At 63.7% G+C, this 55,846-nt stretch carries 56 protein-coding genes and 1 tRNA gene (1 of these 57 running past the window's edge); 30 read left to right on the top strand and 27 right to left on the bottom strand.

What is annotated here, in order from left to right:
• Positions 1–91 precede the first annotated feature (91 nt).
• Complete coding sequence (locus tag C476_RS04695) at positions 92–1,228, bottom strand: phosphotransacetylase family protein (protein WP_008010365.1); 1,137 nt, start codon at positions 1,226–1,228, stop codon at positions 92–94.
• The gene (locus tag C476_RS04690; RefSeq protein WP_008010363.1) at positions 1,225–3,336 is read right to left on the bottom strand and encodes an acetate--CoA ligase family protein; all 2,112 of its coding nucleotides are present in this window, start codon (positions 3,334–3,336) and stop codon (positions 1,225–1,227) included. Before C476_RS04690 ends, C476_RS04695 begins: the two co-directional genes overlap by 4 nt.
• A 172-nt stretch (positions 3,337–3,508) precedes the next feature.
• Here C476_RS04690 and C476_RS04685 point away from each other — a divergent pair, with 172 nt between their 5' ends.
• Positions 3,509–3,970: a hypothetical protein gene (locus C476_RS04685; protein ID WP_008010361.1), complete on the top strand. Its 462-nt coding sequence runs from the start codon at positions 3,509–3,511 to the stop codon at positions 3,968–3,970.
• Positions 3,971–4,057: 87 nt separating this feature from the next.
• Here C476_RS04685 and C476_RS04680 read toward each other — a convergent pair whose 3' ends face one another.
• The 6 genes from C476_RS04680 to C476_RS04655 all read right to left on the bottom strand — a co-directional run bounded on the left by C476_RS04680 (position 4,058) and on the right by C476_RS04655 (position 9,814).
• Complete coding sequence (locus C476_RS04680) at positions 4,058–5,077, bottom strand: metal ABC transporter permease (RefSeq protein ID WP_008010359.1); 1,020 nt, start codon at positions 5,075–5,077, stop codon at positions 4,058–4,060.
• Complete coding sequence (locus tag C476_RS04675) at positions 5,077–5,814, bottom strand: metal ABC transporter ATP-binding protein (protein ID WP_008010357.1); 738 nt, start codon at positions 5,812–5,814, stop codon at positions 5,077–5,079. The genes C476_RS04680 and C476_RS04675 overlap by 1 nt, the downstream gene beginning before the upstream one ends.
• Entirely contained in the window at positions 5,811–6,926 is a 1,116-nt protein-coding gene (locus C476_RS04670) for a metal ABC transporter solute-binding protein, Zn/Mn family (RefSeq protein WP_008010355.1), read from the bottom strand. The genes C476_RS04675 and C476_RS04670 overlap by 4 nt, the downstream gene beginning before the upstream one ends.
• Positions 6,927–7,122: 196 nt before the next feature.
• Positions 7,123–7,545: a hypothetical protein gene (locus C476_RS04665; protein WP_008010352.1), complete on the bottom strand. Its 423-nt coding sequence runs from the start codon at positions 7,543–7,545 to the stop codon at positions 7,123–7,125.
• A gap of 57 nt (positions 7,546–7,602) precedes the next feature.
• A complete protein-coding gene (locus tag C476_RS04660; RefSeq protein ID WP_049911593.1) occupies positions 7,603–8,775 on the bottom strand; it encodes a YhjD/YihY/BrkB family envelope integrity protein in 1,173 nt (390 codons plus the stop codon).
• A gap of 82 nt (positions 8,776–8,857) precedes the next feature.
• A complete protein-coding gene (locus C476_RS04655) occupies positions 8,858–9,814 on the bottom strand; it encodes a carbohydrate kinase family protein (RefSeq protein WP_008010346.1) in 957 nt (318 codons plus the stop codon).
• 239 nt (positions 9,815–10,053) lie between these two features.
• Here C476_RS04655 and C476_RS04650 point away from each other — a divergent pair, with 239 nt between their 5' ends.
• A complete protein-coding gene (locus tag C476_RS04650) occupies positions 10,054–11,193 on the top strand; it encodes a hypothetical protein (protein ID WP_049911592.1) in 1,140 nt (379 codons plus the stop codon).
• Between the two features lie 69 nt (positions 11,194–11,262).
• Here the strand turns inward: C476_RS04650 and C476_RS04645 are convergent, their stop codons facing one another.
• The gene (locus tag C476_RS04645; RefSeq protein ID WP_008010341.1) at positions 11,263–12,732 is read right to left on the bottom strand and encodes an aldehyde dehydrogenase family protein; all 1,470 of its coding nucleotides are present in this window, start codon (positions 12,730–12,732) and stop codon (positions 11,263–11,265) included.
• Positions 12,733–12,934: 202 nt separating this feature from the next.
• Here C476_RS04645 and dpsA point away from each other — a divergent pair, with 202 nt between their 5' ends.
• Complete coding sequence (dpsA, locus tag C476_RS04640) at positions 12,935–13,480, top strand: DNA starvation/stationary phase protection protein DpsA (RefSeq protein ID WP_008010339.1); 546 nt, start codon at positions 12,935–12,937, stop codon at positions 13,478–13,480.
• A 239-nt stretch (positions 13,481–13,719) separates the two neighbouring features.
• Here the strand turns inward: dpsA and C476_RS18880 are convergent, their stop codons facing one another.
• A complete protein-coding gene (locus C476_RS18880; protein WP_008010337.1) occupies positions 13,720–13,893 on the bottom strand; it encodes a hypothetical protein in 174 nt (57 codons plus the stop codon).
• A gap of 166 nt (positions 13,894–14,059) precedes the next feature.
• On the opposite strand from C476_RS18880, the gene C476_RS04635 reads away from it, so the two are divergent.
• The 3 genes from C476_RS04635 (at position 14,060) to C476_RS04625 (ending at position 15,524) form a co-directional block, all read left to right on the top strand.
• Entirely contained in the window at positions 14,060–14,383 is a 324-nt protein-coding gene (locus C476_RS04635; RefSeq protein ID WP_049911591.1) for a hypothetical protein, read from the top strand.
• A gap of 72 nt (positions 14,384–14,455) precedes the next feature.
• The gene (locus C476_RS04630; RefSeq protein ID WP_008010335.1) at positions 14,456–14,995 is read left to right on the top strand and encodes a macro domain-containing protein; all 540 of its coding nucleotides are present in this window, start codon (positions 14,456–14,458) and stop codon (positions 14,993–14,995) included.
• A gap of 106 nt (positions 14,996–15,101) precedes the next feature.
• Positions 15,102–15,524, top strand: a complete 423-nt coding sequence (locus C476_RS04625; protein ID WP_008010334.1) for a universal stress protein — start codon at positions 15,102–15,104, stop codon at positions 15,522–15,524.
• A 156-nt stretch (positions 15,525–15,680) separates the two neighbouring features.
• On the opposite strand, the gene C476_RS04620 is transcribed toward C476_RS04625, so the two are convergent.
• The 3 genes from C476_RS04620 to pyrB all read right to left on the bottom strand — a co-directional run bounded on the left by C476_RS04620 (position 15,681) and on the right by pyrB (position 18,256).
• Entirely contained in the window at positions 15,681–16,526 is an 846-nt protein-coding gene (locus tag C476_RS04620; protein WP_008010333.1) for a hypothetical protein, read from the bottom strand.
• A gap of 307 nt (positions 16,527–16,833) precedes the next feature.
• Complete coding sequence (gene pyrI, locus C476_RS04615; protein WP_008010331.1) at positions 16,834–17,322, bottom strand: aspartate carbamoyltransferase regulatory subunit; 489 nt, start codon at positions 17,320–17,322, stop codon at positions 16,834–16,836.
• A complete protein-coding gene (gene pyrB, locus C476_RS04610; RefSeq protein WP_008010330.1) occupies positions 17,315–18,256 on the bottom strand; it encodes an aspartate carbamoyltransferase in 942 nt (313 codons plus the stop codon). Before pyrB ends, pyrI begins: the two co-directional genes overlap by 8 nt.
• A 187-nt stretch (positions 18,257–18,443) precedes the next feature.
• Here pyrB and C476_RS04605 point away from each other — a divergent pair, with 187 nt between their 5' ends.
• Positions 18,444–19,070, top strand: a complete 627-nt coding sequence (locus C476_RS04605) for an RAD55 family ATPase (RefSeq protein WP_008010328.1) — start codon at positions 18,444–18,446, stop codon at positions 19,068–19,070.
• Positions 19,071–19,222: 152 nt separating this feature from the next.
• Here C476_RS04605 and C476_RS04600 read toward each other — a convergent pair whose 3' ends face one another.
• Entirely contained in the window at positions 19,223–20,188 is a 966-nt protein-coding gene (locus tag C476_RS04600) for an FKBP-type peptidyl-prolyl cis-trans isomerase (protein WP_049911596.1), read from the bottom strand.
• A gap of 88 nt (positions 20,189–20,276) precedes the next feature.
• On the opposite strand from C476_RS04600, the gene cyaB reads away from it, so the two are divergent.
• The 4 genes from cyaB (at position 20,277) to C476_RS04580 (ending at position 24,917) form a co-directional block, all read left to right on the top strand.
• On the top strand, positions 20,277–20,819 hold the full coding sequence (gene cyaB / locus C476_RS04595) for a class IV adenylate cyclase (RefSeq protein ID WP_008010325.1): 543 nt from the start codon (positions 20,277–20,279) through the stop codon (positions 20,817–20,819).
• An 84-nt stretch (positions 20,820–20,903) separates the two neighbouring features.
• On the top strand, positions 20,904–22,109 hold the full coding sequence (locus C476_RS04590) for a methionine adenosyltransferase (protein WP_008010323.1): 1,206 nt from the start codon (positions 20,904–20,906) through the stop codon (positions 22,107–22,109).
• A 294-nt stretch (positions 22,110–22,403) separates the two neighbouring features.
• Entirely contained in the window at positions 22,404–23,660 is a 1,257-nt protein-coding gene (locus C476_RS04585; protein WP_008010322.1) for an MFS transporter, read from the top strand.
• A gap of 78 nt (positions 23,661–23,738) precedes the next feature.
• Positions 23,739–24,917 (top strand): tRNA sulfurtransferase, encoded by a 1,179-nt coding sequence (locus C476_RS04580; protein WP_008010320.1) that lies wholly within the window; start codon positions 23,739–23,741, stop codon positions 24,915–24,917.
• A gap of 89 nt (positions 24,918–25,006) precedes the next feature.
• On the opposite strand, the gene citE is transcribed toward C476_RS04580, so the two are convergent.
• From citE to glmS, 5 genes are read right to left on the bottom strand one after another with little or no spacing between them, the layout of a single operon-like run.
• Positions 25,007–26,050 (bottom strand): L-malyl-CoA/beta-methylmalyl-CoA lyase, encoded by a 1,044-nt coding sequence (citE, locus tag C476_RS04575; RefSeq protein WP_008010318.1) that lies wholly within the window; start codon positions 26,048–26,050, stop codon positions 25,007–25,009.
• Between the two features lie 47 nt (positions 26,051–26,097).
• On the bottom strand, positions 26,098–27,159 hold the full coding sequence (mch, locus tag C476_RS04570; protein ID WP_008010317.1) for a 2-methylfumaryl-CoA hydratase: 1,062 nt from the start codon (positions 27,157–27,159) through the stop codon (positions 26,098–26,100).
• Positions 27,152–28,426 (bottom strand): methylaspartate ammonia-lyase, encoded by a 1,275-nt coding sequence (locus C476_RS04565; protein ID WP_008010314.1) that lies wholly within the window; start codon positions 28,424–28,426, stop codon positions 27,152–27,154. Before C476_RS04565 ends, mch begins: the two co-directional genes overlap by 8 nt.
• 2 nt (positions 28,427–28,428) lie before the next feature.
• On the bottom strand, positions 28,429–29,862 hold the full coding sequence (locus C476_RS04560) for a methylaspartate mutase subunit E (RefSeq protein ID WP_008010312.1): 1,434 nt from the start codon (positions 29,860–29,862) through the stop codon (positions 28,429–28,431).
• An 8-nt stretch (positions 29,863–29,870) separates the two neighbouring features.
• Entirely contained in the window at positions 29,871–30,326 is a 456-nt protein-coding gene (glmS, locus tag C476_RS04555) for a methylaspartate mutase subunit S (RefSeq protein WP_008010310.1), read from the bottom strand.
• A gap of 162 nt (positions 30,327–30,488) precedes the next feature.
• On the opposite strand from glmS, the gene mct reads away from it, so the two are divergent.
• Both mct and C476_RS04545 read left to right on the top strand, forming a co-directional pair.
• Positions 30,489–31,664, top strand: a complete 1,176-nt coding sequence (gene mct / locus C476_RS04550; RefSeq protein ID WP_049911590.1) for a succinyl-CoA:mesaconate CoA-transferase — start codon at positions 30,489–30,491, stop codon at positions 31,662–31,664.
• Between the two features lie 326 nt (positions 31,665–31,990).
• On the top strand, positions 31,991–32,401 hold the full coding sequence (locus tag C476_RS04545) for a DUF7475 family protein (protein WP_049911589.1): 411 nt from the start codon (positions 31,991–31,993) through the stop codon (positions 32,399–32,401).
• Between the two features lie 223 nt (positions 32,402–32,624).
• Here the strand turns inward: C476_RS04545 and C476_RS18875 are convergent, their stop codons facing one another.
• The gene (locus tag C476_RS18875) at positions 32,625–32,789 is read right to left on the bottom strand and encodes a hypothetical protein (protein ID WP_169319054.1); all 165 of its coding nucleotides are present in this window, start codon (positions 32,787–32,789) and stop codon (positions 32,625–32,627) included.
• Positions 32,790–33,061: 272 nt separating this feature from the next.
• Here C476_RS18875 and C476_RS18665 point away from each other — a divergent pair, with 272 nt between their 5' ends.
• The 8 genes from C476_RS18665 to C476_RS04515 all read left to right on the top strand — a co-directional run bounded on the left by C476_RS18665 (position 33,062) and on the right by C476_RS04515 (position 37,343).
• Positions 33,062–33,223 (top strand): hypothetical protein, encoded by a 162-nt coding sequence (locus C476_RS18665; RefSeq protein WP_160162889.1) that lies wholly within the window; start codon positions 33,062–33,064, stop codon positions 33,221–33,223.
• 174 nt (positions 33,224–33,397) lie between these two features.
• A complete protein-coding gene (locus tag C476_RS18660; protein WP_160162888.1) occupies positions 33,398–33,547 on the top strand; it encodes a hypothetical protein in 150 nt (49 codons plus the stop codon).
• A 32-nt stretch (positions 33,548–33,579) separates the two neighbouring features.
• Positions 33,580–33,912: a DUF5785 family protein gene (locus C476_RS04540; protein ID WP_008010305.1), complete on the top strand. Its 333-nt coding sequence runs from the start codon at positions 33,580–33,582 to the stop codon at positions 33,910–33,912.
• Between the two features lie 75 nt (positions 33,913–33,987).
• Positions 33,988–34,758: a GTP cyclohydrolase III gene (locus tag C476_RS04535; RefSeq protein ID WP_008010303.1), complete on the top strand. Its 771-nt coding sequence runs from the start codon at positions 33,988–33,990 to the stop codon at positions 34,756–34,758.
• Positions 34,759–34,842: 84 nt separating this feature from the next.
• Positions 34,843–35,448, top strand: coding sequence for a CBS domain-containing protein (locus C476_RS04530; RefSeq protein WP_008010301.1), 606 nt, complete (start codon positions 34,843–34,845; stop codon positions 35,446–35,448).
• A gap of 101 nt (positions 35,449–35,549) precedes the next feature.
• On the top strand, positions 35,550–36,773 hold the full coding sequence (locus tag C476_RS04525) for a phosphoglycerate kinase (protein WP_008010299.1): 1,224 nt from the start codon (positions 35,550–35,552) through the stop codon (positions 36,771–36,773).
• A complete protein-coding gene (locus C476_RS04520; protein ID WP_008010297.1) occupies positions 36,742–37,257 on the top strand; it encodes a GNAT family N-acetyltransferase in 516 nt (171 codons plus the stop codon). Before C476_RS04525 ends, C476_RS04520 begins: the two co-directional genes overlap by 32 nt.
• A gap of 12 nt (positions 37,258–37,269) precedes the next feature.
• Positions 37,270–37,343 (top strand) — tRNA-Thr (locus tag C476_RS04515).
• A gap of 243 nt (positions 37,344–37,586) precedes the next feature.
• Here the strand turns inward: C476_RS04515 and C476_RS04510 are convergent.
• Both C476_RS04510 and C476_RS04505 read right to left on the bottom strand, forming a co-directional pair.
• Entirely contained in the window at positions 37,587–38,204 is a 618-nt protein-coding gene (locus C476_RS04510; RefSeq protein ID WP_008010295.1) for a universal stress protein, read from the bottom strand.
• 61 nt (positions 38,205–38,265) lie between these two features.
• Complete coding sequence (locus tag C476_RS04505; protein WP_008010293.1) at positions 38,266–38,706, bottom strand: dCTP deaminase/dUTPase family protein; 441 nt, start codon at positions 38,704–38,706, stop codon at positions 38,266–38,268.
• 164 nt (positions 38,707–38,870) lie between these two features.
• On the opposite strand from C476_RS04505, the gene C476_RS04500 reads away from it, so the two are divergent.
• Positions 38,871–39,539, top strand: a complete 669-nt coding sequence (locus tag C476_RS04500; RefSeq protein WP_008010292.1) for an O-methyltransferase — start codon at positions 38,871–38,873, stop codon at positions 39,537–39,539.
• On the opposite strand, the gene C476_RS04495 is transcribed toward C476_RS04500, so the two are convergent.
• On the bottom strand, positions 39,524–39,973 hold the full coding sequence (locus C476_RS04495) for a hypothetical protein (RefSeq protein WP_008010290.1): 450 nt from the start codon (positions 39,971–39,973) through the stop codon (positions 39,524–39,526). The two genes, C476_RS04500 and C476_RS04495, sit on opposite strands and share 16 nt — an antisense overlap.
• Before the next feature lie 290 nt (positions 39,974–40,263).
• On the opposite strand from C476_RS04495, the gene C476_RS04490 reads away from it, so the two are divergent.
• From C476_RS04490 to C476_RS04475, 4 genes are all read left to right on the top strand, one after another.
• Positions 40,264–41,034, top strand: coding sequence for a creatininase family protein (locus tag C476_RS04490; RefSeq protein ID WP_008010288.1), 771 nt, complete (start codon positions 40,264–40,266; stop codon positions 41,032–41,034).
• A gap of 62 nt (positions 41,035–41,096) precedes the next feature.
• Positions 41,097–41,522, top strand: a complete 426-nt coding sequence (nikR, locus tag C476_RS04485) for a nickel-responsive transcriptional regulator NikR (RefSeq protein WP_008010286.1) — start codon at positions 41,097–41,099, stop codon at positions 41,520–41,522.
• A gap of 129 nt (positions 41,523–41,651) precedes the next feature.
• Entirely contained in the window at positions 41,652–42,029 is a 378-nt protein-coding gene (locus C476_RS04480; protein WP_008010284.1) for a cupin domain-containing protein, read from the top strand.
• A gap of 75 nt (positions 42,030–42,104) precedes the next feature.
• Positions 42,105–43,256, top strand: a complete 1,152-nt coding sequence (locus tag C476_RS04475; protein WP_008010282.1) for an acyl-CoA dehydrogenase family protein — start codon at positions 42,105–42,107, stop codon at positions 43,254–43,256.
• 139 nt (positions 43,257–43,395) lie between these two features.
• On the opposite strand, the gene C476_RS04470 is transcribed toward C476_RS04475, so the two are convergent.
• Both C476_RS04470 and C476_RS04465 read right to left on the bottom strand, forming a co-directional pair.
• Complete coding sequence (locus C476_RS04470) at positions 43,396–43,968, bottom strand: HalX domain-containing protein (protein ID WP_008010280.1); 573 nt, start codon at positions 43,966–43,968, stop codon at positions 43,396–43,398.
• A gap of 182 nt (positions 43,969–44,150) precedes the next feature.
• Positions 44,151–46,139 carry a 3-hydroxyacyl-CoA dehydrogenase/enoyl-CoA hydratase family protein gene (locus tag C476_RS04465; protein ID WP_008010279.1) on the bottom strand — a complete coding sequence of 663 codons (1,989 nt, stop codon included), beginning with the start codon at positions 46,137–46,139 and terminating at the stop codon, positions 44,151–44,153.
• A 115-nt stretch (positions 46,140–46,254) separates the two neighbouring features.
• Between C476_RS04465 and C476_RS04460 the strand changes: the two genes are divergently transcribed.
• From C476_RS04460 to C476_RS04445, 4 genes are all read left to right on the top strand, one after another.
• Positions 46,255–47,445, top strand: a complete 1,191-nt coding sequence (locus C476_RS04460) for an acyl-CoA dehydrogenase family protein (protein WP_008010278.1) — start codon at positions 46,255–46,257, stop codon at positions 47,443–47,445.
• Positions 47,446–47,538: 93 nt separating this feature from the next.
• Positions 47,539–48,291 carry a helix-turn-helix domain-containing protein gene (locus C476_RS04455; protein ID WP_008010277.1) on the top strand — a complete coding sequence of 251 codons (753 nt, stop codon included), beginning with the start codon at positions 47,539–47,541 and terminating at the stop codon, positions 48,289–48,291.
• Between the two features lie 71 nt (positions 48,292–48,362).
• A complete protein-coding gene (locus C476_RS04450; RefSeq protein ID WP_008010276.1) occupies positions 48,363–50,921 on the top strand; it encodes a heavy metal translocating P-type ATPase in 2,559 nt (852 codons plus the stop codon).
• 178 nt (positions 50,922–51,099) lie between these two features.
• Entirely contained in the window at positions 51,100–53,016 is a 1,917-nt protein-coding gene (locus C476_RS04445) for an L-aspartate oxidase (RefSeq protein ID WP_008010275.1), read from the top strand.
• Positions 53,017–53,045: 29 nt separating this feature from the next.
• Here C476_RS04445 and C476_RS04440 read toward each other — a convergent pair whose 3' ends face one another.
• Both C476_RS04440 and katG read right to left on the bottom strand, forming a co-directional pair.
• Positions 53,046–53,639 (bottom strand): DNA-3-methyladenine glycosylase family protein, encoded by a 594-nt coding sequence (locus C476_RS04440; protein WP_008010274.1) that lies wholly within the window; start codon positions 53,637–53,639, stop codon positions 53,046–53,048.
• Positions 53,640–53,797: 158 nt separating this feature from the next.
• Positions 53,798–55,846: the 3' portion of a catalase/peroxidase HPI gene (gene katG / locus C476_RS04435; RefSeq protein WP_008010272.1), read on the bottom strand. 93 nt of this gene lie beyond the right edge of the window; the window shows 2,049 of its 2,142 coding nt (coding positions 94–2,142); its start codon lies off the right edge, out of view; its stop codon occupies positions 53,798–53,800.

The raw sequence follows: 55,846 nt of genomic DNA, 5'->3' as shown, positions 1-55,846 counted from the left end.
GCGGCGAGCGCTGCAAGGCGATCGGTGGAACCCGGGGTGGCTGCCAGAGGAGGGCCACCCAAACCGCGATAACGGTGTGTCTGACGGTTTATTACAGAATCTCGTCGACGGCGGCGTGATCGGACAGGAGCTGTTCCATCCGAGCAACCGTCTCCGCATCTCGCGTCCGCCCACTCCGAATCACGTCCTCTGCACGCTCGACGGTTGCGAGCGTGTCCGTCTGCACGGAAAGGATCGGGACGCCTTTCTCGCTTGCCTGCCCGAGGATCGTTCCCGGTGGGCGGTGCCCACCGGTCAGGATGAGACAGCGGATACCGGGTGCCTCGAGCGCGGCAGTATGGATTTCAGCCCGGTCACCGCCGGTGATGACGGCGGCGTCTTTCGTCCGGCGGAAGCGTCGCAGGGCGCTATCGGCACCCATTGCCCCGACTGAGAAGCGCTCGACGTAGCTGTCCTGTCCCTCGTCGACGAGCATCGTCGCGCCGAGTTCGTCGGCGAGATCGGCGACCGTCACACCCGAGAGTTCCCGTTCGCTCGGGAGGACGCCGTGGACCGGAATCCCCTGTCCTTCGAGAAACGGCACGACGTCCGTCTCGAGTTGATCGTAGGCCGCGTCGGGAACGTCGTTGAAGACGACGCCTGCGAGCCGGTCGCCGAACTGATCGGCTGCAGCGAGCACGTCATCGATGTCCGCCGGGATTTCGTACGAGGCGACCAGCAGGATACGTGCGTCAAACAGGGCCGCGATGTCGGCATCGGTGAGATCGACGATCTGGCCGATGTCGTATCTGCCGCCACCCTCGACGAACAGTCGATCGTGGGCCGCCGCGAGCGTCTCGAACGCCTCCCGGACGCGCTCGCGGAGGTCGTCCGGATCCTCGCGGCCGCGGATCACCTGCTCGATGAACGTCGGCGAGTAGACGACCGGCTCGAGATCGTGGATCTCAGCCTCCAACTCGAGCAGTTCGCGGGCGAGCAGCGGGTCCTCGTCCAACGTTTTGCCGACGTTGCTCTGGAGGCGGGTGCCCTTGGGTTTCATGTAGCCGACGCTGTCGCCTGCACTTCGTGCGAGGCGGGCAAGCGCCAGCGTGATGGCCGTCTTGCCGGTGCTCTCCGCGAGCGAACTGACGAGGAGCGTGTCGGTGTCGCCAGGGACGGTCTCGGTGGTCGTCGTGTCTGTGTCACTGTCGGTCTCCGTAGATTCGGGGTCTGAATCGATGTCGGTCATGGTTCCTCCGTATCGAGTTCGTCGGTGTCGACGGTCAGTCGGAGATCGATCGCTTGGACGCCGTCGGGGCCCGCCACGAGCGGGTTGATATCGAGCTCGAGAATCGACGGGAAGTCAGTCACCAGCTGTGAGAGTCGTTGGATCGTCTCGATGATTCCATCGACGTCTGCGGGCTCGCGGCCGCGAGCGCCGCGCAACAGCGGTGCGGCCTGAATCTCGTCGATCATCTCGCGGGCCTCGCGCTCGCCGATCGGCGCGATACGAACTGACGTATCTTCGATGATCTCGACGAAGATGCCGCCGAGTCCGAACAACAACAGCGGGCCGAACTGTGGATCGCGGTTCATCCCGACGATCGTCTCGGTCGCAGTCTCGAGATCAATCAGTTCCTGGATCTGCACGCCGATGATCCTCGCATCGGGCTGATAATTACGCGCCCGAGCGACGATGTCCTCGTAGGCGTCGTAGACGTCGTCAGTGGCGACGCCGACTTTGACGCCGCCGATATCTGATTTGTGTGAAATCTCGGGGCTGACGATCTTCATGACGACGTCGCCCTCGATCGACTTGGCCACTTCGCGGGCGCGTTCGGGGTCGTTGACGATCTCGCCAGTTGGCGTCGAAATCCCGTAGGCCTCGAGTAGATCCATCGACTCGACGCCGAGCCGGTTGTTGTCGCGCCGCGTCGCTCGTGAGAGGATCTCGCGGGCACGCTCTCGGTCGACGTCGAACGTCTCGGGTTCGTCGGTCGGTTGCTCGTGAATATCGCGGAACCGAGCGAGCGCGTCGAGTCCCGACACTGCCCGTGAGGGATCGAAATAGTTCGGAATCCCTGCCTCGCGCAACGTTGCTTCGGCGTCTCGAGCGCGTTTCCCGCCCATCAGACAGGTCACGACCGGCGTCTCGTGTGTCTCGCGGATCTCGATCACCGTCTCGGCGAGGTCGTCGTACGACAGAACCGCCGTCGGCGCGGCAACGACGACCGCGCTGCCGACGTTGGGGTCGGCGAGTGCGATCTCTAAGGCCTCGCCGAAGCGGTCGACGTCGGCGTCGCCGATCGCGTCGATCGGGTTGTAGACGTTGGCTTCGTCGGGCAGTGCCTCAGTCAACGCCGCGACCGTCTCGTCAGTGAAGTCGGCGATCTCGAGGCGCGAATCGCCGACTGCGTCGGTCGTCAACACGCCGGGGCCGCCCGCGTTCGTCACGACGGCGACGCCATCGGTGTCTGGCTCGGGCAGCCCTGCGAGTGCCCGCGCGTAGTCGAACAACTCTTGGACTGAATGGGCTCGCAGGACGCCAGCTTGCTCGAGGCCGGCCTCGTAGGCCCGCTCGCTGCCGGCGATCGCGCCGGTGTGCGAGGAGGCCGCCTTCGCGCCGGCGTCCGTTCGGCCGGATTTGACGAGGACGATTGGCGTCTCGTCGGTCACCTCACGTGCGTCCGTGAGGAACGTCTGTCCGTCGTCGATGTCCTCGAGATAGCCGATGATGACGTCAGTTGCCGGATCGTCGTCCCACTCGCGGATGAAATCAGTCTCGTCGAGGACGGCTTTGTTGCCAATCGAGACGACGTCCTGAAAGCCGATCCCCTCGTCGGTCGCCCAGTCGAGGACGGCGGTGATGAACGCACCCGACTGGCTCAGAAAGGAGATCGACCCCTCGAGCGGGGTTTGCGGGGCAAAGGAGGCGTTCATCCCGTTCGGCGTCGCCATGATCCCGAGACTGTTGGGACCGACGACGTTGAGGTCGTGTTCGGCGGCGAGTTCGCGGAGTCGGCGTTCGCGCTTTGCACCCTCACTGCCGGTCTCGGCGAACCCAGCGGTGATGACGACGATATTCTCGGTGCCTGTCTCGGCGAGTTCCTGAATCGATTCGATGACGATATCGGGCGGTACGACGACCACCGCCAGCTCGATCGGCGGGGCGCTCTTCGCGTCCGGATAACACTCGAGCCCGAGGACCGTCTCGCGCGAGGGATTGATCGGAACGACCTCACCATCGAACCCATCACGCAGGTTCTCGAGGATCGCCCGGCCGACCGCGCCCTCGCGGTCGGTCGCACCGACTACGGCGACGGTCTCGGGATCGAAAAGTGCGGATAACCGTCCCATCGCTCGAGCGTTCGCCGAGCAGCGTGTTAAGCGTATGGCGTGTTCCAGCCGTCGGGAGATCGTGGCTGGTAGGGTGTCGTCTCGAGCAGTCGGCAGATCGGTGCCGGTTCCCAACTGCGCCAGCACGGCCAGTGTGGAAGGCATATATGTTAGTGTAGGAACCAATCGGCTGATGGTCAACGTCCGTCCCCGCGCCGTCGCCCTCGGCACCGCACTACTGGGTGCCGTCAGTCTGCTGACTGCAGTGGTGTTGTTGCCGACGATTCCTGAAAACCCGCCCGGAACCGGGTTCGCGGCCGGCCTTACCGGTATTTTCGTGTTACTATACGCAGTCGTGGGACTGCTTGCACTCGTGGAAGCAGGAGTGTTGGGTCTCGCAACGCGGGTGTGGGAGCCGGCCGAGTGGCCGCGTCGGCTGCTCATGGGCGGGGCCGCCGCTGGCGGACTTGCCGTCGTTCTGTTGGTCGGTCCCCTCCTTGTAAGCCGACTCGTCGCAACCCTACTCGATCGGCTCGTCCCGGTTGGCAACGCCCTCGGGATCGGACTCGTGCTCGTCCCGGTCGGGATCGGCTCTACCGCGCTCGGTCTCGCTATCCATCTCGTCGAGCACGTGCGGACTCGAGCCAGAACGTAACTGGCCGTCGGACGGTCTGGTGTAACTGTGTCCCAATGCGGAACATGGCGTGGTGACTGCACTGGAACTGACGTCCAATCGGCCGTCTCAATGCATCGAAATCGCCGGTGACGACCGACTCGAGGCGAAGACCGCGAGCAGGTAGCATGCGATGGCGACGACGACGATCGAGCCGCCGGTGGGCAGGCTCTGTGAGATCGAGAGGACGAAGCCGCCGATGACGGCCACCTGTCCGAAGAGGATCGACAGGTAGAGCGTCTCCCGGAAGCTCTGAGCGAGTTGGGTGCCCGCGGCGACGGGGACGACCAGCATCGCGGCGACGAGGATTACGCCGAGGATCTGCATCGCGCCGACGATGACGACAGCCGTCATCACGATCAGCAGGGTGTTGTACCACGTGACGTTGAGCCGTGCGACGCGGGCGGCCTGCTCGTCGAACGTAATGAACAGCAGCTGTTTGTAGGTCGCGACGGTGACGGCGACGACGACCACGCTAATGACAGCCATCAGCCGCGCACCCGAGGGGGTAACGACCGAGATGCTGCCGAAAATGAAGTCCTGGACGTTGATGCCGGACATCCCGCGACCGTAGCTGATGACCAGCGTCCCAACGGCGAAGCTCCCGGTCAACATGATCGCGATCGGCACGTCGCCGTAGGTGTCGGTTCGCTCGGCGAGCCACTGGACCGCGAGTGCGCCAAGCACCCCGACGACGAGCGCGACAAGCATCAGCGAGCCGCTCCAGCCGGTGATCGAACTCACCAGAAACCCGACTGCGACGCCGGCAAAGGCCGTATGCGCCAATGTTTCACCGATCAGGGCCATCTCGCGGTGAACGAGATACGTGCCGACCAGCGGCGCGACGACGCCGATCAGGATCCCCGTCGCGATCGAACGCCACATGAACGGATGATAGAAGACGCTCGTCCCGAGGTAGTGATCCGCCCACCAGCCCGCGATCCGAAGCTGTTCGTACAGCGTTCCGACGACCGGGACTTCGCGCAACGCGTCGATCGCCAGCAGCACAACCATCGCTACTGCGAGGACGGCAGTCACGGCGATCCCGACGTGCTCGAGCCGCCGACGAAGGGAGCCGTTTGTAGTCATCAGTGATGGTGGTGGACGACCTGGCCCGTCGCACCGTAGGCCTCGGTCAGGGCATCGCTTTCGACGAACGATTCGGTATCACCGTGGTGGTACAGTTCCGTGTTAATACAGGCGATTCGGTTTGCCCGATCCGTCACGACGCCGATGTCGTGTTCGATCAGGATGATCGTGATCCCATCGTCGTTGAGCGACTCGAGCAACTGGTAGAACGCGTCCCGGGATTCGGCGTCGACGCCGACGGTCGGCTCGTCGAGTGCGAGCAGATCGGCTTCGGAGGCCAGCGCACGGGCGATGTAGGCCCGCTGGCGCTGGCCGCCGGACAGCTGGTTGACCTGTCGGTCAGCGAGATCGGTAATGCCGACGGTCTCGAGTGCGTCGTCGACGATCGCGTGATCGTCGGCAGTCAGCCGGCCGTGGCCCGCGTGGGCGAACCGCCCCATCGTCACCGCTTCGCGGACGGTAACCGGCATCGAACCGCCGCCACTGGTGGCCTGCTGGGAGACGTACCCGATGCGCTCGCCGTCGTCGAACGCCGAGACGGGCTCGCCGAAGAGTTCAATCGTCCCACTGTCGGGCGTGCGCAATCCGAGCATGAGGTGCAACAGCGTGGTCTTGCCCGAGCCGTTGGGACCGATCAGGCCCAGAAAGTCTCCCTCATCGACCCGCAGCGTGACGTCCTTGACCGCTGGCTGTTCGCCGTAGGCAAACGTTACGTTTTCGAGCGCGACGACGGTCACTGTGTGTCTAGTACCTCTCTGAACGCGGGGATGTTTATCTCTTCCATTTGCTCGAGATACCCCCAGCCCTCGTCTTGCCACGTCGTGAGCGTCCCCGAGAGGTGCGTAATCGGCATCGCGTCGGTAGCGTCGCTCTCCGCGAGGATCGTCTCGACGAGTGGGTACGCGCCGTCGGGATCCTCGAAGGGATCGTAGAGGATCGTCTCGATGCCCTCCGAATCGACGAGTTCGATCGTCTCGGAAATGTCGTTGGCACTCGGCTCTTCCTGCGGGGAGACGCCGACCGGCGTATGAATATCGAACCCGTAGCGGTCCTGTAGATAGGTAAACGAGTCGTGGCCGGCGAAGACGGCGACACGTTGATTTGCCGTCTCGAGTAGCTCCGTTAACTGCTGGTCTATCGACTCGAGGTCGGTCGTATACGATGCGGCGTTCTCCTCGTAGGTCTCGGCGTTGTCCGGATCGGCGTCGGCCAGTCCCGACGCGATCGTCTCGACGATCTCTGTCGCGAGCACGGGATCGAGCCAGACGTGTGGGTCGATCGACGCTTCGCCGTGATCGTGGCCATCGTGAGTCTCGGTGTTATGATCGCCTTCGCTTTCGTGGTCGTGGCCATCGTGAGTCTCGGTGCTATGATTGTCTTCGCTTTCGTGGTCGTGGCCATCGTGAGTCTCGGTGCTATGATTGTCCTCGCTTTCGTTGTCGTGGCTGTCGGTTTCGTGATCCCAGCCCAACAGCTGGTCGTCCAGTCCTTCGAGCCCATCGATTACGGCGACGGTGTCGTAGTCTGCCTCGAGCGTTGCCGCGACGTCCTGAGCCCACGAGAACGCAGGCGTATCGAAGTAGACGAAGACGCCGGCGTCGGCGATGTCCCGGGTGAGGTCGCCGCTTGGTGACCAGCCGTGACCGGCCTGTCCGGTTCCGACCGGGTTCTCGAAGTCGATCGCGTCGCCGCTGACCTGCTCGGCCCAGTCCCACAGGGTAAAGAAGGCGGCGTAGCCGGCGTCGAGGTTCGCATCTGCCGCGCTAATATCATCGAGACAACCGGCGACGGTACTCGCGGCGGCTGTGCCGGCAGCCGTCTGCAGCAGCGTCCGTCGTGTCAGCTTCATACTCGAGGCTAGTGCTACCCGAGTATAAGTATTATTATCGGGCGGTTCTTTTTTATTAATTCTCGCCATTGGATACGATCTCTGTTAATAACTACTGCCCGTATAGCGAACTGAGTTATTATGCTATCGGATCGGCACTCAGCGTCGAGCCGACTTAGCGAGGAAGCGAGGACGCAAAGAAGCGAGCACGATGGCTCTACTCGAGGGAGACCTCGAGTCGGGTCCCATCGAGCCGCCGGTAAGCTGGTGGTCGATCCGGAACTGGGTCGCGAACCACCTCGAACGTGTCGAACCGGATCACGAGCCGGCCCGGATCGATCGTCGCGCGAAGCAGAGGGCCCCGGCTGGTCACGACGACGTAGGGCGGTGCGGGGACGGGAGTCGCCCGAAGTTCGTACCCAGTTGCGTCGACCGCGTCTGCGAGCACTCTCGGCAGGGCCTCGAGAACCCCGGCATCTGCGAGCGTCTGGTGGAGCCCATCCGCGACCGTCTTCCTGTCGGTCGTTCGCGCGGTATCCCAGGGGGCAGCGACCGCGTCGGCACAGGCGTCGATCCCATCGACGATCGGCGCGTGGTCCGTCCGGATCCGACGCCGCGCGTCACGGACTGGGTGGGACATGAATTCCGGTGGAACGGGCACGTACTAAGGCGTCACGACTCGAGTCGGACCATCGAGCTATTCACGCTGGGTTTTGAAAACGCCGATGTTCAGCGTCCGAACGTCCGTCAGGACGCCACGAAGCCGCTGTCGCCACGACGATCCTTGCCGGGCCGAACGCTCGCGCCGGAGTCGTTCGTTTTCGGTCTCGAGATCTCGATTTGCCGCCTCGAGCTCATCGAGCCGCGTTTCGAGCGTGTCGACCTGATCCTCGAGTCGGTACCGGCGGCTGCGCTGTGCCGAACGATCGTTTCGCAGCTGATCACGTTCGTGCCGGAGCTCGGCCAGTTCCCGCTCGAGTCGCTCGCGGTCGCGGTCGGCCGAATCGACGAACGAGGTGCGGTCGTCGTCCGCTGGGATTCCCTCGAGCGACGCGGTGTCGGTAGCCGCGTCGTCGGATTCGATTTCGATGTGGCCCGAGTGAGTGGCGTTGACGACGGCTCCGACGAGTAGTATCAGGCCGCCGAAATACAGCCAGGTCAGCAAGAGAAGGATTGCGCCGATCGGTCCCGCCGAGTCGGAGCTACTCGACATGGCAACGTAAACCTGAAACAACGACTGGAGGGCCGCCCAGCCGACGGCGGCGACGATGACACCCGGCAGCACCTCACGAATCGAGAGATCGATGTCCGGGAAGAAGTAGAACATCGGTAAGAAGGCGATCATCAGTCCGATCACGAGCAACAGCGGGTTCAAGAGCCCGATGAATAGACTGTCCGGGAAGAACGCGAAGACGACAGTGGTCGCTGCGGCGGCGATCAGCGCGACGATGATTGCCCCGAAGACGACGGCTCCATCGCGCACCTGATCGATCAGCGAGTTCTCCGCGGTCGACGTATAAATCTCCGAAAATGCGGTGTCCAGCCCGCGGAAGATCTTCAGCGACCCCCAGACGAGCGCGATCAGCCCGATGATGGAGGTGCCGACGCTGCCGGTCGAGCCTTCGATCCCTTGCTCGAGGATGACCTGGCCGCTCTCGGGCAGGACCCCCTCGGTCATCGACGACACCTGCGTCGCGAGCCCCTCGTTACCGACGAACGACACCAGAAAGAACAGCAACACGAGCAACGGAATCAGCGAGACGAACGCCTGATAGGCGATGCTGGCGGCCATAAACGTCACGTTCTTTTCCTGAATCCCGGTCACGACCGACTTTGCGAACGGAACCACTTCGCGAGCGTTGCGATCCATACCCTCCATCCGTCACAGGGCCGGATAGCGATCTGGCTTGCAGCTACGGGCCGTTTGGGGCGGCCATGACCGCGTTCGATCGCTACTCCTCGAGCAACTGATCCACCGCGTCGCGAGTCGGGAGCGCCGCCATCGCGCCGCGAGCGGTGGTCGCCGTCGCCGCGACCGCGTTTGCGAACGTCACTGTCGCCGTGAGATCGCGACCGTCCCGCAGGGCGTCGATCGCGCCGGCAACGAAGGCATCGCCAGCACCGGTCGTATCGACGGTATCGACCGCGAATCCCCGATGCGAAACCGTGGCTGTGGGCCACGCCGCATCGTCGCTCGCGACGGCAACCGCCCCCTCGCTCCCGCGCGTCACAAAGACCGTATGGGCCGCGCCGCCGTCGATCGCCGCGCGAGCGATTTCGGTCGGTGATTCGCCCGACGCGCCCAGCGCCTCGAGTTCGGTTGCCGTCGCGAAACAGACGTCGACGTGGGCGAGTGCGTCGCCCACTGTACTCGCGAACGCCTCTTCGTCTGGCCACAGCTCCGGCCGCCAGTTCGGATCGAACGAGATCGTACAGTCCGCAGTAGCGGCCCGCTCGAGCAGCTCTAGCGTCGCCGCACGCGCAGAGCCGCCCGAGAGAGTCACGCCGCCGGCGTGGATCCACTCGCAGTCGGCGAGCGTTTGGTCGTCGATCCGGCCGGGCTCGAGGCATGTGTCAGCCGTGTCGTCGCGGTAGAACGTAAACTCGCGGTCGCCGGTCTCGTCGTGCGTGACGAACGCGAGCGTCGTCTTCGCCTCGGCGTCACGGGCGACGAATCGAGTGGGGAGGCCATAATCGGCGAGCGTCCGCTCGAGGTAGCGACCGAACGGATCGTCGCCGACGCGGGTCCAGAACAGTGGCGGGTCGTCAAGTCGGGCGAGCGCGACGGCGACGTTCGCGGGCGCACCACCGGGCCGGCGCTCGAAGCCGGCGACGTCCTCGAGCGGGCCGGCGCGTTCGGGGATGAAGTCGACCAGGGCTTCGCCAGCGACGAGCACGTCGTGAGTCATGGCCGATGCTCCACCGCCGAGTGGGGTAGATCCTTCGGCGATACCCGGAACCGAAATCTGACGCGGAGTGCTGATACTGCCGGACAGAACGACGTGACGCCGGTCGCATGTATGCGGCCGTCACCTACGGGGACGGCCGCAAATTCGCGACCGGCGTCGTATTGACTGCTGTCCAGTAGTATGAGTTGCCGAAACTAGACATCTATATGAGAGGTCAGTTTCGAGTGTGTCGTATCACTATGAAAGAGATTTCACGGCGCAGGCTACTCGCAGCCACGGGGACAGGTGTGGGTCTCGTATCCGGCGCGGGGTGTCTCGGCGGACGCGGGCTCGGGACCGACGACGGCAACGGAGCCGACACGACCGGCGAGACGGACGACGACCCGAGCGATCTGACACCGCTCGAGCAGTGGATCCCCGCCACTGGGTGCACGGAACTGCTCTTTCACTATCGGGACCTCGCGACGGTTCGCCAGCACGAGGACGTGCTGCAACCGAATGTAACCGAGTCCATCCCGACGGTACCCGATGGGGATAGCAGCGCGTTCGTCGAGCAGTTAGCAGACGGTGAGCCGGCAGTGGACTCGATTTGCCGGTTCGGGTCCGAGGGCGTCGCCGGCAACGTCGTCGTTTCTGGCTCGTTCGATCCCGACGCGGTCGACGCAGCACTCGAGTCGGCGACCGGCGATTTCGACCGCTTCGAACGCGACGGCATCTCGATGGCCGTCTCGTCGGAGACGCTGGTCGTGAGCCCGTCCGACGGCGCGGCCCTCGAGGCCATCCTCGCGGCCGGCGTTGAGGGCACCGATCGTCGTGCCGAGACGAACGACGGCTTTGGGCAGTTGGTCGACCGACTCGACGGGAGTACGTTCGTCTGGGGCGAATACGATGGCAACGAGAACGGCAACGGGGCTGCGTTCTCGTGGGCGCTCGGACCGGAGACGACGACCCAGTCGATGGTCGCGGTCTCTGCTGACGCTCAGCGGATGGACGAATTCGAGGACGCGATGGCAGACCGATTCGACGATGTGGCGGTCGAGACCGACGGCAACGTCAGCGTCGCGACGAGGACCCTGCCGACCGCGGACTACGAGTACCGGGATCTGTTCGCCGAACGCGGAAGCCAACCGACGCAACCGCAAGCGGGTGTGACCATCGACGTCGATTCGATAGCACGAACAGTGACGGTTACCTACGTCGCGAGTGGCGATACGGACCGACTCGAGATACGCGACTGGACCGGCCTGCGCGACGAACTGACCGAAGTCGGCCAAGCCGCAACACTCGAGTACGGTAGAGATGAGTCAGGAACAATCACCATCGTCGCTGTCCGCGGTGAAACTGAGGCGGTCGTCGCCGAGAAATCGATCTCGTTTTGAGACAGACAGATCGTCTCGAGCGCACCGTGCGACGGGGCTTTATCGAAAAGCGTCGACAGCAATGTCCGCCTACAGGACGATACTCTTCTTGCGCATCATCGCGTGGATCGAGGCGTCGAGCCCTTCGCGGCCGATGCCCGAGTCCTTGTTGCCGCCGAAGGGGATGTCGCCGAGGCCGTGGCTTGGCGCACCGTTGATGCGGACCGCACCGGCGTCGATGCGCTCTGCCATCCGCATCGCGCGCTTGTAATCGCTCGTGAAGACTGCGGCGTCGAGTGCGAGATCGGAGCCGTTGGCGAGCTCGAGGGCCTCTTGTTCGTCCTCGAACGTCGTGATCGCTGCGATGGGGCCGAACTGCTCTTCGTCGACAAGACGTGCGTCGTGTGGAACGTTCGCCAGCAGCGTGGGTTCGAAGAATTGCTCGGCGAGTTCGTCCGGGACGCCCTCGGGGGCACGCCGTTTCCCGCCGCGGACGATCTCCGCGCCCTTGTCGACGGCGTCGTCGACGAGTTCTTCGACCCACTCGGCCTGATCTTCGCTGATGAGCGGGCCGAATGCGGTGTTCTCATCGAAGAGATTGCCAGCCTGCCAGGCGTCCATCTGGTCCTCGAGTATGTCGACGAGGTCGTCGTGAACCGACTCGTGAGCGAGCACGCGCGAGATGGCCGAGCAGCGCTGGCCGGCGTACTTGAACGAGCCTTTGGCGCAGTTGCCCGCGACGTCCGTGAGGTCGGCGTCGTCGAAGACGACCGCTGGGGCGTTCCCACCAAGTTCCATATGCAGGTTGACCATGCCGCTCTCGCGGGCGACGTGTTTGCCCGCGCCCGAGGAGCCGGTCATGGCGATCGCGTTGATGCGGTCGTCGCCGGCGAGGACGTCACCGATTTCGCCCGCTTCGCCCGGAACGAAGTTGAATGCGCCGTCCGGAATCCCGTCGATATCGGCGATGATGTCGGCGAGGATTGCCGACGAAATCGGTGTCTTGCTCGCAGGCTTGAGCAAGACGCTGTTACCGGCCGCGATCGCAGGCGCGACCTGCAGTGCCGTCGTCGCGAGCGGATAGTTGTACGGCGTGATACAGAGGACGGCACCGATCGGCTCGTGCTTGACGATCGCCTGCCAGCCCTCATGGCCCGCCGTCGACCCCTCGCGGTATTCGCCGTTGCTGACGATAGTGCGTGCCTCTTCGGCCGCCCGGTCGAACCGCTCGGCCGCCTGCTCGACCTCGCCGCGAGCCGACGAGATCGGTTTGCCGGCCTCGCGGACGATGACCTCCGTGAGTTCCTCCTCGCGCTCACGGAGTCTCTCAGCGATCGACTCACACCACGTCGCGCGCTCGACGACAGTCGTCTCCCGAAGCGTCGGCTTGATCTCGTGGGCAGCCGCAAGCGCGGCCCGCGCCTCCGCCGGTCCCGCCGCGGCGACCTGTGCGAACGCTCCACCTTCAGCGAGATCCGAAACCGAGAGCACATCTTCGGTCTCGAGCCACTCGCCATCGACGTAGAGCCGCTCTCGCCGCTGTGCAATTCTGGTTGCCATACACCTCCCTTGGACCTCCATGTTGAAAATGTTTACTCAGCCCCGAAAAAATAAAGAGTATACTAGCAGTGTCATTCGATAACAGGTCTTCTGAAACAGAAACTAACTCGAGACAGTATTTCAAGAATAGATCTTTAGGTATACCAAAGAATCTTTACTGGTAGACTGGTTTTAAGTGAGTTGCGAGTGTATCCATAGATCGATGAGCACTCAAAAGACCGTCCGCCAGTCGGCTGACAGCGTCGAGGAGAACAGCCTTCGCCTCGAGCAGGACAAGGCCGAACAGATCGTCGACGCGCTAAACACGGAGTTGGCCAACGCCTACGTCCTCTACCACCAGCTGAAAAAGCACCACTGGGTGGTCGAGGGAGGCAACTTCCTCGCACACCACGAGTTCCTCGAAGAGGCGTACGAACACGTCGAGGAAGGCGCAGACGAGATCGCCGAGCGGGCACAGGCACTCGGTGGCGTCCCCGTCTCGGGCCCGACAGCCCAAGAAGACCGCGCCACCGTCGAGTTCGAGGGCGAAGACGTCTACGACGTCCGTACGATGTTCGAACACGACCTCGAGCTGTACGGCGACATCATCGAATCGATGCGCGACAGCATCGAACTCGCCGAGAACCTAGGCGACCCGGCGACCGGCGAGATCCTGCGTGAGATCCTCGTCGACCTCGAGGAAGACGGCCACCACTTCGAACACTACCTCGAAGACGACACGCTGGTCAGCAAAGACGCAATGCAGTGATACGGTCTGCTGTAACGATGTCCCGGTGGGCCCGCAGTGCGGGTCGCGGTTGCACCGGAACTGACTGACAGTAGTCCGTATGAGCACGACCCTCACGACAACCGACTTAGAAATACGGTCCGACGGCGCGTCGACGACCGCCAGATCGGTGGGCCGACCACTGGAAACGGTTTTTCGCCTCGTACGACTGTGAGCGGTAGCTGCAATCGAGACGCCAGTCGTCTCGAACAGCGGCGAGATTAGGGCTCGAGGTCGACGATCAGATCCGTCGCGATCCAGCCGTCGCTGTTGTTTTGTTCGGTGAACACGACTTTTCCGGGGCGAGTTTCGTGACTCGTCACGGCTACCGCTGGTTCCTCGAACTCTGGGGTATCGGCTGCGTCTGTGTCTTCCCTGCGAGCGGGCACGTCCATCACGATGAGTTAGGCGAGCCTAAATCTAAAAAGGTTTTGGTCGGCCTAAGACGTGGTGCTGGAAAACGGTGTCCGGGGACCAGTCTCCTGTTCGGTCGTTTCGGCCATCGACGTACACCACGCGAAGATAGTACCTTTTTTCGTACCGGAGCGATTTCATCGTCATATGAGTTCACACGAGAACAGGTCACAGGGGCCAATGGAACGGCGCGGTCGGGACTTGGTCGCCCACCTGTTCGACGTCGATATCGAACGCGTCGAATCTCTGAGCTGGTCGCTTGGCAACCGAATCACCACCGAGACGGATGCAGACCAGCGCTTTCGATTCGATCACCAGCGGTCTACCCGTTCCGTGACTGCGTTCGAGGTAACCGATTACACGTGCGTACTCCGGCTGCGGACTCCAGTCGGTCGCGAGAAGTTTTACGGGATTGCAAGCGCCGATATCGAGCCCGATCTGATCGCCACCGATTGGGTTCGGACGGCATGAGCCGCGTCGAAGCGGGTTCCACGGATCGGTCTCACGAGTATCTTCATTGGGCTTGATGCGGAACGACCGCACATGGAGTACGACGTCGTCCAGGGTGACATCGCCGCACAGTCAGCCGACGCGCTCGTCAACGCCGCCGGCACGAGCCTCCGGATGGGCTCCGGCGTCGCCGGGGCGCTCCGACGCGGCGCGGGCGAGGCGATCAACGAAGACGCGATGGCAAAGGGACCGGTCGATCTCGGCGACGTCGCAGTCACTGATGCCTACGACCTCGACGCCGAGTACGTCATTCACGCGGCCGCGATGCCCCACTACGGTGACGGTCAGGCGACCGCCGAAAGCATTCGGAACGCGACCCATCACAGTCTCGCAAAAGCCGACGAACTCGGCTGTCGATCGCTCGTGATTCCGGCGCTTGGCTGTGGCGTCGCCGGCTTCGATCTCAGGGAGGGGGCAGCAATCATCGGCGACGTGATCGCCGACTACGACCCGGACACGCTCGAGGAGGTTCGTCTAATCGCCTACAGCGATTCGGAGTACGACACGATACAGGCAGCGACTGAGACCACAGCGAACCCGGACCCGAACGGCTCGCCCGATCCGGACCGGTAGCGACGTGTCCAGTGAGTGTTCGCGCCGACTGTCGAGACACGGGCGAACAGGTTTTGAGAAACGGTGGTAGTTTTTCCACGGGGCGGGTTCAATCATCGTCTGAATAATGTACGATACGATCCTGATTCCAACCGACGGAAGCGAACAAGCCGACCGTGGCATCGACCACGGACTCGACCTCGCGGCGCAATACGATGCAACAGTGGTGTGTCTCTACGTCGTCGACGAGCGTCGATACGGCAGACCGCCAGCGCTCGGCACTGTCGAGGTCGACCACGAGAAACACGAAGACGAAGCCATGGAACTGCTCAAAGAGACCGAAGAACGTGGCCGCACCCTCGGCGTCGAAGTCGAACACGAATGTCGACGTGGCAACCCCTGGGACGAGATCGTCACCTTCGCTGAACGCGAAGATGCCGATCTGATCGTGATGGGGCGGCGCGGTGTGACCGACGACCGCCGAACCTCGCTCGGCAGCGTCACCGAACAGGTCATGCGCCAGACGGAAATCCCCGTTCAGGCGGTCTGACTGGGCCGGGCTATAGTAACAGCTGAAACGATTTACTACCGGGTTTCTGGCACACCCGTAGGACGGTCGCGGGTGCACCAGACCCCACTGACGAGGGTCCGTGTCAGAAAGCGACGCTGCACGCGGTGGCCGCTTTCGTACTGCTAGCCGCCAGTATCAGGAATCCGATTCCGAAGCCGGTTCGCCGTGGGTGACGCCCTCGCGCTCGTCGGCCTGCATCCGGCGCAGGGCCGCGCGGCCGCTGCCCGCATCGTAGCCGAAGAAGACGCTCTTGGCGTACTCCTGGGCGACTTCGCTGGCGTGGATGAGGTTGTCGATGTCGACGTTGACCGCGTACAACTCGATGTTAAACGGCGTCTCGAGTGCGCTTTCGAACCCTTTGGCGATCGTCTCGAGCCAGTAGGTCGTCCCGTAGTGGGTGTCGTACAGCGGGACGACGAACTCGTCGACGTATTCTTCGATGGCCTCGAGGTCGATGCCGGCGCGCTCGTAGAGGTGGCCGGGGTAGGGATCGGGGTAGAGGGTCATGTAGACGGTTCCGGGAATCCGGTCGACGGCTTCCTCGACGAACTCGGTGATGACGCTGGCGCGCCATTCCATGCGGTTGTCGAACTCGCTTGCCTCGAACCGCTGCTCGCAGACGCCACAGCGGCAGTATTCAGCGCGTGGGAAGCCGATATCGTCGAGACGCACGTCCTCGTTTTCGGCGACACAGTCGTCGATGACCTCGAACAGGCCCTCCCGGTAGTCCTCGCGGGACGGACAGATGTAGGCCCAGTCGAAGTAGGGCTGTTGGCGGTCGGCTGGCCGGCCCATGTCGTCGACGGGCATCAGCGACGGATCGGCGTCTGCAGCGGCGTTATCGCCGAAACAAGAGACCATATTGACCCCATCGGCGATCGGGTCTGACGACCGACCGGTCACGTCTTTGACCTCGTAGAAGCCGCGCTCGAACTCCGGCCATCGTACTTCTTCGGCGTTACGGGTGACGACGCCGTACATAATTCAGGGTACGCCGCCGTCACCGTAAGCCGTTCGGAATAGAGTGCTCTCCTGTCTCTCCATCCGATCGCAGCAGGTGTGCGATCAGTCGCAATCGGGTCGTCCAGCAGTCGCCTATTCAGCCGGGTCGTAGTCGACTTCGACGTCGTCGGAGCCGCCGAACGTGACTTTATAGAGGACGGCGACAACGAACAGGGCGAGTACGATCTTGACAGTACGTGACATGTACAGGTGGAGATTGGGTGGCAAATACTTAGGTATTCTGGATGATCGTCTCGGCGAGAAACCAAGGACAGCCGACAGCCGCTTACGTGTCGATCAGCGACGCGATCTCTTCGCGGACGATCGTCCCACAGTACCCACAGCGCACGCCGTCTTCCAGAACCGCGAATCGAGAAGTGACGGGTTCACCGCTCGTCGTGATACAGCCGGCGTTGGGACAGGAGAGCACACCGTCGACGACGTCGGGCCGTTCGACGCGGTGTTTCTCGACGACGTCGAAGTCACGGACGATGTTGATGGTCGCATCGGGCGCGATCAGCGAGAGGACGTCGACTTCGTCCTGGCTCAGCTCGCGGCCTTCGACCTTGACGATGTCCTTGCGCGCGAGCCGATCGGAGGGAACGTTCATCCCGACCGAGACCTCCTCGCCGTCGCTGCCGTCGATGCCCAAGATCGCGAGCACGTTCAGTGCCTGCCCGCCGCGGACGTGATCGATGACGGTTCCGTCGCGGATCTTGCTGACCCGTAGTTCGTGCTCGTCGTTGCCGTCGTGGTGGTCGTGATCGTCACTCATCTCCCTCACCTCCGATCGCCTTGTCGTCGCTCAACAGGAGATCCAGCAGCGCCATCCGAACCGGCACGCCGTTGTGTGCCTGCTCGAAGTACGCCGCGTGCTCGGTCTCGTCGATCTCGGGGGCGATCTCGTCGACACGGGGCAGCGGATGCATGATCGTCAGGTCGTCGCTTGCGGCCTCGAGCGTGTCGGCATCGATCTGATACTCGCCGGCGACTTTCTGGTACTCGTTTTCGTCGGGGAACCGCTCGCGCTGGATCCGCGTGACATAGAGGACGTCAAGCGAGGGCAAGATTTCCTCCAAGGAGTCGTGTTCGCGGATCCCCGGCGCGTCCTGCTGGTGGAGGTCGTAGACGACCTCACGGGGTAACTGCAGGCTCTCCGGACTGATGAAGTGCTGGTGGGCGTCGAAGTTCGTCAGCGCGTAGGCCAGCGAATGGACGGTCCGACCGTACTTCAGATCGCCCATGATGCCGATCGTCAGATCGTCTAAGCCGGCGTTCTCCCGGATCGTGTAGAGATCGAGCATCGTCTGTGTCGGGTGCTGGCCCGCACCGTCCCCCGCGTTGACCAGCGGGACGTCGACGAACTCGCTGGCCATCGTGGCCGAGCCCTCCTTGGGATGGCGCAAGACCAGCGCGTCGGCGTACCCCTCGATAACGCGGACGGTATCTGCGAGCGTTTCTCCCTTCTTGACGCTCGAGGACTCGATCGAGCCCATGTCGACGACGTCGCCGCCGAGGCGTTTCATCGCGGTCTCGAAGCTCATCTTCGTCCGCGTGCTCGGCTCGAAAAAGAGTAGCCCGAGCAACGTCCCAGCGTGACGGTCGGCGACGGCCGACGGGTCGTCGCCGATCTCGGCCGCGTAATCGAGGATGGTCTCGATGTCCGCCCGCGAGAATTGTTTGCTCGTGATGAGGTGATCGTGGCGCATTCGTTCGTGTAGGCTGTGGCGTGCCCCTTGAATCTCTCCATTCGACCCGGCGAGCCAGTCGCCACGCGGCGAGCCAGTCGCCACGAGATGCAAACCGGGCACGCGACATATCATGTTCCGTATTGACAGAAACCATGATACTAAGGCAAAGAGTTATACACGCACTGCAGCAATTGGTTACAATTGTATGGTCGGTCGGCTGGATACCGGAATCAGCGTGCTCGATCGCAAACTCGACGGTGGACTGCCGCCGGGGTGTCTCGTCGCGTTTGCTGCCGAGCCAGCCAGCCAGTCCGAACTCCTCCTCTACGAGCTTACGGCCGCACGCGGAACGCTATACCTCTCGACCGAACGCACCGACGACGCCGTCCGCCACGCCATCGAGACCTCACCGTCCTCGGTCGGCAGCCCCACGGTCAGACACGTCGCCAGTGACACGCCCCTCGAGGAAGCGACGCAGCTCATCGGCGCGCTCCCCGACGGTGCCAACCTCATCATCGACACGCTGGACGTCTTAGAACGGACTGACACGGACGACTACGTCGACTTTCTCAACGAACTCAAGTCCACGATGCTCGAGACCGGCAGCATCGCCATGCTTCACTGTCTGAAAGGCCGCAACGAGCCTACGAACCGAACGCGGACCTTCCACGCCGCTGATGCCGTTTTCGATCTCCGGACCGAGATCGCCGGTACCGAACTTGAAAATCACCTGACGATCCCCAAGTTCCGCGGCGGCCGCCAACCGACCGAAGCGATCAAACTCGAGTTGACCGAGGAAGTGGCGATCGACACGAGCCGCGACATCGCGTAACGCGTCGGCAACGGCTTCGACTGCGGGAATCAGCGACGGCTGTCCGGACTCCATCGGTGCACCGCTATTTGCCCGCGGTGAAAACTGGAACCAACGCGCGTTCGAACTCGCCAGTATCGGTTTCGAAAAACAACAGAATTTGGCGGGTCGCGTTACTCTTCTGCGCCTTCGAGCTCGTCGACGATCTCGTCGGCATCGACGTCGGCGTCCTCGAGGGCCTCCTCGATGTCGCCGCCGCCCATACCGCCCATGCCGCCCATCATACCGCCCATGCCCATGCCACCCATGCCGTCGATGACTTCCTGGACGATGACGCGGTCGACGCCGACCTTGTCGATGATGTCCTGACCGATCTGCTGTTTGCCCATCATCCACTGCTGGTTCATCGTCATCTGGGGCGTGGACTCGAGGTAGAGCGTCTCTTTCTCGACGGTTTCGGTCTCGAATTCGGGTTCGGCGTCCTCGTCGTCCTCGTCGGGTTCGACGGGAACCTCTTCCTCGACTTCGTCCGTCTCGATCCAGAGTTCGGGCTCCATCCCGAGGTACATCTCGAAGAGACCGGCGGCCTGCTGTTCGCGGTCGTCGACGACATCGAGGATCTCGTACTCGTACTCGACGTCGTCACCAGCCAGCGGGTGGTTGAAGTCGACGCGTGCGCGGCCGCCGATGATCGTGCTGATGTAGCCCTGCTGGCCGTCGATCTGCACGTTCGCACCGGGGTAGCGGTCGTCCTCGTCGATCTTCTCGGCGCTGACGGTCTGGACGTTGTCCGGGTCGTACTCGCCGAAGGCGTCCTCGGCGGGGATCGTCACGCTGCCGGAGTCGCCGGGTTCGGAGCTGACGAGTGCGTCCTCGACGCCCTCGAAAATGTGGCCCTCGCCCAGCACGATCGTTCGCGGCTTGAACTCCTGGCCCTGGTCGTCGACGCCCTCTTCTTCGGCGACTTCGGGGTCGGTCGTGTCGACCAGTTGTTCGTCCTCGACGGTGTAGGCGGTGTAGTCGAGTTCGACGAAGTCGCCTTCCTGAAGCCCCTCGGCTTCGTCGGCGGCTTCCTCAGCTACTTCTTCGTCGACGTCATCGGCCTGCTCGTCGAGCTCGGCCTCTTGATCCTCAGTCATACGTTGTACGTCCGCCCGTCTACATTTAAGTACGACGTTTTCGGGCGAGAGCGACCGATACTTACGACCGTCGTCCGTCTCCACGAGCATGTACGAGGTCGAAGTGAAGGTACCCGCCGATCTCGAGGCCGTTCGTGACCGCCTCGAAACACGTGAGGCGACACAGCTGGGCTCAGTCGTTCAGGCAGACACCTACTACAACGCGCCACATCGTGATTTCGCCGAGACCGACGAGGCGTTGCGGATCCGCTCGGAGCGCCCCGCCGACGGTGGCGCGGAAACCCGTGTCACCTACAAGGGCCCGCTCGTCGACGAGGAGACGAAGACCCGCGAGGAGTTCGAAACCGGGATCGAAGACGCCGAGACGACCGACGCGATCCTGACGGGCCTCGGCTTCGAGCCCACCGCGACCGTCCGCAAGGACCGCGAACGGTTTTCGCTCGATGGGTACACCGTCACCCTCGATTCGGTCGATGACGTCGGCGAGTACGTCGAAGTCGAGACCGAAGTCGCGGCCGAAGCCGACCTCGAGACCGCTCGCGAGGGAGCCTACGACGTCCTCGAGCGGCTGGGACTCGACCCCGACGACCAGTTACGGACGTCGTATCTAGGCCTGCTGCTCGAGTCCTGATCGACTCTCGAATAACCAGCAAGCATTTTCTACCGTGTGTCTGTTTCCGCAAGTTATACGACTACGCTCGCTCAAGTGCCGCCAATGAGCGAGCGGAACATTCGAGTCGAATCTATCGACCGGCAAGCGGTCGAGGATCAGGAGGTCGAGATCGTCGAACGAAAGGGGATCGGTCACCCCGACTCTATCTGTGACGGGATCGCCGAAAGCGTCGCCGGGGCACTCGCCCGCGAGTACATCGACCGTGTCGGTGAAGTTCTCCACTTCAACACCGACGAGACGCAACTCGTCGCGGGCGAAGCCGCACCCGCCTTCGGCGGTGGCGAGGTCGTCGACCCCATCTATCTGCTGATCGTCGGCCGCGCGACCAAACACTACGACGGTCAGGCCATTCCCGCCGAGACCATCGCGCTGCGGGCCGCCCGCGAGTACCTCGAGTCAGAGATCCCCCACCTGACCGTCGGTGAGGACATCGTCGTCGACGTCAAACTCGGCGAGGGCAGCGGCGACCTGCAGGAAGTCTTCGGCGAAGACGAAGTGAGCGTCCCGATGGCAAACGACACGAGTTTCGGCGTCGGCCACGCGCCGCTGACCGAGACCGAGCAGATCGTTCTCGATGCCGAGCGCCGGCTGAACGGCGAGTACGCGGCCGAAAACCCCGAAGTCGGCCCGGACGTGAAGATCATGGGCAAACGTGAGGGCGACACGATCGACGTCACCGTCGCCGCAGCGATGGTCGACGAATATATCGCCGATCTCGACGACTACATCGAGGCCGTCGAGTCCGTCCGGGAGTTCGTCGACGGCGTCGCTCGCGAACACACTGACCGCGAGGTCGCTGTCCACGTCAACACGGCCGACGACTACGAGGAGGGCTCGATCTTCCTGACCGTGACCGGCACCTCCGCCGAACAGGGCGACGACGGCTCCGTCGGCCGAGGCAACCGTGCCAACGGCCTCATCACGCCCAACCGCTCGATGTCGATGGAAGCGACCAGCGGGAAAAACCCGGTCAACCACATCGGCAAGATCTACAACCTTCTCTCGACGGAAATCGCCGAGAGCGTCGTCAGCGAGGTCGACGGCATCCGTGACCTTCGCGTCCGACTGCTCTCCCAGATCGGCCGCCCGATCGACCAGCCCCACGTCGCCGACGTCCAGCTCGTCACCAACGACGGCGTTGCGGTCTCCGACGTCGACGCTGACGTCGAAGCGATCGTCGACCGTGAACTCGCTACCGTCACCGAAATCACTCGCAGCGTGATCGAGGGCGAACTCACGACGTTCTAACCCCGATCGTCTCGAGTCGCGGCTCGGTCACACTCACGCTACGGGCACCGACTAGTCAGTTCCGACACACCCGCGACCCGTTGTGGGTGTGCCGGGACACAGTGATACCAGACCGTATCGAGGTCCGTCATCATCGTTCGACTGGGAATTTCGACCCACGTCGACACGTCGGCTCCACGCCCGAACCGGGCCGGACGATGTGTCGGAATACATAACCACTGCTCACACGTATCGCCATCCGAATCGAAACTCGTCGTAATCCAGTGTGCGCTCCGAACCCCGTCGTGACCACTCGTGTCTAACTCGAGTCGAGACGCCGCCCGCTCGGTCGTCTACGCCGTCGTCGCGAGTACCTTCTTCGTCGGCTTCGGCGGTGGTGTCGTCTTCCCGATCCTGCCAAATCTCGGTGAGGTGGTGGGGATTTCGGCGTTCATGGTCGGGGTCATCCTCTCGGCGAACCGCTGGACGCGACTGTTCGCGAACGCGCCCGCCGGCGTGCTCGTCGATCGGATCGGTACCCGAAAGCCGTTCGTTGCGGGGCTTGCAATCGAGGGTGCTGCGACCGCCGGCTACGTGGTCGCGATTACCTCTGCGATGCCCGAGTTCTGGTTCGTCCTCGCGCGAATCCTGTGGGGCGTCGGCAGCGCCCTCGTGTTCGCGACGGCGTATACGATTACCGCCGACATCAGCGAGGCAGACTCTCGCGGGACGAGCATGGGCATCGTCCGAGCTGGAATCACGTTCGGCTTCCCCGCCGGCATGGTCCTCGGTGGGATCGTCAGCGAAGTCTACAGCAACGTCGCTGCGTTCGTCCTTGCGGCCTCGTTTGCCGGGCTCGCGAGCGTCATTGCGTACGTCATCGTCCCCGAAACCCACGTCGACAGCCCCGACTCGTCGGTCAGACCGTGGGACGTCGAGACCACCCTGCCCGCGTTAACCATCGGGCTCGTCAACTTCGGACTCTACTTCGCGTACTTCGGCGTGCTGTTCTCGACGCTCGTGTTGTATCTCGAGGCCGAATCGATGACGCTCGCCGTCGAGGTCGCGAGAATCGGCATCGAATACGGCGAACAGGGCACGTCCGGCCTGCTGATGGCTGTCTCGGCGCTTTCGGGAGCCGTTTTCACGATCTCCGGTGGCAAAATCAGCGACAGCGTCGGGGCCCGGGTTCCGGTTCTCCTTGCCTTTCTCGTGACGAGCTGTGCCGGGTTCGCGGTCCTGACGGTTGCACACTCGCTTGCGATCGTCGTCGCCGGCTGTACGCTGATCGGCGCGGGACAGGGCGGCGTTGGCGGCCCCCTGACCGCTCTGCTAGCGGACCTCACACCCGAGGACCGTATGGGGCGGGCGATGGGGACCAACAACGTCTTCGGCGACATCGGCGGTGCGCTCGGGCCGCTGATCTCGCTGCCCTTCGCGGACGCGATCGGCTTCGACGTGCTCTATGCGCTCAGTGCCGTCGTTCCGCTACTGGCCGGTATCGTGCTCGTCGTCGGGATCTACACCTATACTGGGAGTCTGAGTCCGACGGTCGACGAGTCGGCCGTCTGAGACGGTGGATCTGAGCTCGACTCGAGACCGATACGCACCTCGTAATCCCCTTATAGTCGCAACCATCTATCACAGCCCATGCATCCCCCGGGAGCCGACACCGTCCTCGTCCGTCACGGGGACGTCAACACCAAGAGCAACACCGTCAAGCGGTACATGGAGGGACTCCTCGTCGAGAACCTCGAGGCCCTCCTCACTGACCGCTCGATTCCCGGCGAGGTCGAACGCCGGTGGAATCGGCCGTTGATTCACACGAGCGAAGACGCCATCGAGGACGCGACCGATACCGTCACGGACGTCTTCGGCGTCGTTTCGGCGAGTCCCGCCCTGACCGTCAGCACCGAGAAAGCACGGATCATCGAGGCCCTCGAGGAGACCGCCCGCGCGTGCTACAACGGAGGGACGTTCGCCGTCGACGCTCGCCGCGCCGACAAGACCCTGCCCTACGACAGCGAGGACATAGCTCGCGAGGGCGGGACCGCCATCTGGGAGGCCGTTGCAGACGATTTCGAGCCCGAAGTCGACCTCGACGATCCCGATCTGACTTTTGGCGTCGAAGTCCGCGAGGATCTGACCTTCATCTATCTCGAGACGGTTCCCGGTCCGGGCGGGCTGCCGCTTGGCTCACAGGAGCCGGTCATCGCGCTGGTCAGCGGCGGGATCGACTCCCCGGTCGCGGCCTACGAGATGATGCGCCGTGGCAGCCCGGTCGTCCCGGCCTACGTCGATCTCGGCGATTACGGCGGCATCGACCACGAAGCACGTGCGATGGAGACGGTCCGGATCCTCTCGACATACGCACCGAACTTCGACATGCACGTCTATCGGATTCCGGGCGGTGAGACGGTTGATCTGCTGGTCAATGAGATGGAACAGGGCCGGATGCTTTCGCTGCGTCGCTTTTTCTACCGCGCCGCCGAAACGCTGGCCGACCGCGTCAACGCCAACGGTATCGTCACCGGTGAGGCAGCCGGCCAGAAATCCAGCCAGACCGTCCGCAATCTCGGGGTGACCAGCCGTGCTACACGGCTCCCGATCCACCGGCCACTACTGACGTGGGACAAAGCAGACATCGTCGCGAAAGCCCGCGAGATCGGGACGTTCTCCGATTCGACGATCGATGCCGGCTGCAACCGTGTCACACCTGGCCGCGTCGAGACCAACGCCCGCCTCGAGCCGCTGCTCGCAGCCGAGCCCGACGACTTACTCGAGCGCGCCGCGACAGCGGCCGCGGACGCGACGCTGGTCGCTCCCTAACGCTAGGTCCAGCAGACGCGTCTCCGCATCACACCGACTGAAAAAACGAAACCGCGAGTGAAATCGCAAGCAGCCGCCGAGTGTGCGCGTTACGTGTACGACAGCTCGAGGTCGCGAGCGCGCTCGAGGAGGTCCTCGTCGTAGTATTCTTCAGTCTGGGCGGGCCGGGTCTCGTCGATCGCACGGACCTGCTGGACCGTGTTGCGGAAGACCTTGAACGTCGCTTCGTCGACCATCTGACCGTCGAGCGTGACCGCGCCGGTGCCCTCGGCCTTGGCCTCGTTGAAGCGTTCGATCTTGCTCACGTCACGCTCGAGTTCCTCGGGCGTGGGCATGTGGACGGTGTTTGCCTGAATCGTCTGCTTTGGGTACAGCGACCAGGAGCCGTCGAGGCCGAGGTGAGCTTCGTGTTCGACCTGGTCGGCGTAAGCGTCGGCGTTGTAGTAGGTCAGGCCGGCGCGCTCCTTGAACAGGTCGTCGAATGGGCCGCCGATACAGAGCAGGTCGGCGGCGCTGGCTTCGTTCGAGAGTGCCTCGAGGAGTCCGTCCCAGCGCGGACGACCGTCACCGAGGTCACGCGCACCCAGTTCGGCCGCGTAGTCGACGGGGCCGAAGACGAGCGCGGTGAGTCGGGAGTCTTCGCCGAATTTGGAGATTTCACGGAGGTCCGAGCGGGCGCGGCCAGTCTCGATGATGATCGAGAGTTTGATCGAGCCATCAGCGTAGCCGTGTTTGGACTCGGCTTCGGCAACGGCTTCGGCGGCGCGTTTGACGTCCTCGACGCGGCCGACCTTGGGGACGACGACGCCATCGATCTCGTCGCCGATCTCGCCGACGAGCTGGTCGATCTGTTCGCGACCGCGGTCACGGAACGAGGCGTCCTCGTAGCTCCACTCGACGCGGGGCCAGATCTCGCCGGGGAAGTCATAGTCGGGGACGAGATCGATCGTGTTCTCGAGGCCCTCGTCTTTCATGTTCGGCGCGGTGCCATCTTCCATGTCGGGGACGAGCCAGTCGGGTGCCTGGAAGCCCTCGGCCTCGAGGCCCGAGCGCAGGTACTTCGCGGAGTCGTCTTTTGGAACGGCAGCCGGTGCAGTCTGGAACGTACGGCAGAGTCGAATGTCGTCAGTCATGCTTTGAATTGGTAGTCGTCTGCGGTCGTTTGTAACGATCGATCGTGTTAGTTAGAACGCTTTCGAATCTCCGCGGTTCGCGTTCCCGAGTAGACAGGTTCGTCGTCCTGGTTGAACGCGATGTGCTCGAAGGTGACGGTGCCGGCCTCGTCGCTCGAGGCGTCGTCTTCCGCCTCGAGGACGCGCGTAAAGGCGTAGACGGTGTCGCCGACGGCGACGAACGTGTGGAACGATTCGTCGTCGAAGCCGACCTCGCGCCAGGTTTGCTCGTCCGAGCGGGCATGGCCGAGCGCTGTCGAGCGGGTCACGTCGCCGTAGGTGACGATGTCGCCGGATGGCGAGTCGGACATCACGTCGACGTTGTGGTGCTGTTTGGCCGTGTTGAGCGTCGCCAGCGGCAACGAGGCGACGGTGACGTCGTCCTGCGTGCGGCCGCGTTCGTGACGGTAGGCGACGGCGGCGTTTTCGTCGTCGGCTTCCTCGAGCGCCGCGACGAAGTCCTCGAAGTAGCCGCCTTCGGGGGCGACGAACTCGTCGGGGAGGTCGGGTTCGTCTTCTTCCTCGGCAGCCGCCGCGCCGCTGCCGTCGGTCGCGACAGGCTCGCGCCGTGGGATCATGTTCGTGCGCTCGTAGGAACACAGCACCTCGCCGGTCTCGGCGTCCTTGCCGCGGGTCCGCCAGGAGACGATACCGTACTCCGGTCGGGAACTCGAGGTAGCGCGGTTGACAACCTCGCTCTCGACGTGGAGTTCGGTACCAGTGTAGACCGGCGTGCCGGGGAAGCGAACGTCGGTGCGACCGAGGAAGTAGCCACCCTTCTCACTGAGGTCCTCGACGGTAATACCGAGCGTCGCGGCGGTCAGGTAGTCGGGGTGGACCGGCGGCTCCTCGAAGCCCCGGGCCTCGGCGGCGTCGGTGCGCCAGTAGGCGGGGTCGTGGTTGAGCGTCTGGCCCATCCACTGTTCGTTGCCGAACTGGGTGAGGGTGAGCCCAGGGTCGTGCTCGATGACATCGCCTTCTTCGAAGTCCTCGAAGCAGTTGCCCTTCTCTTTGGTCTCGACGTGCTCGAGTGCCTGTGCGAACGTATCGGGATCTGTCCAATCAGTCATCTGCAGTCACCTCGTCAGTCTGTTGTGGCTGGTTGCGTGCTCGTCGCGCGATCGTTCGTCGCATCTCGTTTTCGACGATCATGTACCCCTCGTCGAAGCCCATGCCGGGCTTTGCGAGCACCTGCGCGGCGTTGGTCGCGAGTGCGACGTGAGCGCAGGCCCGCGCGGAGGTTTCCGTTTCGTTGCAGGTCCCACCGAGGTAGGCCCGCGTGTCGGTGCCCTCACAGTAGCGAACCGCCTGTCCGCTGCGGTGGATACCACCGAGGTCGGGTGTCTTCACCTGCACGAGGTCGGCCGCGCCGGCGTCGACGAACGCCTGCACGTCCTCGAAGGTGTTACACCACTCGTCGGCGACGATGTCGATGTCGACGCCGGCGTCGTCGAGCCCCTCGCGGAGCTCGACCATCGCCGCGATCTGATCTTCGCGGTTGCCGACGTCCATCGGTCCCTCGATCTGGATCGGGTAGGGTGCGGCGGCCTCCTCGAGCGCCGCGAAGTAGTCGACCACTTCGTCGCGGTCGTACGGTGCGCCGAAAATCTCGCCGATCATCCCGTAGACGTCGATGTGGAAGCGTGGGTCGTAGTCGTCGGGACCGAGTTCCTGGGAGCGCTCGACGAGCCACTCGACGTACTCGAGTAAGGTTTCGCCGTTCTCGCCGATCTTTTCGACGCTGTTGATGAGCGCGTGGGGCAGGACCGGCACGCCCTTGATGAACATCTTCTCGGTGTTGGTGTAGCGGTCGTCGCCGGACTGGCCGAAGACGGGGACCGGCTCCGTCGCGGGTTCGGTACCCAAGGCGTCGGCCATGACGTCCGTCTTCGTCGTGTTCTCGGCTTCGGCCGCCGCGGCGAGCAGCGCCTGCGAGACGCCGTAGCGGATCGCCGTGTGCAGGCGGTCGCCGTCGACTTCCATTTCCTCGAGCAACTCTGCGTTGTCGAGGAAGTCGGTCGCATCGCGGCCCTCGAGTTCGTCGGCGACGGGGCCTTCGATGACGGGGGCGTACTCCTCGGCTTTGAACAGCGGGTCGCGTCCGCCGGCACCGGAGTACTGGACCGCGGCACAGTCGCCGCGGGCGACGGTCCCGTCTGCGAGTTCGACGTCGACGATGATCGATTCGCCGGCCTGGCGAATCTCGTCGAAGCCGTCGGTGACCGGCTCACCCTCGTAGGTGAAGCCGTCGTGTTCTGCTCCCTGCTTGATCGCGCGCTGGTCGTCGAAGAAGAACCCGGAGTAGCCGGGCGTTGCGTATATTCCTGTAATTTCCATTGTTAGACGTCACCCTGTGGGCGGCCGATGAGCTTTCCGTCGCTGATCGCGTCGACGTCGTCCGCGACCATCCGGAACGACTGGTCGCGGCCCTCGGTCGTGGCGCGTTGCGAGAGTCGAGCCTTGTGAATCTCCTTGATATCGTCGTCCATCGCGAGGTCGGCCCACTCGAAGATGCGGACGCGACCGTCGTCGTCCCGCGCTGGGAGGACAGCGCCCTTCGCGCTGTCACTGGGTGCAAACGGCACGTCGAGCGCACCGGAGTCGAAAGCCTTGAGCGTACCCTGAACGACGTCGCCATCGCCGTGTTCGAAGATCGTATCCATCAGACAGCGCGTTTCGCGCTCGATTAAGTCCTGTTCCTCCGCGATGCCGTCGATGTCGATCTTCTGCTCGATGGCCATATCGATGACCTGACGCGTCGTGCGCAGGCCCGAGGCGTTGGCCTCCTTGGTCGGAACCCCCTGGAACTCCTGGGGCGACTTGGTGATGACCTTGTCCGGCTGGGCGATGGCAGCAGTCATGCCGCCGAGGCTGATGACGCCGTTGGCGCGAGCCTCGTCCGGCGGGAACCCGCCCATCCACTCGTGGAAGACCGTCGTGACGACGACCTCGTCGGGCAGGTACTCGTTACCGAGCTTCTTGAGCGCGTTCAGGGCGGCGACGTCTTGGACGACGTTGCCGACCTGTCCGTAGCCCAGCGTCAGCGAGCGCACGCCCTGGGTCGCAGCGAGCTTGCCCTCGACCAGCATGATCGCAATCGCGATCGATGGCGGCACCAGCGTGCCGGTCAGTGGGCCGAACGGCTCGCGGTTAATCCGAATGCCGCGTTCGGTGTAGGCACCGGCCAGTCGGTCGACGAACTGCCAGCGCTTGATCGTCTCCTCGAGGCCGTGGCGTTTCGTGTACGGAATGTTGTAGGAGATCGGGCCACCCTCGAAGCTCTGGAAGCCGCCAGCGAAGGTGATCGCCGCCAGCAGCCGGGCGTCCGGCGTGCCGTGACGGACCTCGATCGGTGCGTCGATCGCGTCGATCAGTTTCCGGCAGCCCTCGACGCCGTGGTTGACGGCCGGGAAGCCGTTCAGGGTGTCGTCGCCCGTCTCGCGAGCCTTCTCCAGGCCCTGCTGGGCCTTCTCGTACTCGTTGTCACGCGTGTACGAGTCGATGGTGGTCGGCAGCAAATCGGCCTGCCCCTCCTGGTGGAGGTATTCCAGCAGTTCGATCTGGTCGTCGAGCCGGGGCACACCGGCTCGCGGCTGGAGCAGCGGTTTGTCCGCCGACTCGAGGACGTCGGCGAATCGCTTGTGTTCGGGCAGCGATTCGTGGTACTCGATCGCTTCTTCGAAGTCGACGTCTGCCCCCGTCGGCCAGTTCGACCGAATCTCTTCGTCGATACGCTGTAGCTCGTCGGATGGTATGCGTTCGTCTCGTATCATCTAGACATTTAAGAACTAATAGTTGCGCGTTCCGACTCAGTCGGAGTGATCTCGAGGTCTTCGCGCAGCGCAGCGATCGCGTCTTCGGGGTCGGTTTCAGAGTCGAAGACGCGATCGAAGCCGAGCTCCCGGAACGTCTTCCGAGTTCGCTCGAAGTCGTCCTGTCCGACAGCGAGGTTGCCGCCGATGTAGCTGACGGCGTCGACACCCGCCTCTTCGAGGACGGTATGGAATCCCTGACAGTCCTGCTCGGCGTGGCCGTAGAGCGAGGAGACCAGTACAGCCTGTGCGTCGTGGGCTACCGCGGCTTCGGCGAACTCCTCTTGGGAGGTCTGGACGCCGAGGTTCACGACATCGAAGCCGGCTGCACTGAAGGCTTGCTCTAAGATTGTGATGCCAACGACGTGGGCATCGGAGCCAATCACGCCGAGGACGACCGTTTGGGACATCGTATGCAGAACCATGAGGAACGCGGGTATAAACTTAATGATCTTCCATGATAATATTCCTTAAAGATCCTATGAGTATCCAATTGGTGAGCGTTCCCACTAACCGCGGTACAGCAGACCAACTTCATGATCGATGGTAAGGGTTTTGGGGATGGTTTCAGAAGAGAGCGTACAGACATGGGAGCACTTTCCAACCTTCGCGTGCTAGATCTGACCCAGGTGTTGGCTGGGCCGTACTGCACGATGTTACTCGCGGACCTCGGTGCGGATGTCGTCAAGATCGAACGTCCGGGCGGTGACATGATCCGGTCGAACCCGCCGTTCGTCGACGATCCCGAGGAGGAAGCCTACGGTGGCTACTTCCAGAGCGTCAACCGCGGCAAGAAGAGCATCGAGTTGAACTTCCGCGAGGAAGAAGACCGCGAAGATTTCCTCTCGCTCGTCGAGGAAGCCGACATCGTCGTCGAGAACTACCGCTCGGGCACGATGGAGAAGTACGGACTGGGCTACGAGACGCTCACAGAGTACAACGAGGACCTCATCTACTCCTCGATTCGTGGCTTTGGCGACCCACGCACGGGCGAAACGGATCGACAGGGCCAGCCCTCTTTCGATCTTATTGCGCAGGCGCTCGGTGGCGTCATGGAGACCACCGGCCAGCCCGACGGCCCGCCGACGAAGACCGGCCCCGGCGTCGGCGACCTCTTTACCGCGACGCTGAACTGTATCGGCATTCTGGCTGCGATTAACCACCGCGAACAGACCGGCGAGGGCCAGTACGTCGACACCGGCATGTACGACTCGATGATCAGCTTCACCGAGCGCGCCATCTACCAGCAGTCCTACACCGGCGAAGCCCCCACCCGCCGGGGCAACTCCCACCCGACACTGTTCCCCTACAACGCCTTCGAGACTGACGACGGCTACGCCGTCATCGCCGCGTTCAACAACAACCACTGGGCGGAACTCTGCGACGTGATGGACCGCGAGGACCTCGCCGAGGACTATCCCACGACGCCTGAGCGCCTCGAGCACCGCGACGCACTGCGCGAGGAGATCGCCGAGTGGACCCGCGCACAGACCAACGACGAACTCGTCGACAAACTCGAGGGGCGTGTGCCAGCCGCGCCGGTCCAGACCACCGAGGAAATCTTCGACGACCCGCACGTTCACACGCGGGACATGCTCGTGCCGGTCGAACAGCCCGGTGCCGACACGGACGTCGAAATCGCGGGCAACCCGATCAAGATGACCGAGACGAACCCCAAGCCCCGTGGTCGCGCGCCGCTGCTCGACGAACACCGCGAGGAAGTGCTGGGTGAGAAAGCGGACACAGAAACGGCCGACGACTAGTACTTGGTGGACCTGGGTCTCGCCACACCGACAAAGGCTCGCGGGTGTGTCGTCGGTGATGATACCCGACGGGACGATCCCTCGTCGGTTTGCAGTCGTTTTCTCCTGTTTCGTGTCGAATCACCTCGCTGAGTGTGCGTTTACCGGTCGAATACACAGCTATGCAACGCACACTCTGTAACAATACTGCCGGTATTTATCCGGAAGCATCCGTTCTGTCCACCAATACCTCCGATAGAATGAAATCAGTATAGAAGATAGCTATCGTTCCCACAATATTGGAATCGAAGTACGACCCATCAAGTGCTGGCCTCATAAGTCGGACAATGTCTGCGCAATCAACGACGACAGGACGGACCGACTCGCTGATAAGTCCCCCATCGAACCCGGTCGGGTATCTGGTCATACTCGCAGCCGTCGTGACGGGAATCCTTCATCTGGTACTCGCCCCCCGGGCCATGGGATTCAATCAGATGATGGGAATCCTGTTCATCTTGAACGGGCTCGGCTTCCTTGGTGGCGTCGCCCTCTATCTGACTCCCTACTGGAACCAGACGCTCTATCTCGTCGCAGCGGCCTATTCGATCGCCACGATCGTCGCCCTGTTCGTCTTCCAAGGGTTCAGCATCGACGCGTTCTACATGCAGGGGAGTCTTAACCCGATGGCCGTCATCACGAAAGTTACCGAAGCAATCGTCGCCATCGGTGCGGTGTATCTGTACTCGACCGAGTCATAAGACGAGACTGACACACTGGGCTGGCTGATATTTGTTGTCCCCGTTTCTGGTAGACCACCCACATTGTGGCCAGGAGGAGTGAGCAGAGTGGCCATTCGGACCCTGATTCCGAGCCAACCGACTGGAGTCGGCTGCCGACGAGATGGTGATGTGCCAAAGTGATTGGTTCGACTGCCATCTCCGATCGGCCGGCTGATCGACAGCGCCCGAACCCTCGAGCCGATCAGTCCCAGAGGTCTGCAAGCAGATCCGGCGGGACCGAGCAGCCACAGGGACTGACCGACCCGGTGTAGGGACCGGTGGCCGCCGAGAACGCGACCGGCTTGCCACAACGGGGACAGTCAGGCAGCGGCGAGCTGTCGCCGCTTGCGGTCTGCTCGCTATCCATCGCGCCCTCCGGTCTGTCGTGACTGGGTCGATCCTGCTTCCATCCTGCGATTCTGCCGTCGTGTGGGCTGTTTATATCCCGGTAGAAGCAACGCAATCATGGCAACTGAATCTCGGCTTGGGATTTGGAAGCCACCTCTCGGGTGGGTCCAGCACCTGGGACAGTTCGATGCGCCCCTAAGTTTCGAGTTCGACTTCCGTTCTAACTGTTGACCTATTGTGACTTATATCTACGGTTATCGACGTGAAAGTGACCCCACTCGAGCCCAGGCGATGCCAGCCGACACCGACGGGAAACGGCGTCGGGGATGGCGACTCGAGCGCCGCGACTGGCAGCGGTCGCGGACGCATCCGGACTGCTGTCACGAGTTGCCGGTGGCCCCATATGGCGGTCGCGGGGACACCGAAACCGACTCAGACGGGCTGCTGCCCTGATGTCCCGGCGGGCCCGCATGACGGGTCGCGAGTGTGTCGGCACTGACTGACAGGAGTCCGTCTCACAGGGGTCGGCTCATACTGCCGGCCAAAACGGTTCATCCCTTGATTGCACCCACGACGCTGTCGCCGACGGCGACAGACGGCGAGACGCCATCGAGTAGTCACTGACTGTTGTCCGGTCGTCTCACGATCGGCGACCAACTCGTTGCGGGCCCCGGCTGGGCCGTCGCGATCGGTGACGGCGTCGATGGCGGCATCCGGTTCGAACGGGCCGCACTCGAGCGTGTCCACTACCGACGAGATGACAGCGCCAAGGAGTAATCCTTTTGCGGGTCCCCTGCACACGTCGGGGTATGAGCAACGATTGGCCAGTCGATCCCGACGGAGAGGAAGGCAGCGAGGGGATGCGCAAGTTCGACATGCGGGTCATCGCGGACAAAGTCGACGAGGAGGAGGACTTCCCGCTCGATCGCAACGAGTTCGTCGACGAGTACGGCGACTACCCGATCCGGGTCAACCACGAGACGATCGTCGCCATGAGCGACATCTTCGACTACGTCGACGAGGACATCGACGAGTTCGAGACGATCCTCGACATGCACAAGGCCGTCGGGGACGCGATGCGCGCCGGGAACTTCTGGAAGTACCACCCGCAGGGCAAAGACCCCGAAAAGGTCCCCGCGTAACGCCGTTTCTCGCATCGCATCACGGAACTGGATTGCGTATCACTTATACGACGCCGTTCGAAAGAATCGCCTACAGTGACTAACACGCAGGTAACGCTCGTCCAGATCGACAACTACGGGCCGTGGACGGTGACCCCTGAACCGCGCCGGGAGGCCGACCTCCAGACCATGCAATCCCGGCTGTACGCGGACATCTCCCAGTTCGTCGGCAACCGCGGCGGCTACACCTTCTTCACTCGCTTCGACAACATGATCGCCGTCACGAACGGCCTCGATCGCGAGGACCACGCGCTCTTACAGGAGTCGGTCGGCAATCGCTATCCCGTGACACTCAGTCTCGGCATCGCGACCGGCACGAACCCCGTCCAAGCGCTGGCCGACGCGACTGCACGCCTCCAAGAGGCCGGCAGCGCACAGGACAAACACCGCCGCGAGTGTCTCGAGGGGCGGGTCATCGACGAGCCATACCGGGCCGACGACGACATCCAGATCGCTCACTTCGACGTGATCAACGCCACCGGCAACTACACGGACGAGCTCAACGCCTTCGATACCTTCATCGAAATCGAGCAGGGGTATGCCGAACTCATGCGCCACATGCGGTATGCCCACGACAGTCTCTCGTTTTTCGTCGGCGGCGACAACGTCATCGTCGTCTGTCCCGATCTCGAGGCCGCTGACTACGAGGAGGCCCTTGCCCACGTTGAGGAGGCCGTCGACGTCGAGATGCAGGTCGGCGTCGGCCGCGGCAAAAGTGCCCACGAGGCTGGCTTCGCCGCGAAACACGCCCTCGAGACGTGTCGGGCAGACGGGACCCGGGTCGAACTCGAGTGGAAGACGGCCTGAGAACTGGAATTACCGAACTTCGGTGCCGTGTTGCTTAAGTGTGCCGGAGGTAGCTTTTAGCCCGTTCGTGCGAATTATTCGCATATGGAATCGGAACTGTCCGTCAGAGACGTGCTGACGACCGACTACGTCGGCGTCAGTGAGTCCGACACCGTCCTCGATGTCGTGGGGCTCATGCGCGACGAGCAGACGAGTTGCGTGCTGGTCGTTCGCGGCCCGGAGCCGGTCGGCATCGTGACCGAGTGGGACGTCCTCGAGTTCGTCGCGGACGAGCACGATCCAGCCGAACTACCCGTCGAAGACGCGATGACGACGCCAGTCATTACGGTGGGACTCGACCGATCGCTCACCGACGTTGCGACGACGATGGCTCGCCAGAACATCCGCAACGTCGTCGTCGAGGGCGACGACGGGATCGCCGGGGTCGTCACCCAGCGCGACGTCATCGCCGCCGCGAGTTCGTTCCAGGCGACGATGACGCCCCCGCGCTCGAGCGAGCCGCCGATCGACCGCAACCGGCAGTCGACTGCACCTGCCACGACTTCGACCGCGGAGGGTGAAACCCAGTTGCTCCCCAACGGTGGCGACGAGTACACCACCCAGGGTGTCTGCGAGGTCTGTGGCTCGCTCGCGGAGTCGCTGTGGGACGCCAACGGTCAGCTGGTCTGTGCGGACTGTCGATCGGTGTGAGGCTGGCGGCGCTCCGATAGTGTCGTGTGTCGTGCCAGCATACACCGCCCCGATCTCTCCGATAGAAAGACCTTTCGGGGGCCGCGGTGGAGGGGTCGATAATGATCGCGACCCTCGACGACCTGGACGTCGAAGGGACTACCGTCGGTGTTCGCGTCGACGTCAATAGTCCGATCGACGACGATGGCACGCTCGCAGACGACGCTCGACTGCGCGCTCACGTCGATACGCTCTCGGAACTCGTCGCACGTGGCGGTCGGGTCGCCGTTCTCGCCCATCAGGGTCGACCCGGCGGCGACGAGTTCGTCACGCTCGAGCCCCACGCCGATCGCCTCTCGGAACTGCTCGGTCAGCCCGTCGACTACGTGGATGCAACGTTTACCGACGCCGCTCGCGAGGCTGTCAGGAACCTCGACGATGGCGACTGTGTCGTCCTCGAGAACACCCGTTTCTACAGCGAGGAGTATATGGAATTCGAGCCCGAGCGGGCCGCCCAGACACACCTCGTGCAGGGTCTCGAGCCAGTCCTCGACGCTTACGTCAACGACGCGTTCGCTGCGGCCCACCGCTCACAACCCTCGCTGGTCGGCCTCCCGACCGTTCTCCCGGGCTATGCCGGCCGTGTTATGGAGTCCGAACTCGACGTGCTCGGCTCGATCGAGGAGACCCCCGAACCCCGCGTCTACGTCCTCGGTGGGGCAAAGGTTCCTGACTCGATCGACGTCGCCTGGTCCGTCCTCGAGAAGGGACTGGCCGATCACGTTCTCACTGCGGGCGTCGTCGGCAACGTCTTCCTCATCGCCGACGGCGTCGACCTGGGTGACGCCAGTTCGGATTTCATCTACGACCAGGGCTACTGGGACGAGATCGACCGCGCCGCCGATCTACTCGATGCTTATGGCGATCGAATCGCCCTTCCGCGAGACGTCGCGGTCGCCCGCGACGGCGAGCGCCACGAACTCGGCATTAACGCCTTACCGCCGGGCGACGGCGAGGCCGCCATGGACATCGGCTCGTCGACGCTCGAGTACTACCAGCGCATCCTCACGGACGCGGAGACGGTCATCCTCAACGGCCCCGCCGGCGTCTTCGAGGACGAATGTTTCCAGACAGGGACCAGACAGCTGTTCGGTGCCGCCACGGAACGGCCGATGAGTATCGTCGGCGGCGGCGACACCGCCTCCGCACTGCGGCAACTCGGTGTCGAGGGCTTTTCCCACGTCAGCACCGGCGGCGGCGCTGCCCTGCGGATGCTCACCGCCGAACCGCTGCCCGCCGTGACCGCACTCGAGAATGCCCCCGAACAACCCGCAGCCGACGATTGAGCCCGCCACGCGGGACGACCTCGAGGCAGTCACCGACCTGTGGGTGCGCCTCGCGCACGATCAGCGCCAGCACGACTCTGCTGTCCGTGCCGACCCGAACCGCGAGACAATGCGCGAGACGCTCGCGGCCTATCAGGTCGCCGACGGCCTCCTCGTCGCCCGGCTCGCGGGTGAGATCGTCGGCTTCGCCTCGGTCACGATCGAACGCGGCTCCCTCGAACTCGACAGCACCCGCGGCTTGCTCTCGAATATCTACGTCGAACCAGCCTTCCGCGACCGCGGGATCGGGGCTGCGTTGCTCGACGCTGCCGAGGCAGCGGCCGCCGAGCGCGGTGCCGACGAGGTGTTGCTCGAGGTGATGGCCGACAACGAGGCTGCCCGTCGCTTTTATCAGCGCGAGGGGTACGACGAGTTCCGGGTGACGATGTCACGGTCGCTCGAAAACCGGGACGAAAACGATACACATTCAAAGGAGGACGGCTAATCAACAGCCAGCGCCAGGGGAGCATGGGCGGTTCATGCACTCGACTTGTAATCGAGACTTCCGGGGTTCAAATCCCCGCCCTGGCTTTTCTTCGCGCGAACGGTTGGTACCGAACCTCGAGACCGTCGGAACACCACTGTCGGAACGGAGAAATCGGTGCAGACTTACTCGAGAAACCGGGGTCGAACGTCACCAGTTGACATCAGACACGGGTCTTGTGCCCGAATCACCGATAGCGACCGGTGGCGAGCTACAGGAGTACCGCTGCGACGGCGAGTTCATCCAGGACTGAGCCCGCTCGAAGCGTTCGCTGCAGTCTGCTACAGACGCTACTGCTTCGATCCTTTCGCGACTCGAGCTTCGCTCGTCACGGCGTCAACGTGGACGTGGAGCGGCCCTGACCCTGTCTCGAGGGGGACGATCCAGGAAGCGCTGGTTCGGTGTGGATCGTCGCTGACAGTGATGTCGTCGTATCCCTCCGCGCCGGCGGCTTTACGCGCGATTCGGGCGGCCTCGTCGGCATCTTCGATCCGAATCTCGTCGCTCAGGCGGACGGTGACGACTGGAATGTCGGCCATCCGGACGATCCGTTCGGTGACGCTACCGACGAGCACTCGGTCGAGGCCGGTTCGACCCTGTGTTCCCATGACGATCATGTCGATATCGTGGTCGTCAGCGTACGCGATGATTTCCTCGTGTGGGACGCCCTGTTCGACCGCCGTCACGACGTCGACGCCTTCACGCGTCGCTTCGACCTCGACGCGTTCGACTGCTCGCTCCGCAGCGGAGTGTCCCTCGTCGGATTGGAGCGTGCCAAGTGGCCCCTCGGGGACAACCGACAGCGCGTGGATCGTCGCGTCGAATCGCTCCGCGAGTGTGAGTCCGTGCGTGAGCGACTGACGGGTCCCGTCACTCCCGTCCGTCGGAACGAGGATGTGCTGATACATCACTACCGCGGGGCTAGGGAGCCAGACGGTAAATACGCTGTTGGACGGCGATATTCGGCGGTTAACTGTCACCGAACGCTGTGATCGTCGATACCCGCGCGTTTTCCTTGAGCCGGAGGCCGCCGTCGGCGACGGAAAGCGGCATCAACGGCAGATGATCGCGCACCAGCATCGAGGGATGCGAGCCGCCACGGGCCAGCAGTTCGTTGCGCGGCTGGAGCTGTGCTGCACTCTCGAGGCCGGTCAGGAATTCGTTGTGCTGGATCACGTACTGGCCGCCCTCGAGGTGCCACCAGCCGTACTCGTCGTCGGGAGCTTCGAGTTCGGTCGGCACCGGCTCGAGGTCGGCGTCTGCGAGTTCGTCACCGCCGAAGTCGATGCTACCGGGAGCGGCGACCTCGTAGACAGCGGCGACCGTCAGGTCGATGCCGTGCTCGTGGACCTGTACGGGTTCGTACACCAGATTATCGACGTACTCAGCGAGGGCGTGATCAGCAGACATGTCGGTCGAACGGATGGTTCCGAGTGGCAAAAAGGATACTGTCGCTCGCGTGAATGTGAGCGCCGGACAGGCTGGCAAACAGTGTGGTGGCCCGCCGGATAGACCGTGCCGGAGCCGCTCAGCGATGGCCGACAGTATTTGTGTTCGCGGCCGTATGCCCTCGTATGACCGACGTTCTCACCGACGACATCGCCCGCTTCGTGCGTGCGGTCGGGCCGGACCCCGACGAGACGCTGCTCGAGATGGACGAGTATGCCACCGCGGAGGGCTTTCCCCACGTTGGCCCCGAGGTCGGCGCGTTTCTCCGGTTCGTCGCCCGATTGAACGGCGCTGAACGGATCTTCGAGTTCGGCTCGGGGTATGGCTACTCCGCCTACTGGTTCGCCGCAGCGCTCCCAGACGACGGCGAGATCGTCCTCACCGAAGTCGACGCGGATGAACTCGAGCTTGCCCGCGAGTACATGGCTGCGGGTGGCTACGACGGGATCGCACGATACGAACACGGCGACGCGATGGCGACGATCGACCGCTACGATGGACCGTTCGACGTCGTCCTGATCGATCACGAAAAGGATCGGTACGCGGACGCGTTCGAGGCCGTCCGCTCGAAGATTCCTGTCGGCGGCGTCGTCATCGCTGACAACGCGATCACGGCCGGCATCATCGACTTCGACGACCTACTTGCGTGGGCCGAGGACAGCCCGTTGGACGAGACGAACGACCACACGCAAGGAATTATCGACTACCTCGAGACGGTCCGTGCTGACCCGGCCTTCGAGACGGGAGTGCTCCCGCTTGGCGAAGGAATCGCGGTGAGTTACCGCGTCGAGTAATCGGAGGTCTCGCCGTCGATAACCTGTTCGTCGGCCGGGGCCGGCGAGCCGTACTCGCGGAAGCCGAGAAAGAGCGTCGTGCCGGCGGCTGCAAGCAGCGTTGCCCACGTGATCGCAGTGAGTGCGACGACCGTCACCGCAGCGGGTCCCGGCACGGCGGCACCGACCGTCTCGAGGCCGACGGCGTGCGTGCCGGCGATCCCAAGAAACGAAAGCCACAGGCCAAGCGCCGTCTGCGCGAGCGTACGCCGTGTAACGGACTGGGCATAGCGAGCGACGCCGTAGACGCCGACGATGGCGAGCGCGGTCGCTCCGAGCGTTAATTCGACCCCGTCGACGGCGGCGTTCGCGACGCCGGCGATGGCGAAACAGGTGAGCGAGGCGGCGAGCAGGGTTCGATCCGAATCGGGTAGTGTCGGAATCACGTCGTGCACCGCTTTGCCGGGTTGAGTCGGTGCCGGGATATATAGCTGTTGGCTGACTGCAGTCACACGGAGCCGATCGCCGAGAGCTCGAACTGGCAGCGGACAGCGTCGGGTCGCTGTTGTGTCTTCCGACGGCAGCCGTCAGCGGCACTGTTCACGCGTGACCTCTTCGTAGCCGACCAGACCGACCAGCGATCGTCTCGATGTCGCTTTGGCATGCGTTCTCGTCTCCGGACGGTGTGCATTCGTGTGCTGGGGTTTGCCACTACGCTATTGATGATCCACACGAGAGAGTACGTATGTACCTCGCCGACGAAGCATGGCCGGACCTCGAGACCTACTTTGACTCGGAATCGCTCGCGCTCGTGCCACTCGGCTCGACGGAACAGCACGGCCCGCACTTGCCGGAGGCAACAGACCACCTGATCGCGGAGGCGTTGGCTCGGGAAGCCGCCGACCGGACCGGCTATCTCTGTACGCCGACGATCAACGTCGGCGTCAGCGGCCATCATCGACAGTTCCACGGAACGATGTGGGTCGAGCCGTCGGCGTTTCGCCAGTACATGGAGTCGCTGACGCGGAATCTCACCGCCCACGGGATCGACCGCGTGATCTACGTCAACGCCCACGGCGGCAACGTCCAGCATCTGCGAGAGGTCGGTGCCCGTCTTCGGCAAGCGGAAGTCGCCTACGCGATCGAATGGATGTGGGACGAGTCGATTCCGGAACTGGTCGACGATCTCTTCGCCCAAAACGGTCCGCACGGCGGGCCGAAAGAGACGGCGATGATCAAGTACCTCGAGCCGGAGCTGGTCCACGACGAGCGTCTCGAGGAAGCCCGGGACACCGGTGTGCCAAGCGTCGAGGCGGCCGGAACGGTCAAACACGGCTCGCGAACGTTCTACGACGCGATCGACAACAGCGACAACGGCGTGTTCGGCGACCAGACGGACGCGACGGCCGAAAAAGGCGCTCAGCTGTTCGAGGCAGCCAGCGACCAGCTCGTACAGCTCTGTGAGTGGCTCGCAGAACAGGCGTTCGATGATCTGCTCCCTGCAGACCACGTGTAGGCCGATCGTCGGCTCGAGCTGTGATGATAATCCTTAATAGTTCATGGCGGTTAGTTTATTATATGGCAGTCGTCAGCGTCTCGATGCCGGACGAACTCTTAGAGCGACTCGATCAGTTCGCCGACGAGCACGGCTACACCGGCCGGAGCGAAGTCGTCAGGGAAGCTTCGCGGAACCTGCTGGGCGAGTTCGAGGACACCCGACTCGAGGACCGCGATCTGATGGGCATCGTTACGGTCTTGTTCGATTACGAAACGACGAAGGTCGAAGAACGGATGATGCACCTGCGTCACGAACACGAGGACCTCGTCGCGTCGAATTTCCACAGCCACGTCGGCGATCACTACTGCATGGAACTGTTCGTCCTCGAGGGCGAACTCGAGGACATTTCGACGTTCGTCGGGAAGATCCGGGCGACCAAAGACGCGCTGACCGTCGACTACTCGGTCATCCCGGTCGACAGCTTCGATCCGATCGCACAGGACTAGCGCCGCGCAATGAACGCGTATCCTATTGGCCACCAGCCCGTGAACACCTGATCCCGACTCGAGTGCGGTCTGTGTGAGCCGTGGTGGCCAACAGTATAGTTTTACTGTCGCCCCCGCGAATGAGGAAATATGACATACCGGAAGGTCAACTACGAGGACGTCGAGCAGGTCTCGAGTGCGATGCATTTTCTCAGCGATCCGCTCGAGACCGAGCAGGTCGGGGTAACGATCGCTCGCTGTGATCCGGACTGGAAGAGCAAACCCCACGATCACACGGCCAACGGCCACGAAGAAGTCTACGTGCTTATCGAGGGTGAGGCGACGGTCGTCGTCGACGACGAGCCGGTCGACATGGAGGCCGGCGACGCACTCTGGATCCCGCCTGAATCGACGCGCCAGATCCGCAACGGTGACGACGAGAGCGCGTTCGTGCTCGTCAGCGCCCCGAGTATCGTGGACGAGGAGGGTGACGACAACGAGTGGCTGCTGTCGGGATTCGCCGGCTAGCGCTCCCGACGGTCCCCAGCACGGATTGCACTGTTCGCCCGTGGTTATTTTCACCATGGGGGCGTTCAACATGGTATGGACCTACTCGACGAGCAGCTCGTTCCGGACCACGCACGCGAGATCAAAGCCGAGGCCCGCACGTTCGCACGCGACCACATCGAACCGAACGCCCAGGAGTACTTTCAGGCCGGCGAGTATCCCGAGGAAATCCTCGAGGCGGGTCGGGATGCCGGTCTCGTGGCACAGGACATTCCCGAGGAGTGGGGCGGACGCGGATTCGATCTGGCGCAGTTGCTCGCGCTCACGGAGGAGTTCTACCGAGCCGACGCGGGAATCGCCCTGACGCTACAGTTGGCGAGTTTCGGCTGTGAGATCACCGCCGAGCACGGCACCGACGAGCAGTGCGAGGAGTACATTCGACCGGTCGCGGAAGGCAAGCAGCGCTCTGGACTGGCAGTCTCGGAGCCTGACACCGGGAGTGATCTCGCAGGGATGCAGACCCGGGCTGAACGGGACGGCGACGAGTACGTCATCAACGGCGAGAAGTACTGGGTCGGCAACGGCGTCGAAGCAGACTGGATTACCGTCTATGCCCGTACCGGCGATGATGAGGACAATCCCTACGGGAACCACTCGCTGTTCATCGTCCCGACCGACACGGATGGCTACGACGCCGAGCACATTCCCGAAAAGATGGCGATGCGTGCCTCCAAGCAGGCCCACATCGAGTTCGACGACTGCCGGATTCCCGCAGCGAACCTGATCGGCGCGGAGGGGGCCGGCTTCATGCTGCTCGCGGACTTTTTCAATCACGGCCGCATCGCCGTCGCCGGCCACGGTCTCGGTCTCGCTGCGGCCGCCATCGAGGAAGCCTGGGAGTTTACTCACGACCGCGAGGAGTTCGGCCGGACGATCAGCGACTTCCAGTCGGTCCAGCACGGTCTCGCGGAGATGCTCCTCGAGTTCGAGAGCGCCCGGACGCTCACATGGCGTGCCTGCGAGCACGTCGCAAACAGGGACCGCGCGGGCTACTGGGCAGCAATGGCGAAGACGAAAGCGACCGAAACAGCTGTCGACATCGCCGAGCAGGCCATGCAGTTCCACGGCGGCCGATCCATCCTGGACGAGCGCCGGATCGCCCGCGTCTACCGCGACGCGCGGGTCCCGGTCATCTACGAGGGCGCAAACGAAATCCAGCGCAATCTGATCTATCGGCAGGCACCTTGATGTCGTCCGTCCGCGGTCATAGCGAGGCCGTCTTCGTCCGCTCCTATCAACGACGTCGCTACCGGAAAGAGAGCAGCAGCCACCGCAGCCGAACGCGAGGATGGAGGGGGCGGGCCCGATTCGAGTTCGAAATTGACGGCTACTCGCCGGACTGCAAGTCCTGAAACGCGCCGACGAACTCGTCGTGCGTGGTCATCTCGGCGACCCTCTCGTCGACGCGCGCCTCGAGTTCGTCGACGCGGTCACAGAGGTCCTGGTACTCCTCGTTGGTCGCGAGTTCGCGGTCGGTCTTCTCCGACTCCAGCAGCGCCTTCTTCGACACGAGTGCGTAGTACTCCTGAATATCCGCCTCGTACTCCGAGCGGGCGACGACGTCGTCGACCATCTCGAGGAGGTCGTCCTTCGAGACCGGCTTGACGAGGTAGTCGTCAAAGCCCAACTCGATGATATCGAAGTCCGGGTCGACCGCCGTTACCATGACGACCCGCGAATCGTATCCCTGCTCGCGGATTCGCTCGAGGACGGCGTCGCCGGAGAGTCCGGGCATCCGCCGGTCGAGCAGGACGACCTCGACGGAGTCGGCCATCGCTGCGAGCGCTTCCTCGCCATCGTAGGCCGTCTCGACCGTCCAGTCGCTCTGGAGCCATGCAGCAAACAGGTCGGCGAGTCGGGCCTCATCGTCGACGACGAGCACCTCGATCCCGTCAGTCATTAAGTAACCCCTCCGTTCTCATCATCGGTTACAGCCACGCATCACCAATGGTACCTCTGGGTGATAAATCTCGCGACCATTTCACTGCCGAGCGGATGGTCCGACCGCTTCCTCGACAGTCAGGCTGATCCACGACCGGATACCACCGGTAGGTCGACTCGCAGCCGGCAGCGAGGCCGAAATTATCGTCCTTCGAACTCGGGTTCGTCGTCACCGAAGAAGGCGTTGATGCCCTCGTGAACGTCCTCGGAGTTGACGACGTGGCCAAAGCCCAGCGATTCGATCTCGAGTCCGGCCTCGTGGTTGTCCCAGCCTTTGTGCATCGCCCGTTTCGTATAGCGCATCGCAAGCGGCGGGCCACCGGCGAGCTTCTCGGCGTAGTCGTGTGCGGCCGTCTCGAACTCGGTGGGTTCGACGACCTCGTTGACGAACCCGAACTCCGCCATTGTCTCGGCAGGGAACCGCTCTGCGGTGAAGATGATTTCCTTTGCACGGCCCATACCGACGATACGCTGCAGACGCTGGGTGCCACCCCAGCCCGGGAGCAAGCCGAGGTTGAATTCGGGTTGGCCGAACTCCGAGCGCGAGGTCGCGATCCGGATGTCGGCACACGTCGCAAGCTCCATTCCGCCGCCGAGACAGTAGCCGTCGATGGCGGCGACGACCGGCAACTCGAGTTCCTCGAGGCGGCCAAACGTCTCCTGGCCGTCCTTCGAGAGTTCGATCGCCTCGTAGGGGTCGGTACCGCTGCCGGCGATACTCATGAAGTCTGCGCCCGCCGAGAACGCCTTCGAGCCGGCCCCTGTCAGCAGGAGTGCGCGAACGCTGTCGTCGTCATCGACGAGGTCGAGTGCGGTGTCGAGTTCCTCGACGAGCGCGATGCTGATGGAGTTCATCTGCTGGGGCCGGTCGAGTTCGATCTGTGCAACCCCGTCTCTGGGATAGGTCAGCTCGATCGCCTCGAAGTCCGGCGTTCCGTCCGTTTCGCCCGCGCTCACATCGTCGTAGAAGCCACCTTCTTCGGCGACGGTGGCGAGATAGTCGAACGGCTCGTATCGGGGATGGTCCGTTTCCTCGTAGGCATCCTCGAGCGCGTCGGCGAGCGTTTCGACGCCGTATTCGTCGGCGAATTTCGCGGGCCCGTTCGGCCAGCGCCCGCCGAGTTTGACTGCGGTGTCGATCTCGTCGGGCGACGCGACGTCCGCACCGACGAGATAGGCAACTTCGTTCGCGACGACGGCGAGCAGGCGCTCCTTGACGGTCTCGCTGAACAGCTCCTCGTCCATCGAGATGTCCGCACCGTCGCCGTCCTCGTAGTCGTAGAAGCCTTTCCCGGACTTCTGGCCGAACGCCTCGCTTTCGACCTTGGATTCAAGCAGCGGGCACGGCTCGTAGCGCTCGCCCGCAACCTCGTGCATGTACTCGAGGACGTGGTAGCCGACGTCGATGCCGACGTAGTCTGCGAGTTCGAAACTCCCCATCGGCAGCCCGATGTCGAACTTCGTCGTCGCGTCGACTTCTTCGATCGTGGCGACGTCGTCCTCGACGAGCCACGCGGCCTCGTTCATCAGCGGCACGAGGATGCGGTTGACGATGAACCCAGGCACGTCCTTGCGGACACGCACGGGGGTCTTCCCGAGGTCTTCGGCGAGATCCTCGACGACGTCGAGCGTCTCGTCTGCGGTGTGTGCCCCGGAGATGACCTCGACGAGATCCATCCGGATCGGCGGATTGAAAAAGTGCATCCCACAGAACCGTTCGGGCCGTTCGGTGACTTCCGAGAGGTCCGTAATCGAGAGACTCGAGGTGTTCGTCGCGAAGATCGCCCGGTCGGGAGCAACCCCCTCGAGATCAGTGTAGACGTCCGTTTTGATCTCCATCTGTTCGGGGACGGCCTCGATGACGACATCGGCATCGGCGACAGCTTCCTCCATGTCGACCAGCGGCGTGACGCGCTCTAAGGCTGCGTCGGCCGCTTCTTCGGTGAGCTGGTCGTTTTCGGCGAGCTTGCCCAGCGACCACTCGAGCTGCTCGTAACCGTTCTGGACGAACTCGTCTTTGATGTCGCGCATCCGTACGTCGTAGCCCGCGATGGCGGCGACTTCCGCGATTCCATGACCCATGTTGCCTGCTCCCAGAACTGCGATGGTGTTGATATCCTCGAGCTCCATGACCAGTAGTCCTATGTGAAGTCGTTTCAACGTTTCCCCCGTCAGAATTAGAAACTCTTGTTTAGTTTACTTCAGGTTACAAAACCCTTTATCGGGTGGCATGTAACAGTATCCCATGGAATTCGGGCTCACTGAGGAACACCAGCAGATCCGCGACGAAGTCCGCCGGTTCGCCGAAAACGAGATCGTGCCTAACGCCGAGAAGTACGACACTGCGGAGACGTTTCCACACGACATCGTCGACGAGGCCGCCGAGATGGGACTGGTGGGTGCCTCGATTCCCATCGAATACGGGGGGGCCGGCTACTCAACGCTCGAGTCGGTCATCATCGCCGAGGAACTGTTCTCGCACGATCCGGGCATCGCGCTCTCGATCATGGCCTGTTCGTTCGGGACCGAGGCCATCCGCGAGTTCGGGACCGAAGATCAGAAGGAACGCTTCTTGGAGCCGGTCGCGGCCGGCGAGAAGATCTCCGGCGCGGCGATTTCCGAACCCGACACCGGCTCGGACGTCTCCTCGGTGTCGACCCGCGCTGAGAAGCGCGAGGCGCAAGACGCCTCGGAACGGAGCGGCACAGCCGCGGAGAAAGACGGCGACGAATGGGTGATCAACGGCACCAAGATGTGGATCACGAACGGTTCGGTCGGTGACTTCTTCGTCGTCCTTTGTGAGACCGATCCCGACGCCGAGGGACGCTATAACGGTTTCAGCCAGCTCGTCGTCGAGGCTGACCGTGACGGCTTTTCTGCCGACAAGATCACCGGCAAGATGGGTATCCGCGCCTCCGATACCGCCGAACTCGTCCTCGACGATGTCCGCGTCCCCGAAGAGAACCTCATCGGCACCCGCGACGCCGCGTTCATGCAACAGATGTACTTCTTCGACGAGACCCGAACCGGCGTCGCCGCACAGGGACTTGGCATCGCAAAGGGCGCGCTCGAGGCCGCCCTCGAGTATGCCCAGGAGCGCGAGCAGTTCGGCAAGTCGATTTCGGAGTTCCAGGCCATCCAGCACAAGCTCGCCGACATGGCCACGAAGACCGAGGCTGCACGTAACCTGACCTACAAGGCTGCCTGGAACGTCGACCAGGGCAACGACATCACCAAACTTGCCTCGATGGCCAAGGAGTACGCCTCCCGCGTCGCCGTCGACGTCGCCGACGAGGCCGTCCAGATCCATGGCGGGGCCGGCTACGTCAACGACTTCCCCGTCGAACGGTTCTACCGCGACTCGAAGATCACCCAGATCTACGAGGGCACCACCGAGATCCAGAAGAACATCATCGCGCGGGAGCTACTCGACTAAAATCGGACCAGCCCACGTCGATCGAGCCCCGCTCTCGGCCACTGCCATCCCTCGCCAGCAGCCCTTTGTCGCGTCGACTCCTATCGTCGCGTAATGAGAGAGTTCGTCTTCGCCCTCGAGTACGATCCAGGCACGAACCCGGTGGCAGACGTCCTCGAGGCCAACCCGGAGACGACGGTGCGGTCGCTTGCCTGTCACGTCACATCGGAGAGCCTCTGGCGGGTCGATCACGCGACCGGCTCGCAGGCGGGGATCGAGGCACTCGAGTCGGCCTACCGCGAGCCGACCTACTGTGCGGACTGTCTGGTCAGGGACGATTGCGGGGCCGACTGTGAGACGCAACCCCTCGATCGCTCGAGCGACGAACTCGTCGTCTACACCTACTGGGATCGGACGGATGTCTGCACGTCGGTTCCCCACCTCGCACTCGAGTATCTCGGCGAGGGGCTGCTCTTCGAGACCTACCGGGAAGGACGGCGCTACCGCTGGCGGATCGTTCTCGGGCGCGACGCGCCGGTCGGAGACTTCTTCGACGCGCTCGGCGACGAAGTTGGGGAGTGTGCCGGCATGGAGATACTCCGGCTGACCGATCTCGACCCGGATCGCGAAGAAGACGACGCGGACAAATCGCTGCCGGCCGAACAGCGGGCAGCGCTGCAAGCCGCCGTCGAATACGGCTACTACGAGACTCCACGGCGGACCGACCTCTCCGAACTCGCCGAGAAACTGGACGTACCACGCTCGACGCTCTCTTACCGGCTCCGGCGGGCTGAAGCGACCCTCGCGACCGCGTTCGTCGCCGACGACTCACTCGAGTGGGACGAGACGATCGCGGCCGGTCGCTGAGAGGCGACTTCGGACACCGTTTGGCGCACGCCGAATAACCCGTATAGGGTCCGAGTGAGTACGATCGAGTGATGAGTGACGCTTCGCCGCCGGACGCAGGCGAGGGGCCGGACGCGAGTCGTACCCTCGAGCTTCGCGTCCCGGAGATGGACTGTTCGTCATGTGCTGGGAAGGTGACCAACAGCGTCGACCGACTCGAGGGGATCGGCGAGCTGGACGCACGCGTGACCAGCGGCCGGCTCGTCGTCGAATACGATCCGGCAGAGACGAGCGATAGCGAGATCCGCGAGCGGGTCCGGGCGGCCGGCTACGAGATCGTGGGCGACGACGGTCGTGAAGCCGGCGAACTGACCGTGTCGGTTCCCGATATGGACTGTGCCTCGTGTGCGAGCAAAGTCGAGACCGCCCTCGAGGGAGCCGACGGCGTCGACGAGATCGAGACCCGGCCCACGTCGGGCCGCGTGACCGTCGGGGTCGACGAAGGGACCGCTCCCGAGTCGATCGTCGACGCGATCGAGTCCGCCGGCTACGATGCGACGCCACTCGACAGCGACGGCGAGCCGATGGCAGACGCCGAGCCGGTCTGGAAGAGCCGGCGGGCCGCCATCACGGGCATCGGTGCCGTCGTCGTGGCCGTCGGGATGGCCCTCGAGTTCGTCGTCACCGGTCTCAACCCGACGCTCTTTGCGGTCGCCGGGCGGAGCTACGCCCTCTCGACGCTGCTCTTTATTGCGACCGCGGCCGTCGCTGGTATGCCGATCTTCCGGAACGGCTACTACTCTGCGCGCAATCGAAGCCTCGACATCGACTTCCTGATGACCGTCGGCATCATCGCTGCCGTCGCAGCCCATCACCCGTTCGAGGGGGCCATGCTCGCCGTCTTGTTCAATATCGCCGAGTTACTCGAGACGTACTCGATGGATCGCGCACGGGACTCCCTGCGGGAGCTAATGGATCTCTCGCCCGATACTGCGACCGTCAAACGCGAGGACGGCTCCGAGGAGACGATCCCAGCCGACGACCTCTCGGTCGGCGACCGCGTCGTCGTACGGCCGGGCGAGAAGATCCCCGCCGACGGCACCGTGCTCGAGGGCGAGAGCGCCATCGACGAATCCCCGATCACAGGCGAGAGCGTCCCTGCAGACAAGACGGCAGGCGACGAGGTCTTCGCCGGCACCATTGCGGAGTCGGGCTACCTCGAGGTCGATGTCGAGCAGCCAGCCGAGGACTCGACGATCGCCCGAATCGTCCGACTCGTCGAGGATGCCGAACGCGAACAGACCAAACGCGAGCAGTTCGTCGACCGTTTCGCGAGCGTCTATACGCCAATCGTCGTCGCGCTCGCGATCGCGGTCGCCGTTGGCCCGCCCCTGATCGTCGGCGCGTCGTGGAACACCTGGTTCCTGCGTGGGCTGACGCTGCTTGTCATCGCCTGCCCCTGTGCGTTCGTCATCTCGACGCCGGTCAGCGTCGTCTCGGGGATCACCAGCGCCGCGCGCAACGGCGTCCTGATCAAGGGCGGACGGTACCTCGAGTCGGTCGCCGAGAGCGAGGTTTTAGCGGTCGACAAAACGGGGACGCTCACCACTGGCGACCTGTCGGTGACCGACGTGATCCCGCTCGAGGGGGCCGACGAGGAAGACGTGCTCCGGCGGGCGAGCGCGGCCGAACGCCGCAGCGAACACCCACTCGCGCGGGCGATCGTCGGCTACGCAAAGGAGCAAGGGATCGACCCCGACGAACCGGACGTCTCGGGATTCGAAGCCCTGACCGGGAAGGGAATCCGCGCCGATATCGACGGGGAAACGCACTACGTCGGCAAACCCGATCTGTTCGAGGGGCTGGCTGATCTGGAGCACGCCCACGTCACGACCGACGGCGGGACGGCGCTCGCGGCCGACTCGCGGCCCGACTGCGACCGCGAGGGTTGTCTCGACGTGTTGCGCGAGGTCGTTCCCGAACTCGAGGCCGAGGGCAAGACCGTCATGGTCGTCGGCACCGAGGACGGCCCGATAGGTGTCGTCGCCGTCGCGGACCGAGTCCGGCCCGAAGCCGCGTGGGCCGTCTCACAGCTCCAAGACCAGGGTGTCCGCGTCGTGATGCTTACCGGCGACAACGAGGGAACTGCCCGCGCGATCGCCGAACAGGTCGGCATCGACGAGTACCACGCTGAGTTGCTCCCCGACGAGAAACTCGCGTGGATCCGCCGGCTCGAGGGAGAAGGAAACGACGACGACACGAGCAGCAACGTCGCCATGATCGGTGATGGGATCAACGACGCACCCGCGCTTGCGACCGCTGGCGTCGGCATCGCGATGGGCGCGGCGGGGACGGATACGGCCCTCGAGACGGCCGACGTGGCACTGATGGGCGACGATCTGACGCGACTACCGTATCTCTACCGGCTCTCACGGACGGCAAACGGCGTCATCCGCCAGAACATCTGGGCGAGTCTGGCCGTGAAGGCGGTGCTGGCAGCCGGCGCACCCATCGGCCTCGTGACGGTGATCCACGCGGTCGTCATCGGTGACATGGGGATGAGCCTCGGCGTGACCGGGAACGCGATGCGCCTCGCACACGTCGAGCCGGACCTGCCGGAAGACATCGACCGGCCCCAGCTCGAGGAGTGAGCCGTTACCGCCCGGTGATTCGTCGACCCATGGCACCCCCTGACTGGCCGCGCTCGCCCGGAGCGTCTTGACCCGGACAAAAACCCAAACGCGGGATTAGGGGCCTGATTCCTTCGTTTTCGGCCGTTTGCATAGTTTGGTGAGCGAGCTATGTTCGGCCAGCCCTTACATAATCTTGATGACAGAAACACCTCCTGCGGACCACAGTGTATCGACGGCCGGCGATGTCGGTGGCGTCGACGGACGGCTGCCGACGCAGGGCGGAGACGAAGCCGACGCTCGTGACCACGAGGTCGCATACGACGTCGTCACGACGCCGGTGCTCGTCATCGGGGCGGGTGCTGCCGGGGCTCGAGTCGCCATCGAACTGGCCGAATCGGGACTCGAGCCGCTCGTGGTCGGCAAGCGCGACTACGGCGACGCTCACACGACATGGGCGGCCGGCGGGATCAACGCCGCGCTCGGCTCGCTCGATCCCGAGGACGACTGGCCGATCCACGCAGCGGACACGTTGAACGAAGGGCACCACCTGAACGACCCGGAGGCCGTCGAGTTGACGGCCAAACACATGCCCGACCGGATTCGAGAACTCGACGAGTGGGGGATGTCGTTCGCCCGAACCGACGACGGAAAGATCAACCAGCGCTACTTCGGCGCGCAGTCGTACCGCCGGACCTGTTTCGTCGGCGACCGCACGGGCGAGGTCATGCTCGAGACGCTGATCGACCGAGCACAGGCCCTCGAGATCCCCTACCGCGAGAACGTGATGATCACGCGACTGCTCTCGGATGGCACCCGTGTCGACGGCGCGGTCGGGTTCGATATGGAGACCGGCGACGGGTTGCTGTTTCGGACGAATCACGTCGTGCTGGCGGCGGGTGGCTTCTCGGCGGCCTATCGACGCCACTCCTCGAGAGACGACGAGAACAACGGCGACGCGCAAGCGCTAGCGCTCGAGGCGGGCGCGCGACTCCTCGACACCGAGTTCGTCCAGTTCCACCCCACCGGAATGGTCGGGGAACGCTACGGCGACGAGTGGGACGGTCGACTCGTGACGGAGGCCGTCCGCGGGGAGGGTGGCCGACTCTACAATTCGGAGGTCTCCGCGAGTGACGCGAGCGGAGGCTCGGAAGCGCTCAGCGCTTCCGGTGGCGAGCGCTTCATGGAACGCTACTCGCCGGACCAGATGGAACTCGACGCCAGAGACGTGGTCGCACGAGCGATCGCCCAGGAGGTCCGCGAGGGGCGGGGGACCGAACACGGCGGCGTCTATCTCGACATCTCCCATCGCGACCCCGAGTACATCCGCGAGCGACTGCCGACGATGGTTGAGCGATTCGAGGGCCTCGGCGTCGATATTACGGAAGAGCCAATGGAAGTCGGGCCGACGGCCCACTACACGATGGGTGGCGTCGACATCGACTTCCAAACGGGTGAGACCGGCGTCGACGGACTGTACGCCGTCGGCGAGGCTGTCGCGGGCGTCCACGGGGCAAACCGCCTCGGCGGCAACTCGCTGGCCGAAACCGTCGCGATCGGCAAACTCGTCGGCGACCACGTCAGCGAGCAGGTCACTGCGGGCGACGACGCGCCGACGGTCACCGACAGCCAGCGAGCCCTGGCCGAACGCGAGTTCCGTGCGCTCGCGGACCTGGCCGCTTCGGATGGTGACGTCGCTCCCAGGACGCTCCTCGAGGATCTCGGCGAGGTGCTGTGGACGCACGCCGGCATTCTCCGTGACGGAACGGGACTGCGCGACGGGCTAGATCGACTCGCGGAACTCCGCGCGCGAACGGCTGACCTCCGAGTCGACGGCGACCGCACCTCTCGGTCGTTCGAGTACGCCGTCGATCTCTCGATGAGTCTCGTCGTCGCCGAGGTGGTGCTCCGCACGGCGCTCGAGCGAACCGAGTCCCGCGGCGCACATTACCGGACGGATTACCCGGAGACGGATCCGGCCTGGCGACAGAACCTCATCGTCACTGCCGACGAGAGCGGACTCTCGCTTCAACGCCGGGGCGTCGCCGGACCAAGCGAGCCAGTCCGTGAGGCCCTCGCGGAAGGGTACGAACTCGACTATCACCACCTCGAGTGACTGACTCGAGACGAACAGTCCGAACGGAATCAAGCCTCGTATTCCGCCCAGATATACCGCGTCGCGGTACTCCGGTGGGGCCGCCACGGCTCGGCGATCTCGCGCATTTCGGATCGCGGTAGCTCGTCGCCGTCGTTATACAGTTGCTCGATCCCTCGTCGAACCGCGAGATCGCCAAGCGGGAGCACGTCCGGCCGCTCGAGGACGAAAATGAGATACATGTTGGCAGTCCACTCGCCGATCCCCGTAATCTCGGTGAGGTCGGCGATCACTTCCTCGTTGGCGTGCTCGACGAGTCCGCCACGTGTAAGATCACGCTCTCGAAACGCGCGGGCGGCGTTTTCGACGTAGTCGACTTTCGTCCGCGAGAGGCCGGCCTCGCGGAGTGCATCTCGAGACGCGTCGAGCACCGACTCCGGAGTGACGACCCCGTCGAGAATGTCGAAGACGCGTTCACGGACGGCCGCGGCGCTGGCCGTCGAGAGTTGCTGATTGATGATCGAGACACAGAGGCGTTCGAACTCGTTTTCGACCGGCTCGAGCGGGTGGAGGTCGTGGCGATCGATGACGGCAGCCAGCACGGGATCTTCACGAAGGACGGGTTCGGGGTCAGGCTCGGCCATCGTCGCCGATAGGCAGTACCGAGTGATGAAAAACACGTTGCTCGCTTGCGGTCGATCGGTAGGCTGCGAGACTCCGGTCGGGAGTGCCGACCGAGTGACGCGTGCTCCCAGGAAAAGCGATGTGCGGTCAGTGTGTCGGTGCTATCGCAAGCGGCCGATTACTCGAGGTCGAAGCGGTCGAGCTTCATGACCTTGCTCCACGTGTCCACGAAGTCCTGCACGAACTTCTCCTCGCCGTCTTCAGCGCCGTAGACTTCCGAAATGGCGCGAAGTCGGGAGTTCGACCCGAAGATGAGGTCGACGCGCGACCCCTTCCATTCGACCTCGCCCGTTTCGCGGTCGCGCAGTTCGAAGACCTCCCTGTCGTCCGAGACTGGTTCCCACTCGTAGTCCATGCCGAGGACGGTCTCGAAGAAGTCGTTGGTCAGCGCCTCCGGCTGGTCGGTGAAGACGCCGAGGTCCGAGTCCTGGTAGGTCGCACCAAGCGTGCGCATCCCGCCGACCAGGACCGTCATTTCGTCGGCCGTCAGGTCCAGGAGGTCGGCTTTGTCGACCAGCAACTCCTCGGCCTTGCGGTCGGCCTCGTCACTGCGGTAGTTCCGGAACCCGTCGGCCTCTGGCTTGAGCGCCTCGAAGGATTCGACGTCGGTCTGTTCGGACGTGGCGTCGGTCCGGCCCGGCTCAAACGGAATCTCCACGTCGTAGCCGGCATCTGCCGCCGCCTGCTCGACGGCTGCGTTGCCCCCCAGCACGATCAGGTCGGCGAGCGAGACCCGCGTCCCGTCGGCTCGAGAATCGTTGAAGTCCGCCTGAATCCCTTCGAGGGTTTCCAGTACCGTCTCGAGTTCGTCGGGCTCGTTGACCTCCCAGCTCCGCTGGGGTTCGAGGCGAATCCGGGCCCCGTTCGCGCCGCCGCGCTTGTCGCTGTCGCGGTACGTCGATGCCGCCGCCCAGGCGGTTTTGACCAGCTGGGAGATCGACAGGTCAGACTCGAGGAGTTCCGCTTTGAGGTCGGCAATCTCGTCTTCGCCGATCAGCTCGTAGTCCGCGTCGGGGAGCGGGTCCTGCCAGATCAGCTCCTCGTCTGGCACTTCCGGTCCGAGGAACCGCTCTGCCGGGCCCATGTCGCGGTGGATCAGCTTGTACCACGCCTTCGCGAAGGTCTTCTGGAACGCCCGTGGGTCCTCCTGGAAGCGCTCGAGGATCTCGCGGTAGTCCGGATCCCGCTTCAGCGCGATGTCCGTCGTGAGCATCATCACGTCTTCTTTCTCCGACGGGTCCTCGACGCCGGGTGCGGCCTCGTCCAGTTCGCCGTTCTGCGTGGTCCACTGCCAGGCACCGCCGGGGCCCTTTTCGGGCCACCAGTTGTACTCGAGAAGGCTGTTGATGTACCCCATGTCCCACTGCGTCGGCGTGGTGTTCCACGGGCCCTCGATCCCGCTGGTGATCGTGTCGGCTCCCTTCCCGGAGCCGTGCTCGTTCTTCCAGCCCAGTCCCTGCTCCTCGATCGGGGCCGCTTCGGGCTCGGGGCCGACGTGGTCGTCGGGGTCGTCGGCACCGTGAACTTTCCCGAACGTGTGGCCGCCAGCGATGAGCGCGACCGTTTCTTCGTCGTTCATCGCCATCCGGGCAAACGACTCTCGGATGTTCTCGGCCGACGCTTCGGGGTCCGGCTCGCCGTCCGGCCCCTCCGGGTTCACGTAGATTAGCCCCATCACGGTCGCGCCGAGGGGATCCTCGAGTTCACCCTCTTCGTCGAAGCGCTCGGAGGCTTCCATCTCGTCTTCGGGGCCCCAATCGACGGCCGCGTCGGGCGCGAAGTCGTCCTCGCGGCCGCCGGCGAAGCCGAACGTCTCGAAGCCCATCGACTCGAGGGCGACGTTGCCGGCAAGGACGATCAGGTCGGCCCACGAGAGTTTGCGGCCGTACTTTTGCTTGACCGGCCAGAGCAGCCGGCGCGCCTTGTCTAAGTTCGCGTTGTCGGGCCAGCTGTTGAGCGGCGCGAGGCGTTGCCGACCGCCGGACGCACCGCCGCGACCGTCAGTAGTGCGATACGTGCCGGCGCTGTGCCACGCCATCCGAATGATCAGGGGCCCGTAGTGTCCGTAATCAGCCGGCCACCACTCCTGCGACGTCGTCAATACGTCCTCGATGTCTTCCTTTACGGCCTCGAAGTCGAGCTTCTCGAACTCCTCAGCGTAGTCGAA

The organism is Natrinema limicola JCM 13563, from assembly GCF_000337475.1.
GTDB classification, from domain to species: Archaea; Halobacteriota; Halobacteria; order Halobacteriales; family Natrialbaceae; genus Natrinema; species Natrinema limicola.
Note: the sequence above shows the minus strand (reverse complement) of the source record. Positions and strands in the feature narration are given on the sequence as shown.

Excerpts from the sequence above, each read along its gene's own strand:
- C476_RS04695 (WP_008010365.1), bottom strand. The coding sequence starts at position 1,228 with ATGACCGACATCGATTCAGACCCCGAATCTACGGAGACCGACAGTGAC.
- C476_RS04690 (WP_008010363.1), bottom strand. The coding sequence starts at position 3,336 with ATGGGACGGTTATCCGCACTTTTCGATCCCGAGACCGTCGCCGTAGTC.
- C476_RS04685 (WP_008010361.1), top strand. The coding sequence starts at position 3,509 with ATGGTCAACGTCCGTCCCCGCGCCGTCGCCCTCGGCACCGCACTACTG.
- C476_RS04680 (WP_008010359.1), bottom strand. The coding sequence starts at position 5,077 with ATGACTACAAACGGCTCCCTTCGTCGGCGGCTCGAGCACGTCGGGATC.
- C476_RS04670 (WP_008010355.1), bottom strand. The coding sequence starts at position 6,926 with ATGAAGCTGACACGACGGACGCTGCTGCAGACGGCTGCCGGCACAGCC.
- C476_RS04665 (WP_008010352.1), bottom strand. The coding sequence starts at position 7,545 with ATGTCCCACCCAGTCCGTGACGCGCGGCGTCGGATCCGGACGGACCAC.
- C476_RS04660 (WP_049911593.1), bottom strand. The coding sequence starts at position 8,775 with ATGGATCGCAACGCTCGCGAAGTGGTTCCGTTCGCAAAGTCGGTCGTG.
- C476_RS04655 (WP_008010346.1), bottom strand. The coding sequence starts at position 9,814 with ATGACTCACGACGTGCTCGTCGCTGGCGAAGCCCTGGTCGACTTCATC.
- C476_RS04650 (WP_049911592.1), top strand. The coding sequence starts at position 10,054 with ATGAAAGAGATTTCACGGCGCAGGCTACTCGCAGCCACGGGGACAGGT.
- C476_RS04645 (WP_008010341.1), bottom strand. The coding sequence starts at position 12,732 with ATGGCAACCAGAATTGCACAGCGGCGAGAGCGGCTCTACGTCGATGGC.
- dpsA (WP_008010339.1), top strand. The coding sequence starts at position 12,935 with ATGAGCACTCAAAAGACCGTCCGCCAGTCGGCTGACAGCGTCGAGGAG.
- C476_RS18880 (WP_008010337.1), bottom strand. The coding sequence starts at position 13,893 with ATGGACGTGCCCGCTCGCAGGGAAGACACAGACGCAGCCGATACCCCA.
- C476_RS04635 (WP_049911591.1), top strand. The coding sequence starts at position 14,060 with ATGAGTTCACACGAGAACAGGTCACAGGGGCCAATGGAACGGCGCGGT.
- C476_RS04630 (WP_008010335.1), top strand. The coding sequence starts at position 14,456 with ATGGAGTACGACGTCGTCCAGGGTGACATCGCCGCACAGTCAGCCGAC.
- C476_RS04625 (WP_008010334.1), top strand. The coding sequence starts at position 15,102 with ATGTACGATACGATCCTGATTCCAACCGACGGAAGCGAACAAGCCGAC.
- C476_RS04620 (WP_008010333.1), bottom strand. The coding sequence starts at position 16,526 with ATGTACGGCGTCGTCACCCGTAACGCCGAAGAAGTACGATGGCCGGAG.
- pyrI (WP_008010331.1), bottom strand. The coding sequence starts at position 17,322 with ATGAGTGACGATCACGACCACCACGACGGCAACGACGAGCACGAACTA.
- pyrB (WP_008010330.1), bottom strand. The coding sequence starts at position 18,256 with ATGCGCCACGATCACCTCATCACGAGCAAACAATTCTCGCGGGCGGAC.
- C476_RS04605 (WP_008010328.1), top strand. The coding sequence starts at position 18,444 with ATGGTCGGTCGGCTGGATACCGGAATCAGCGTGCTCGATCGCAAACTC.
- C476_RS04600 (WP_049911596.1), bottom strand. The coding sequence starts at position 20,188 with ATGACTGAGGATCAAGAGGCCGAGCTCGACGAGCAGGCCGATGACGTC.
- cyaB (WP_008010325.1), top strand. The coding sequence starts at position 20,277 with ATGTACGAGGTCGAAGTGAAGGTACCCGCCGATCTCGAGGCCGTTCGT.
- C476_RS04590 (WP_008010323.1), top strand. The coding sequence starts at position 20,904 with ATGAGCGAGCGGAACATTCGAGTCGAATCTATCGACCGGCAAGCGGTC.
- C476_RS04580 (WP_008010320.1), top strand. The coding sequence starts at position 23,739 with ATGCATCCCCCGGGAGCCGACACCGTCCTCGTCCGTCACGGGGACGTC.
- citE (WP_008010318.1), bottom strand. The coding sequence starts at position 26,050 with ATGACTGACGACATTCGACTCTGCCGTACGTTCCAGACTGCACCGGCT.
- mch (WP_008010317.1), bottom strand. The coding sequence starts at position 27,159 with ATGACTGATTGGACAGATCCCGATACGTTCGCACAGGCACTCGAGCAC.
- C476_RS04565 (WP_008010314.1), bottom strand. The coding sequence starts at position 28,426 with ATGGAAATTACAGGAATATACGCAACGCCCGGCTACTCCGGGTTCTTC.
- C476_RS04560 (WP_008010312.1), bottom strand. The coding sequence starts at position 29,862 with ATGATACGAGACGAACGCATACCATCCGACGAGCTACAGCGTATCGAC.
- glmS (WP_008010310.1), bottom strand. The coding sequence starts at position 30,326 with ATGGTTCTGCATACGATGTCCCAAACGGTCGTCCTCGGCGTGATTGGC.
- mct (WP_049911590.1), top strand. The coding sequence starts at position 30,489 with ATGGGAGCACTTTCCAACCTTCGCGTGCTAGATCTGACCCAGGTGTTG.
- C476_RS04545 (WP_049911589.1), top strand. The coding sequence starts at position 31,991 with ATGTCTGCGCAATCAACGACGACAGGACGGACCGACTCGCTGATAAGT.
- C476_RS18875 (WP_169319054.1), bottom strand. The coding sequence starts at position 32,789 with ATGGATAGCGAGCAGACCGCAAGCGGCGACAGCTCGCCGCTGCCTGAC.
- C476_RS18665 (WP_160162889.1), top strand. The coding sequence starts at position 33,062 with ATGCCAGCCGACACCGACGGGAAACGGCGTCGGGGATGGCGACTCGAG.
- C476_RS04540 (WP_008010305.1), top strand. The coding sequence starts at position 33,580 with ATGAGCAACGATTGGCCAGTCGATCCCGACGGAGAGGAAGGCAGCGAG.
- C476_RS04530 (WP_008010301.1), top strand. The coding sequence starts at position 34,843 with ATGGAATCGGAACTGTCCGTCAGAGACGTGCTGACGACCGACTACGTC.
- C476_RS04525 (WP_008010299.1), top strand. The coding sequence starts at position 35,550 with ATGATCGCGACCCTCGACGACCTGGACGTCGAAGGGACTACCGTCGGT.
- C476_RS04520 (WP_008010297.1), top strand. The coding sequence starts at position 36,742 with ATGCCCCCGAACAACCCGCAGCCGACGATTGAGCCCGCCACGCGGGAC.
- C476_RS04510 (WP_008010295.1), bottom strand. The coding sequence starts at position 38,204 with ATGTATCAGCACATCCTCGTTCCGACGGACGGGAGTGACGGGACCCGT.
- C476_RS04505 (WP_008010293.1), bottom strand. The coding sequence starts at position 38,706 with ATGTCTGCTGATCACGCCCTCGCTGAGTACGTCGATAATCTGGTGTAC.
- C476_RS04500 (WP_008010292.1), top strand. The coding sequence starts at position 38,871 with ATGACCGACGTTCTCACCGACGACATCGCCCGCTTCGTGCGTGCGGTC.
- C476_RS04490 (WP_008010288.1), top strand. The coding sequence starts at position 40,264 with ATGTACCTCGCCGACGAAGCATGGCCGGACCTCGAGACCTACTTTGAC.
- nikR (WP_008010286.1), top strand. The coding sequence starts at position 41,097 with ATGGCAGTCGTCAGCGTCTCGATGCCGGACGAACTCTTAGAGCGACTC.
- C476_RS04480 (WP_008010284.1), top strand. The coding sequence starts at position 41,652 with ATGACATACCGGAAGGTCAACTACGAGGACGTCGAGCAGGTCTCGAGT.
- C476_RS04475 (WP_008010282.1), top strand. The coding sequence starts at position 42,105 with ATGGACCTACTCGACGAGCAGCTCGTTCCGGACCACGCACGCGAGATC.
- C476_RS04470 (WP_008010280.1), bottom strand. The coding sequence starts at position 43,968 with ATGACTGACGGGATCGAGGTGCTCGTCGTCGACGATGAGGCCCGACTC.
- C476_RS04465 (WP_008010279.1), bottom strand. The coding sequence starts at position 46,139 with ATGGAGCTCGAGGATATCAACACCATCGCAGTTCTGGGAGCAGGCAAC.
- C476_RS04460 (WP_008010278.1), top strand. The coding sequence starts at position 46,255 with ATGGAATTCGGGCTCACTGAGGAACACCAGCAGATCCGCGACGAAGTC.
- C476_RS04455 (WP_008010277.1), top strand. The coding sequence starts at position 47,539 with ATGAGAGAGTTCGTCTTCGCCCTCGAGTACGATCCAGGCACGAACCCG.
- C476_RS04450 (WP_008010276.1), top strand. The coding sequence starts at position 48,363 with ATGAGTGACGCTTCGCCGCCGGACGCAGGCGAGGGGCCGGACGCGAGT.
- C476_RS04445 (WP_008010275.1), top strand. The coding sequence starts at position 51,100 with ATGACAGAAACACCTCCTGCGGACCACAGTGTATCGACGGCCGGCGAT.
- C476_RS04440 (WP_008010274.1), bottom strand. The coding sequence starts at position 53,639 with ATGGCCGAGCCTGACCCCGAACCCGTCCTTCGTGAAGATCCCGTGCTG.